Annotated in this window: 55 protein-coding genes, 2 tRNA genes, 3 rRNA genes and 1 pseudogene (1 of these 61 running past the window's edge); 20 read left to right on the top strand and 41 right to left on the bottom strand. The window is 43.0% G+C overall.

Translation table 11 applies throughout. The annotated features are described in order from the left end of the window. A protein-coding gene (locus tag H3302_RS00300; protein ID WP_075594404.1) for an MBL fold metallo-hydrolase crosses the window boundary here: on the top strand, nt 1–487 show its 3' portion. It extends 278 nt beyond the left edge of the window; only the last 487 of its 765 coding nucleotides appear in the window; its start codon lies beyond the left edge, outside the window; its stop codon occupies nt 485–487. On the opposite strand, the gene H3302_RS00295 is transcribed toward H3302_RS00300, so the two are convergent. Next, nucleotides 459–1,577 (bottom strand): aminotransferase class V-fold PLP-dependent enzyme, encoded by a 1,119-nt coding sequence (locus H3302_RS00295; RefSeq protein ID WP_075594405.1) that lies wholly within the window; start codon nt 1,575–1,577, stop codon nt 459–461. The two genes, H3302_RS00300 and H3302_RS00295, sit on opposite strands and share 29 nt — an antisense overlap. Beyond that, nucleotides 1,577–2,746: a monodechloroaminopyrrolnitrin synthase PrnB family protein gene (locus H3302_RS00290; RefSeq protein ID WP_036974345.1), complete on the bottom strand. Its 1,170-nt coding sequence runs from the start codon at nt 2,744–2,746 to the stop codon at nt 1,577–1,579. The genes H3302_RS00295 and H3302_RS00290 overlap by 1 nt, the downstream gene beginning before the upstream one ends. A gap of 113 nt (nt 2,747–2,859) precedes the next feature. Here H3302_RS00290 and H3302_RS00285 point away from each other — a divergent pair, with 113 nt between their 5' ends. From H3302_RS00285 to H3302_RS00275, 3 genes are all read left to right on the top strand, one after another. Then, a complete protein-coding gene (locus H3302_RS00285; RefSeq protein WP_036974343.1) occupies nt 2,860–3,321 on the top strand; it encodes an Lrp/AsnC family transcriptional regulator in 462 nt (153 codons plus the stop codon). A 63-nt stretch (nt 3,322–3,384) separates the two neighbouring features. Next, a complete protein-coding gene (locus H3302_RS00280) occupies nt 3,385–4,755 on the top strand; it encodes a carboxylesterase (protein ID WP_118843875.1) in 1,371 nt (456 codons plus the stop codon). Continuing rightward, nucleotides 4,752–5,891 (top strand): GNAT family N-acetyltransferase, encoded by a 1,140-nt coding sequence (locus tag H3302_RS00275; protein ID WP_036974339.1) that lies wholly within the window; start codon nt 4,752–4,754, stop codon nt 5,889–5,891. Before H3302_RS00280 ends, H3302_RS00275 begins: the two co-directional genes overlap by 4 nt. Here the strand turns inward: H3302_RS00275 and H3302_RS00270 are convergent. Then, nucleotides 5,868–6,458, bottom strand: a complete 591-nt coding sequence (locus H3302_RS00270; protein ID WP_065978864.1) for a DUF938 domain-containing protein — start codon at nt 6,456–6,458, stop codon at nt 5,868–5,870. The genes H3302_RS00275 and H3302_RS00270 overlap by 24 nt on opposite strands. A 183-nt stretch (nt 6,459–6,641) precedes the next feature. On the opposite strand from H3302_RS00270, the gene H3302_RS00265 reads away from it, so the two are divergent. The 5 genes from H3302_RS00265 to H3302_RS00250 all read left to right on the top strand — a co-directional run bounded on the left by H3302_RS00265 (nt 6,642) and on the right by H3302_RS00250 (nt 9,704). Continuing rightward, entirely contained in the window at nt 6,642–6,836 is a 195-nt protein-coding gene (locus H3302_RS00265) for a hypothetical protein (protein ID WP_036974335.1), read from the top strand. 145 nt (nt 6,837–6,981) lie between these two features. Continuing rightward, a complete protein-coding gene (locus H3302_RS19820; protein WP_051501991.1) occupies nt 6,982–7,308 on the top strand; it encodes a hypothetical protein in 327 nt (108 codons plus the stop codon). Between the two features lie 8 nt (nt 7,309–7,316). Beyond that, nucleotides 7,317–8,693: a lyase family protein gene (locus H3302_RS00260; protein WP_182395933.1), complete on the top strand. Its 1,377-nt coding sequence runs from the start codon at nt 7,317–7,319 to the stop codon at nt 8,691–8,693. Nucleotides 8,694–8,821: 128 nt separating this feature from the next. After that, the gene (locus H3302_RS00255) at nt 8,822–9,289 is read left to right on the top strand and encodes a hypothetical protein (protein ID WP_036974330.1); all 468 of its coding nucleotides are present in this window, start codon (nt 8,822–8,824) and stop codon (nt 9,287–9,289) included. A 13-nt stretch (nt 9,290–9,302) separates the two neighbouring features. Beyond that, nucleotides 9,303–9,704, top strand: a complete 402-nt coding sequence (locus H3302_RS00250; protein WP_036974328.1) for a hypothetical protein — start codon at nt 9,303–9,305, stop codon at nt 9,702–9,704. Here the strand turns inward: H3302_RS00250 and H3302_RS00245 are convergent. The 14 genes from H3302_RS00245 to H3302_RS00180 all read right to left on the bottom strand — a co-directional run bounded on the left by H3302_RS00245 (nt 9,697) and on the right by H3302_RS00180 (nt 22,454). After that, nucleotides 9,697–9,882, bottom strand: coding sequence for a hypothetical protein (locus H3302_RS00245; RefSeq protein ID WP_036974327.1), 186 nt, complete (start codon nt 9,880–9,882; stop codon nt 9,697–9,699). The genes H3302_RS00250 and H3302_RS00245 overlap by 8 nt on opposite strands. Before the next feature lie 72 nt (nt 9,883–9,954). After that, complete coding sequence (locus H3302_RS00240; protein ID WP_036974326.1) at nt 9,955–10,272, bottom strand: hypothetical protein; 318 nt, start codon at nt 10,270–10,272, stop codon at nt 9,955–9,957. Then, entirely contained in the window at nt 10,269–10,907 is a 639-nt protein-coding gene (locus H3302_RS00235; RefSeq protein WP_036974324.1) for a hypothetical protein, read from the bottom strand. Before H3302_RS00235 ends, H3302_RS00240 begins: the two co-directional genes overlap by 4 nt. A 72-nt stretch (nt 10,908–10,979) precedes the next feature. Next, on the bottom strand, nt 10,980–11,672 hold the full coding sequence (locus tag H3302_RS00230) for a PspA/IM30 family protein (RefSeq protein WP_036974322.1): 693 nt from the start codon (nt 11,670–11,672) through the stop codon (nt 10,980–10,982). 24 nt (nt 11,673–11,696) lie between these two features. Beyond that, on the bottom strand, nt 11,697–12,110 hold the full coding sequence (locus tag H3302_RS00225; protein WP_036974320.1) for a YjfI family protein: 414 nt from the start codon (nt 12,108–12,110) through the stop codon (nt 11,697–11,699). Nucleotides 12,111–12,189: 79 nt separating this feature from the next. Further along, entirely contained in the window at nt 12,190–13,911 is a 1,722-nt protein-coding gene (locus H3302_RS00220; protein WP_036974318.1) for a polyamine aminopropyltransferase, read from the bottom strand. 4 nt (nt 13,912–13,915) lie between these two features. Further along, nucleotides 13,916–14,815 (bottom strand): DUF350 domain-containing protein, encoded by a 900-nt coding sequence (locus H3302_RS00215; protein ID WP_118843872.1) that lies wholly within the window; start codon nt 14,813–14,815, stop codon nt 13,916–13,918. Nucleotides 14,816–14,845: 30 nt separating this feature from the next. Continuing rightward, entirely contained in the window at nt 14,846–15,778 is a 933-nt protein-coding gene (locus H3302_RS00210) for a hypothetical protein (RefSeq protein ID WP_036974313.1), read from the bottom strand. A gap of 952 nt (nt 15,779–16,730) precedes the next feature. After that, nucleotides 16,731–16,845, bottom strand: a 5S ribosomal RNA gene (gene rrf / locus H3302_RS00205). A gap of 120 nt (nt 16,846–16,965) precedes the next feature. Next, a 23S ribosomal RNA gene (locus tag H3302_RS00200) occupies nt 16,966–19,851 on the bottom strand. Nucleotides 19,852–20,138: 287 nt separating this feature from the next. Next, nucleotides 20,139–20,214, bottom strand: a tRNA-Ala gene (locus H3302_RS00195). Between the two features lie 37 nt (nt 20,215–20,251). Next, nucleotides 20,252–20,328 (bottom strand) — tRNA-Ile (locus H3302_RS00190). 73 nt (nt 20,329–20,401) lie between these two features. Then, nucleotides 20,402–21,942: ribosomal RNA gene (locus tag H3302_RS00185) — 16S ribosomal RNA — on the bottom strand. The 16S, 23S and 5S rRNA genes sit together here with 2 tRNA genes alongside, the layout of an rRNA operon. Nucleotides 21,943–22,241: 299 nt before the next feature. Beyond that, nucleotides 22,242–22,454, bottom strand: coding sequence for a hypothetical protein (locus tag H3302_RS00180; protein ID WP_182395931.1), 213 nt, complete (start codon nt 22,452–22,454; stop codon nt 22,242–22,244). Nucleotides 22,455–22,532: 78 nt separating this feature from the next. Between H3302_RS00180 and H3302_RS00175 the strand changes: the two genes are divergently transcribed. Then, nucleotides 22,533–23,081: a gamma carbonic anhydrase family protein gene (locus H3302_RS00175; protein ID WP_182395928.1), complete on the top strand. Its 549-nt coding sequence runs from the start codon at nt 22,533–22,535 to the stop codon at nt 23,079–23,081. On the opposite strand, the gene H3302_RS00170 is transcribed toward H3302_RS00175, so the two are convergent. Together H3302_RS00170 and aroE are read right to left on the bottom strand one after the other, a co-directional pair. Next, a complete protein-coding gene (locus tag H3302_RS00170) occupies nt 23,064–23,318 on the bottom strand; it encodes a DUF1488 domain-containing protein (protein ID WP_036973646.1) in 255 nt (84 codons plus the stop codon). The genes H3302_RS00175 and H3302_RS00170 overlap by 18 nt on opposite strands. Further along, a complete protein-coding gene (gene aroE / locus H3302_RS00165) occupies nt 23,315–24,139 on the bottom strand; it encodes a shikimate dehydrogenase (protein ID WP_065978266.1) in 825 nt (274 codons plus the stop codon). Before aroE ends, H3302_RS00170 begins: the two co-directional genes overlap by 4 nt. 41 nt (nt 24,140–24,180) lie before the next feature. Here aroE and H3302_RS00160 point away from each other — a divergent pair, with 41 nt between their 5' ends. The 3 genes from H3302_RS00160 (at nt 24,181) to H3302_RS00150 (ending at nt 26,823) form a co-directional block, all read left to right on the top strand. Beyond that, the gene (locus H3302_RS00160; protein WP_036973648.1) at nt 24,181–24,612 is read left to right on the top strand and encodes a group II truncated hemoglobin; all 432 of its coding nucleotides are present in this window, start codon (nt 24,181–24,183) and stop codon (nt 24,610–24,612) included. A gap of 84 nt (nt 24,613–24,696) precedes the next feature. Then, entirely contained in the window at nt 24,697–26,292 is a 1,596-nt protein-coding gene (locus tag H3302_RS00155; protein ID WP_074989752.1) for a methyl-accepting chemotaxis protein, read from the top strand. A gap of 66 nt (nt 26,293–26,358) precedes the next feature. Next, entirely contained in the window at nt 26,359–26,823 is a 465-nt protein-coding gene (locus tag H3302_RS00150; RefSeq protein WP_065978268.1) for a hypothetical protein, read from the top strand. Here H3302_RS00150 and hemF read toward each other — a convergent pair. From hemF to H3302_RS00120, 6 genes and pseudogenes are all read right to left on the bottom strand, one after another. Continuing rightward, the gene (gene hemF / locus H3302_RS00145) at nt 26,820–27,770 is read right to left on the bottom strand and encodes an oxygen-dependent coproporphyrinogen oxidase (protein ID WP_065978269.1); all 951 of its coding nucleotides are present in this window, start codon (nt 27,768–27,770) and stop codon (nt 26,820–26,822) included. The genes H3302_RS00150 and hemF overlap by 4 nt on opposite strands. Before the next feature lie 2 nt (nt 27,771–27,772). Then, a complete protein-coding gene (locus tag H3302_RS00140; protein WP_036973653.1) occupies nt 27,773–28,339 on the bottom strand; it encodes an L-threonylcarbamoyladenylate synthase in 567 nt (188 codons plus the stop codon). 35 nt (nt 28,340–28,374) lie between these two features. Continuing rightward, entirely contained in the window at nt 28,375–28,944 is a 570-nt protein-coding gene (locus H3302_RS00135) for a type I DNA topoisomerase (RefSeq protein ID WP_036973654.1), read from the bottom strand. A 105-nt stretch (nt 28,945–29,049) separates the two neighbouring features. Further along, complete coding sequence (locus H3302_RS00130) at nt 29,050–29,523, bottom strand: DUF494 family protein (RefSeq protein ID WP_036973655.1); 474 nt, start codon at nt 29,521–29,523, stop codon at nt 29,050–29,052. Beyond that, a pseudogene (dprA, locus tag H3302_RS00125) lies at nt 29,516–30,612 on the bottom strand (DNA-processing protein DprA). The gene H3302_RS00130 and the pseudogene dprA overlap by 8 nt, the downstream one beginning before the upstream one ends. Before the next feature lie 29 nt (nt 30,613–30,641). Next, nucleotides 30,642–31,760: a LysM peptidoglycan-binding domain-containing protein gene (locus tag H3302_RS00120; RefSeq protein ID WP_036973657.1), complete on the bottom strand. Its 1,119-nt coding sequence runs from the start codon at nt 31,758–31,760 to the stop codon at nt 30,642–30,644. Nucleotides 31,761–31,878: 118 nt separating this feature from the next. Here H3302_RS00120 and def point away from each other — a divergent pair, with 118 nt between their 5' ends. From def to trkA, 4 genes are read left to right on the top strand one after another with little or no spacing between them, the layout of a single operon-like run. After that, complete coding sequence (gene def / locus H3302_RS00115) at nt 31,879–32,385, top strand: peptide deformylase (RefSeq protein ID WP_036973660.1); 507 nt, start codon at nt 31,879–31,881, stop codon at nt 32,383–32,385. 23 nt (nt 32,386–32,408) lie between these two features. Continuing rightward, nucleotides 32,409–33,362 (top strand): methionyl-tRNA formyltransferase, encoded by a 954-nt coding sequence (gene fmt / locus H3302_RS00110; protein ID WP_180311265.1) that lies wholly within the window; start codon nt 32,409–32,411, stop codon nt 33,360–33,362. Continuing rightward, a complete protein-coding gene (gene rsmB / locus H3302_RS00105; RefSeq protein ID WP_036973662.1) occupies nt 33,355–34,644 on the top strand; it encodes a 16S rRNA (cytosine(967)-C(5))-methyltransferase RsmB in 1,290 nt (429 codons plus the stop codon). Before fmt ends, rsmB begins: the two co-directional genes overlap by 8 nt. A 9-nt stretch (nt 34,645–34,653) precedes the next feature. Beyond that, on the top strand, nt 34,654–36,030 hold the full coding sequence (gene trkA, locus H3302_RS00100) for a Trk system potassium transporter TrkA (RefSeq protein ID WP_036973666.1): 1,377 nt from the start codon (nt 34,654–34,656) through the stop codon (nt 36,028–36,030). A gap of 90 nt (nt 36,031–36,120) precedes the next feature. Here the strand turns inward: trkA and H3302_RS00095 are convergent, their stop codons facing one another. The 9 genes from H3302_RS00095 to H3302_RS00055 all read right to left on the bottom strand — a co-directional run bounded on the left by H3302_RS00095 (nt 36,121) and on the right by H3302_RS00055 (nt 43,963). Beyond that, entirely contained in the window at nt 36,121–36,339 is a 219-nt protein-coding gene (locus tag H3302_RS00095; RefSeq protein ID WP_036973668.1) for an EF-hand domain-containing protein, read from the bottom strand. 71 nt (nt 36,340–36,410) lie between these two features. Beyond that, a complete protein-coding gene (locus H3302_RS00090) occupies nt 36,411–36,626 on the bottom strand; it encodes a calmodulin (RefSeq protein WP_036973670.1) in 216 nt (71 codons plus the stop codon). 146 nt (nt 36,627–36,772) lie between these two features. Continuing rightward, nucleotides 36,773–36,985 carry a calmodulin gene (locus H3302_RS00085; protein WP_036973671.1) on the bottom strand — a complete coding sequence of 71 codons (213 nt, stop codon included), beginning with the start codon at nt 36,983–36,985 and terminating at the stop codon, nt 36,773–36,775. Nucleotides 36,986–37,049: 64 nt separating this feature from the next. Then, on the bottom strand, nt 37,050–37,262 hold the full coding sequence (locus H3302_RS00080; protein ID WP_036973672.1) for an EF-hand domain-containing protein: 213 nt from the start codon (nt 37,260–37,262) through the stop codon (nt 37,050–37,052). 470 nt (nt 37,263–37,732) lie between these two features. Further along, nucleotides 37,733–38,395, bottom strand: coding sequence for a flagellar brake protein (locus H3302_RS00075; protein WP_036973673.1), 663 nt, complete (start codon nt 38,393–38,395; stop codon nt 37,733–37,735). A gap of 37 nt (nt 38,396–38,432) precedes the next feature. Further along, nucleotides 38,433–39,884, bottom strand: a complete 1,452-nt coding sequence (locus H3302_RS00070) for a TrkH family potassium uptake protein (RefSeq protein WP_036973674.1) — start codon at nt 39,882–39,884, stop codon at nt 38,433–38,435. A 97-nt stretch (nt 39,885–39,981) separates the two neighbouring features. Continuing rightward, nucleotides 39,982–40,599, bottom strand: coding sequence for a YigZ family protein (locus H3302_RS00065; protein ID WP_036973675.1), 618 nt, complete (start codon nt 40,597–40,599; stop codon nt 39,982–39,984). A gap of 57 nt (nt 40,600–40,656) precedes the next feature. Continuing rightward, nucleotides 40,657–41,979 carry a Xaa-Pro dipeptidase gene (gene pepQ / locus H3302_RS00060; RefSeq protein WP_036973676.1) on the bottom strand — a complete coding sequence of 441 codons (1,323 nt, stop codon included), beginning with the start codon at nt 41,977–41,979 and terminating at the stop codon, nt 40,657–40,659. Nucleotides 41,980–42,076: 97 nt separating this feature from the next. Next, complete coding sequence (locus H3302_RS00055) at nt 42,077–43,963, bottom strand: transglycosylase SLT domain-containing protein (RefSeq protein WP_182395925.1); 1,887 nt, start codon at nt 43,961–43,963, stop codon at nt 42,077–42,079. Between the two features lie 194 nt (nt 43,964–44,157). Here H3302_RS00055 and fadB point away from each other — a divergent pair, with 194 nt between their 5' ends. The 3 genes from fadB to tusA all read left to right on the top strand — a co-directional run bounded on the left by fadB (nt 44,158) and on the right by tusA (nt 47,883). Next, nucleotides 44,158–46,317 (top strand): fatty acid oxidation complex subunit alpha FadB, encoded by a 2,160-nt coding sequence (gene fadB / locus H3302_RS00050; RefSeq protein ID WP_065978276.1) that lies wholly within the window; start codon nt 44,158–44,160, stop codon nt 46,315–46,317. Between the two features lie 4 nt (nt 46,318–46,321). After that, nucleotides 46,322–47,488 carry an acetyl-CoA C-acyltransferase FadA gene (fadA, locus tag H3302_RS00045; RefSeq protein ID WP_036973680.1) on the top strand — a complete coding sequence of 389 codons (1,167 nt, stop codon included), beginning with the start codon at nt 46,322–46,324 and terminating at the stop codon, nt 47,486–47,488. A 155-nt stretch (nt 47,489–47,643) separates the two neighbouring features. Then, a complete protein-coding gene (tusA, locus tag H3302_RS00040; RefSeq protein WP_036973681.1) occupies nt 47,644–47,883 on the top strand; it encodes a sulfurtransferase TusA in 240 nt (79 codons plus the stop codon). A 111-nt stretch (nt 47,884–47,994) separates the two neighbouring features. Here the strand turns inward: tusA and H3302_RS00035 are convergent, their stop codons facing one another. The 7 genes from H3302_RS00035 to dnaA form a co-directional block, all read right to left on the bottom strand. Further along, nucleotides 47,995–48,444: a hypothetical protein gene (locus tag H3302_RS00035; protein WP_036973682.1), complete on the bottom strand. Its 450-nt coding sequence runs from the start codon at nt 48,442–48,444 to the stop codon at nt 47,995–47,997. Between the two features lie 61 nt (nt 48,445–48,505). Continuing rightward, nucleotides 48,506–50,575 carry a glycine--tRNA ligase subunit beta gene (glyS, locus tag H3302_RS00030; RefSeq protein ID WP_036973683.1) on the bottom strand — a complete coding sequence of 690 codons (2,070 nt, stop codon included), beginning with the start codon at nt 50,573–50,575 and terminating at the stop codon, nt 48,506–48,508. A gap of 8 nt (nt 50,576–50,583) precedes the next feature. Then, nucleotides 50,584–51,483: a glycine--tRNA ligase subunit alpha gene (gene glyQ, locus H3302_RS00025; RefSeq protein WP_036973766.1), complete on the bottom strand. Its 900-nt coding sequence runs from the start codon at nt 51,481–51,483 to the stop codon at nt 50,584–50,586. Nucleotides 51,484–51,625: 142 nt separating this feature from the next. Continuing rightward, nucleotides 51,626–54,052: a DNA topoisomerase (ATP-hydrolyzing) subunit B gene (gene gyrB / locus H3302_RS00020; RefSeq protein WP_182395923.1), complete on the bottom strand. Its 2,427-nt coding sequence runs from the start codon at nt 54,050–54,052 to the stop codon at nt 51,626–51,628. A gap of 12 nt (nt 54,053–54,064) precedes the next feature. Further along, nucleotides 54,065–55,159 carry a DNA replication/repair protein RecF gene (recF, locus tag H3302_RS00015; RefSeq protein ID WP_182395921.1) on the bottom strand — a complete coding sequence of 365 codons (1,095 nt, stop codon included), beginning with the start codon at nt 55,157–55,159 and terminating at the stop codon, nt 54,065–54,067. A gap of 6 nt (nt 55,160–55,165) precedes the next feature. After that, a complete protein-coding gene (gene dnaN / locus H3302_RS00010) occupies nt 55,166–56,269 on the bottom strand; it encodes a DNA polymerase III subunit beta (protein ID WP_036973687.1) in 1,104 nt (367 codons plus the stop codon). 13 nt (nt 56,270–56,282) lie between these two features. Beyond that, nucleotides 56,283–57,671, bottom strand: a complete 1,389-nt coding sequence (gene dnaA / locus H3302_RS00005) for a chromosomal replication initiator protein DnaA (RefSeq protein WP_036973688.1) — start codon at nt 57,669–57,671, stop codon at nt 56,283–56,285.

Below are 57,671 nucleotides of genomic sequence, written 5' to 3'. Positions count from 1 at the left end.
TATTTTAATGCACTTGACCGATATCGCTCTTGCATGGTGGGTTGCAGGTCGGCTAAACAAAGAAAGACGCAATCTTTGGTATAGCCGATATCTAGATGCCGACTATTACTTAGCAACCGACTCTACCCTGCCGAATTTTGATGACTGGCAAGCACTGCATACGCCAGGTCATACCGACCGCGATATTAGCCTGTACCATATTCCCACAGAGCGAATTTACATTGCCGACTTACTCGTAAAAGTGAAAGGGCAGCTTATGCCACCCTTTCCTGTGTTTTATCCTAAACTGTATTTAAACTCTTTATTAATGCTAAAAGCCCTTAAACCTCAACGCATTATGTTTGCGCACAGTAATGAAATGCATATTGATGACATCGATTTCGAACACATTTTAGCGCTGGTACCTAAAAAGCCGATGACACACTGGCGTTCTGTAAAGGCAAAAGCGCGACAAGCACTTAATCTAAAACGCTTTTCACAGTCTTAATAAAGTCATTTATATCATTGCCGTCATTATAAACATGGGCTGAGACCCTTAGCCCTAAATGACGTTCATCAACAGCGATATTAGCCTCATGCAACGCCGCTTTAACCGTCTGTTGTTTACGACCAAAATGCATGATTGCCGTGCCGGAGCATTTATCTGCTGCACTTGGCGAACGCATATATTCACTCAGCTCAGCATGCAACGTAGCAAGCATTGCTAAGTTATGGGCGCGTACTTTATCAATGCCTAAATCGGCAAAGTAGCGAATACTATGCGCAGCTAAAATACACGGTGCGACTGATGGCGTTCCTCCCCAAAAACGCAGTGCCGTATGATGATAAGTAAAATGCTTGATATCAAACTCAAATGGATTTTGATGAGAGAACCAACCAACATCTTTTGGCTGACACAATGCAAGTTGATGACGATTGACCCACAAATAAGCAGCACCTGGGCCACCGCACAACCACTTAACACTCGAGCCAAGCATAAAATCGGGGTCAAGTGCTGTTAAATCCACCTCTAAAATACCTGCCGACTGAGCGATATCTATCAGGCTTAGCGTATTGGATTGCTTTGCAATTTGAATGATTTCAGCAATCGGAGCTTGCTGGCCAGTATTTGAATACACATGACTCACAAACACTAAATCGAACGCTTGCTTAGCCAAATATGATTGCCAAACCTGAGCATCGGTTAAATCCTCATCAGCGCCAATAAACACAATTTCAGCGCATTCAGGGAGCGCTTTTTGCATCGCAAATCCCATGCTAGGAAAATCACTTTCTGCCATTAATACTGTGCAGTTTGTCTGTTGCAAACGCGGATGCGACATCACTAACTTTGTTAAGCCACTCGATAAATTCACTTGTGGGCAAAATAGCTCTGCATCCGAATTAAACAGCCGCGCTAAGCTTGATGTAAATGCCTCAACGCCATGTAACCATTGCTGCCAAGGCTCTTTATTTTCATTTTGCCAAGCGGCAAAAAAATGCTCATGAAAATACGGCTCTGCCGATTTTAAAGCGCGGCCCACAGAATGATTTAATAAATAGCTTCCTGGGGCGAGTATAAAGTCATGTTTACGCATTACTTAATCCACTGTTTTAGCTTAGTTAAATCATCGTAGCGAGTGCGGATATCGTCGCGCTTTGCTGCGGCTCGGCGATCACGTAATTGCTCAAGAGAGTTAAGCAACACATGTAACGGTGGCCCACTCGCCGTGACTTTATCCATATGTTGTTGCTGCATTTTTTGTGATGGCTGTGCAATGTACTTACTCACGAGTTGATTATGATGACCGATTGCTGTGTCACCATGCAATTTACAAACTTGAATAAATAACTTTAAGTTTGTTTGCAGCCATTCACTATCTCGTTCAGTTTCTGCGGCTAAAAAGTCATCCATGATACTCGTCATCCGCATGCTTTCACGCAATATTTGCTGATCTTCTGGCATCATGTATAAAAATTTATCCACCAGCATTTGCGAATAGCTTGGCTCGTTAGCAAAACAAAGTCCAAGCAACATATCAATCACATTAATGCCTGCAAAATCACCGGCATTTGCACCACGATAAACCTCTTTCCCTACGCGATAGGGTTTGTAATAAGGGCGCACACAGTAAAAGAAACGATCAGTATCGAGTTTGTTATACAGCGCATTATTTGACTCGATGACATCCAGTAATGCATGTTTGGCTACCGCTAATAAATCGGCGGCAATTGGGTGCGAAATTCCTAATGGTTGAATTTTTAGTAACGCATCTGCCGCACGTTTGTAAGCCAAAATTCCTTTGGTGTTGTAATCAACAAAGACTTTTTCATCTTCAAGATTTGTAAAGCGCTTATAAAGACCATCAACCGCTTTATTGTGGGTGGTTAAATGAGCAGTCGCAAAGCGTGGTGTAACACCAATGGATGCGCCAATGTGCATAGCAAGTGCCGACGCATCAACCAAGGGAGAAGTGGTTTCGCGTGAGGGTTCAGTAATTTCATGGCGACGACATGCAGCCATAAATAAGCCAACATTGCCTAATAAATCAAAGGCATTATCAAAACCTTCGTCGGTATTGCCTTCTGCTAATAAGGCACGAATATGCTCATTCCCTTCCTGCTCTAACTGGTGCTTAAGGTGTTCGCCAACGCCTTCTACATTCGCTTTATCGTCTTGTTGCCAATATAGTTTTTCTAGTTCGCTATTGATCTCAACAAATCGGGTACGCAGCCAGCTATCAAATGCCTTGGTGTTCTCAGTCACAGGCTTACTCCAAAATAAATATATTGCGATAATGTTAACAGAGTTCACTGAGTGCTAATCGCTAAAATATAAGCTAGAATTTGTGATAATTAGTGAAAATCACTCAAATAGAAATGAAACTAGACAAAAAAGACCAACAATTGCTCAACGCACTACAAGATAATGCACGTACATCTGTGTCTGAGCTTGCTCAATCAGTCAGCCTTTCTGATACTCCTTGCCTGCGCCGAATTAAGAAGCTTGAATCAAGTAATGTGATTAGTGGTTATCATGCTGCAATTAACCCCAAAGCGGTTGACTTAAATGTCTCTGTTTATGCGTTTGTACGCTTAAATCAAAACTCAGTTGCTGCTGCAGAGCAGTTTGAACAGCAAGTGGAAAAGCTTGAACACGTACTGGAATGCTCGGTTATTTCAGGCAGCTATGATTATTTATTAAAAATAATTGCCGCTGATTTAGAAAGCTACGAAAGTTTTGTAAAACATAAATTAGGCAGTATCAATTGTATTGCCAATATCGAATCGACGGTGGTATTAAAGCAAGCATTCACTAAACGCCATTTACCTTTAGCGTGACGCTGCGTACTTGCAATACGACAATAACGCGATAAGCTGAATACTTAAAAGGACTCTTATACAATGAAATTCATCAACTTAGTTGCCTTTATTCTCATTCTTTTTGGACTCGGCAGCCCCCCATTACAGGCACAGCAAGAAACGTGTTTAACCCAACTGGAAGATGAAAATCTCATGATGAAAAGTAAGCGCGAAGGGCTTTTCAGAGAACCTCTTCCTCGCTCACACAGCACCTTTAGTTATAACACCGAGCAAGCGTATAGTGACTACCTTACAGCTGCTTACCTTGAAATTAGCAGCGAAAATCCCCGCGCAACGCTGCCTTGCCCAGTCTATACCGACATCTATAAGCTACTCGTTGCGCAAGGATCACGCCCTGCAAATGCAACAGTAGCAGATTTAATCAGCCCTTTTGAGTTAACACAAAAACAGAGCCGTAAGGCAGTGCTATTAATCCATGGCTTAACCGACTCACCTTTTACCTACCATGATTTAGCTCAAGTGTATTATCAACAAGGTTATACGGTACGTACCCTGTTATTACCAGGGCACGGTACAGCACCAGGAGCACTCAAAGAGATTAATGCCGACGACTGGTACAAGGCGAGCACTTACGCTATTGAACGCACGTTAAAAGATTTTGATCAGGTCATTTTAGGGGGGTATTCAACAGGTGCAGCAATGATCATTGATTATTTAACCCAAGGTCCCGTTGATAAACACATTATCGGCGCGATGCTGTTTTCACCCGCGACTGAGCCCCATAATAAAAATGGCTGGCTAGCCAAGTGGGTTAACGCGATACCCTTTATAAACTGGATAGATAAAGATGCCGATCTCGATTTTGCAAAATATGAGTCCTTTCCATTTAATGCCGCATCAGCCAGTTATGAAGCCATGAAGCGCATCAGCTTAGATAAACTAAAACACCGTTCACTACCTGATGTTGCTTTTTTTAGCACCTTTAGCGATGTTGATACCACGATTGATAATCAAGTAACGTTTAAATTATTAGCTAAGCTACACAATCCCAAAACTCATAAAAACAGCCAACTTAATCGCCTTGTTTATTACGGTGATGATAAAAATATACCCAATAGTTTTCCAGCCGATTACCTGATAATTAGCGATGACTGCGACACCGAAGACTGTAAAAATATTCAAGGCATGTCACATATTGGTATCGTTAATAAACCAAGCAATCCACACTATGGCCGCACTGCCCGCTATCGAAATTGTGGCAGTTATTTAGATGACGATACCCTATACAAAGCCTGTAAATATCAGCCTGAAATTGTTATTGGTGAGCGCACAGCAGAGAATTTAGCGAAGTATAAGCCATTTGCAAGACTCACCTTCAATCCATATTTCGATAAGCTCAGCTTACATATCACAGACTTTATTAAAGACGTTGAAAGGGCCTCTGAACAATGAGCCAATTTAGTCACCGTTGGTTTAATCAAATAACGGATATTGATACGACAATTTGGCAGCGTTTTTTTCATGATACCCCCTTTACCGATCATGCTTTTTTAGCTGCGCTTGAGCACACTGGCTGCGTGAGTAAAAACACAGGTTGGCAACCAATGCACCTGGCAATTTACCAGCAAAAACATATCGTTGCTCTACTACCCGGGTATATAAAGTATCACTCTTACGGTGAATATGTGTTTGACTGGGCATGGGCAGAGGCGTATCAACAACATGGTTTAGATTACTACCCCAAATGGTTATCTGCCGTGCCTTTTACACCCATTGAAGGTCAAAGACTGAGCATTAACCACCCCAATCCAGACAGTGTTTATAATTATTTAACGCAAGTATTAACAAATACTGCGCACGATAGGCAATGGTCGGGCTGGCATATCAACTTTTGCCACCAGCAACAGGCTGAATCACTAAAAAGCGATGCTGTTATGCTACGTCAAGGCGTCCAGTTTCAATGGTTTAATCAAGCATACTCTCACTTTGATGACTTTTTAGACTCACTGACAGCACGCAAGCGAAAGTCGATAAAAAAAGAGCGTGTCAAAATCACTCAACAACACATAACCATCGAGTGGCGAGAAGGTAACACTATAAGCGCTCAGGACATGCAGCTCTTTAGCCACTTTTATAGCCAAACTTATATTAAACGCTCAGGTCACACAGGTTATTTAAATAATGCGTTTTTTCAACGACTACGAGATACAATGCCCACACAGTTAGTATTGATGCTTGCTAAACAGGCTGATGAAGTTATCGCTGCGACTTTAAGCTTTAAAGATAAACAGTGTCTGTATGGTCGCTACTGGGGCGCCAATGATGAAATCGACAGCCTGCATTTTGAGCTGTGTTATTACCAAGGGATTGAATACTGCATTGCCAATAAGCTAAAACAGTTTCACTCTGGAGCACAAGGTGAGCATAAGATAAGCCGAGGGTTTCAGCCCGTTTACACTTACTCAGTACACCATATTCAACAGCCTGATTTTGCTGCGGCTATCAACGATTTTATCGCCAGAGAGCGCCAACACATGGCACTCTATAAAGCACAGTGCGATACCCTACTGCCGTTTAAACAGCAGTAATTGGTTGTTAGCTGGCATTTGTACATCTTCAACAAACGTTAAGCCTGCCTGCTCTGCAAGTTGGCAAATAGCTTCAAAATCACGTATTGCACTGTTTGCATCTTGTTGCTTTAAAAAGGTATCAAATTCAGCGTTACTGGCACTTGTATAATTGCCTTGGTATTTAAATGGCCCATAAATACATAACTTTCCTTGGTGGGCTAAATGCTTTTCAACCCCTTGAAAGAAACGCTCAACCAGCGGCCAGCTAATAATATGCAGTGTATTAGCGGTATAGATTGCGTTCACGCTATCAACAGGCCAAGCATGCTGTAAATCTAGTGACAAAGGGGCATGCAAGTTAGCTAACGATGCTTCCTGATGCCACTGTAAAATACCTAAGTGATTCACCTCACGATCGCTACACAGCCACTGCAAATGCGTTAAATGCTTGGCAAAGTGCACACTATGTTGTCCTGTACCTGAGCCAATTTCGAGTACATTTTCTACATCGGCAAAAAAGTCTTTTAATACGTGAAGAATGGGTGATTTGTTATTTTCACAGGCTTGAGAGAATGGTTTTTCCATACCAGTTTTTGCACCATGTTTGGTAATTAATGCACAACAGTAAAGCAAAAATCCACAATAATGTCGCGCTCTATTGCATTAAAAATAATTTAAATTCATTTAATTCAAAGGATTATATTTTATAAACATGATTGGTATAGCTTATGCAAATTCAGTAATGAGTAAACCAATAGGAGCAATATAATGTATATCTCACCTTACACTGCTGTCGATGCAGCCATTGCCGCGAGCGAGCGTGCAGAAAGCGAAAAAGCCGCCTTAACAAGTTGTGATGACAGAGCAACCGTGATTGACCTTCTTTCTCAATGCAATAAAGAAAATGTACAGGCGCCGAAAAAACATGAAACAGACCAGATTTTTATTCTTGGTTATAATTAAACCTCTGCAGTTAATCTATTCAGTCTTAACACCGTCATATAAGACTTGCACTAAAACCGATTAGCTGTAATGATAATAGTTATCATTACAGCTAATCGGTTTTCTTATGTACTCTCACAATGCTATGCTCAATTATCAGCGGCAAATGAAATGTGTTTGTCAAAGACCGGGGCTTCATGCTCCAGCGTTGGTTGCGGGCTATATTGAAGCGGGATTAAACATCGCACGCTATTACGAAAAACATCAAAGCTTTATTTTACAAGAATTGTATTTAAGGCGTACGTTTCATGAACTACTTGAGAAAATGTGCGATTCTCTAGTTCACAATGCTATTCGTAAGCAATGTTTAGCTCAACTCTACAAACCGCAGCTCGCGTTAAAGCGTTACTACAAAACTCATAACTGTATTGAAAAATATTTTTGCTTAGAGCGAGAAGCCTGCGTTCTAAGTCAAGAGTTTAACCCTATTTAGGAGTGTTTATGAGCAAATTTAGAACCGAATCAGATAGTATGGGTGAGCTACACGTTCCCGTAAATGCCTTGTATCAAGCTCAAACTCAACGTGCTATCAACAACTTTAAAATTAGCGGCTTGACCATGCCAAAGCAATTTATTACTGCCCTTGCCTACATTAAGCAAGCAGCGGCGCAGAGTAATGCAGCGCTAGGACATTTGAGCCAAGTAAAAGCGAATGCGATTGAACAAGCCTGCCAAGCCATCATTGATGGTAAGCACTTTTCGCAGTTTACTGTCGATGTATTCCAAACCGGCTCCGGCACCAGCTCGAACATGAATGCTAACGAGGTTATTGCCACACTGGCAACGACCCTTGCTAATGAGCCAGTACACCCGAATGATGACGTCAACATGGGGCAAAGTTCTAATGATGTGATCCCCACGGCAATTGCCGTCAGCAGCGCAATTAATATTATTTACGAGTTATTTCCTAAACTAGACAAGCTGAGCCAACGCTTACAGAGTAAACAAGCTGAAGTGGGTCATATTATTAAAACGGGGCGTACTCACCTAATGGATGCAATGCCCGTCAGTTTTGCGCAAACACTCTCAGCATGGCAATGCCAAATCGATAACGCAATGACAGGCATACGCCAATCACTTGAGCGTGTTTGCGAGCTGGCTCAAGGAGGCACCGCGGTTGGTACTGGTATCAATGCAGACCCTGCATTTTCTGCTACTTTTTGCCAACACCTAAGCGAAAACGTAGGTATCCGTTTCAGTCCAAGTAAAAACTTTTTTTACAACATTGGCTCACAAGATGCCATTGTTTCATTATCTGGACAGCTCAAAGTCTTAGCTGTGGCGCAAATGAAAATAGCCAATGACTTACGCTGGATGAACTCAGGTCCGCTTGCTGGTCTAGGTGAAATTGAATTAGAAGCTTTACAGCCCGGTTCATCGATCATGCCTGGTAAAGTGAATCCTGTGATCCCAGAAGCTGCCGCCATGGTCAGTGCGCAAGTCATTGGTAACGATGCCACCATTACAGTAGCAGGTCAGGCCGGTAATTTTGAGCTTAACGTGATGTTACCCGTGATTGCATTAAACATACTGCAAAGCATTGAGCTGTTGGCAAATAGTAGTGAGGCACTTGCCGATAAAGCCATTGCCAGTTTCAGTGTTAATCAAGACAATGTTGATAAAGCATTAGCTAAAAACCCTATTTTAGTCACCGCACTTAATCCGGTGATCGGCTATACGAAAGCCGCTAAAATTGCCAAACTGGCCTATCAAGAAGGTCGCCCTATTATTGATGTTGCCGCTGAGCATACTGACATTTCACGCGAAGAATTGAATACATTGCTCGACCCTGCAAAGCTTACAAAAGGTGGCTTATAGCAATTAAACCTGTACACAACGTAGCTCTGTAATGACAGAGCTACTTACTGAAAGACAACGTTTTTATTGCCCCTCTGAGTGCAAAGTGTATGATGGTGAGTACTTATTCAACGATTTATAGGTCCATTATGCGCTTTTCACTTTTAGCTGTATTATTTCCCGCGCTACTTACCGCGTGCTCTGATGCAGCAACAACCAAACAAACCGAATTACAAGCAACAACCAGTAAACTTGAAAATGCACCTCAAGCAGTTGAAATCAGCAAGTCGGCACCCGAAAAAACAACAATTACTGCTGCCCATCAACAGCTCAAACAACTCATTCAAGACCCAAGCTGCGATAACAGCAGCCAGTGTAAAGTACTTCCTGTTGGTAGCCGTGCATGCGGTGGCCCAAGCAGCTATGTTGTGTATTCAACTAAAACAGCCAATAGCAGTGAAGTTGAGAAAATAGCCCAAAAAATCACGAGCCTTGAAAGCCAATACAATGCAGCCAATGACGTTATGAGTATTTGTCAGCATCTAACGGCACCAGGCACACAGTGTTCTGCAAATACTTGTGTTAAAATCGATGGCTCAGCGGCAAGTGTATACTAAGGAATAAGCAATAATGGTTCGTTCATCGACTTTCAATAAACTTTTCATCACCACAACGATGTTGGCAGCGCTTGCATTAACAGGCTGTGAGAGCACCTCTGTTGGCGGCTCTACAGGTGTTGATTTAAGTGATTTAAATGAACAACTGGACGAGATCGTAAGTAACAATAGTTGCAGTGCAAGCTTCCAGTGTAAGGTGTTAGAAGTAGGTGAGCGCGCATGTGGTGGCCCAAGCCGCTATGTGGTTTATTCAACGCTAAACACCCCACAAGAGCAGGCCGAGCAGCTGGCTGAGCAGATCACTTCATTAGAAAAAGATTCAGAACAACCGTTAAGTGTTAACGACTGCTCGCCAGTTTTGCCTGTACAATCTTTGTGTATTTCAGAGCAATGCCAAGCAATCGAAATTAAGTAAATAATGTCATAAGGCCGGATACAATCACCACACTGATGATACACACTCCGGCCTTATAGATGTAGTGCACATGCATCGTGTTGTGCACCCAGTAAGCATAAATGTAACGCACAAAGTAACTTGCGGCGGTGCCAAATAATGCAAAAATAACTAAATACGCAATTAAAATAATATCCACAACACGCCACTTCTTTAAAACATCTCCCCCTCAGTGTAAGGGCTTAATGTCACAAAGGCAAAACTACACCCCTTATTTACGTTGGCTGTGGGCAATCAATAGCTCTGCAACTCGCTGCTTTACCGCACGTTTATCATCTGCATCAACACCAAAACGCGCAGCTAAAAGAGCAATTTCTTCGTCATTTAAATTAAACGATAAGCGTTGTCTGGTTTTTTTAGACTTAACGTCGAGCTCAAGAATTTTCCGAATCATATCTGATGGGGTCAGTTCTTGATCAATTGCTTGCTTTTTAATTGATTTTTGTACTTCACTGCTTAGATCAAACGCCATTTGCGTGGCACGAACCGCTTGCTCCTGACGCTGCCATTTTGCTTTTGCATCACTCACTTGGCATCCCCAGGAAATAAATCAACAATATCACTGATCGGGCGTGTTAACGTGAGTGATACCTCGGTTTCACCACCTTCCCAAATTTCTATGTTCAAGCCATAACTCTCGTCATCCGAGCTTAAACAAATCATTTCGCATGGTTCACCGCCTTCATCTTCGTAACGAGGTAATGGTTTATTGCGATAATCTTTATTATGGAAATAACATACATAAGGCGCTTCAGTTTGCTTGTAGCTCTTAGCTAAAAAGTGGCTAAAACGTTCAGGGGTGTTTTGCACGCTAATTGTGGTTAACTCATCTTCATCGAAGATACGTGCAAACTCATCAAGCGTAAATATTTCGTCTACATCATCGCGTTGAATTTTAATCGCGAAGTTTGCCCATTGCTCACCATCATCAGATTCAATTTGCAAGAACACCACTTGGCCCGATTCACTCTCAAGAACGAGCTCATACTCAGCACTGCGTTGGTACTGATACGTTTGTACATCAATAACACGTAATGTCTGCCCCTTTAACCAGTTTGGATAAGCAAACGAATCAATCACGCTCAGCATATCACCTACTTGTAATTGGCTAGGTTCAGTTAATTGGCGCTCTGGGGCTTTTTTAGATTTGAAAAAGTTAAACATTGGCTGACTCCTTGTTGAAGCAAAAAAGGTAACCCTGTGCATGGGTTACCTTTTGTCTTTCCGCTAATAAAATTAGCTGTTTTGCTTAGCTTTAATGCGCGCCAAAATGTCTGCACTTTTAGGGTTAGTATCACCAATACCCGCTTCAGCCATTTTCGCTTTTAAATCATCGCCATTCGTATCCGCTTCTAACTGCTTAGCTGCGCCAAGCTGATCTTGACGGTCTTGTTGGCGCTGTTTAATGCGCTCTAATGACTCACGCGCAGATGTCATTGATGAGCTGTTTGTATTCAGTGTGCTGTTTACTGCCATCGTTGCTTGTTGCACGCTTTCAGTTGTCTTAACCATCGTTAATTGACGTTGGTTCTCTTTAATCGACTTTTCAGCTTCTTTTACTTGCTGTTTTAGTGTCACAATATGATTACTAAAACCGGCTAACACGCCTTCATGCTCTGCTTTTTCTGTTTCAAAGTCACCGATTTTCTCAGCAATCTCAAGCGCTAATGCTTCATTGCCTTTTTCAAGCGCTTGGCCTGCGTAGGCTTCATGTTCAGCAATAGAGGCATCTAACGCACTAATTTTGCGCTTTGTTTGCATCTCTTTTGCCATCACTTCTGTTAGGCTTTTTTTAGCACGTTGTAACGCGTTTTGTGCATCAGCAATTTCTTGTTCGAAGATACGGATACCGTTTGCATCAACAATCGCTTGCCCTGCTTCACGAGCGCCACCACGTACAGCTGTAAATAGTTTCTTTAAAATACTCATAATCTTAACTCCAGAAATTGCTAATTAATCGTTTAAATAAATCGTCACGGCTTCAAGTGCATCAATCGCATTATCAGCGAGTGTTACCAGCTCATGGGTAATATCATCAAACGATGAATTAACCGACAGTGCACCAAAAATAGCGTACTTATCATCAATCTTTGCAAATGCGCTTAATGGAATAGGCACGTTCAAACGTAATAAGGTTTCGTTTAACTCATCACGCATATCTGCTTTTACTTCGTCCTCTGCAAACAAGTAGCTAATACACAGTAGCTGCTCCTCGGTTTGCGTAACAAAGATAGGTAACTCATCATTCCCATCGACGATAACTTGCAATACATCTTGTTCGCCTGGGTTGGCAATCAAGAAAGACTCAAAGCTCACACCTTCTGTTTCAAAAGAAGCCAGTTTGATTGATAGTTCATTTAATTCCATGTCTCACCTTTTTACGTTTTGACATATTATGTCTGAGTTAAGATTTGCATAGCCGACATATTATGTCAACTATAAAATATCAATTTTTGTACAATTCGGTTTCAACTTGCCACGCTTGACGATAATAATCATACAGAGTTCCAGAACCTAATCTATTGACTTCAATTGTATTTACTTGTTCAAAATAATGATTCGGAAAAACAAAAGATGCCAATAAATACTCTTTACTAACCCAGCGAGAAGGTACTGGTAATTTGTCTGTTTCGCGAATTCGGCTACTCGCAGGCTTGCCTGTGGTGGTAGCAATAGTCCATCCCCATTGGCCAAATGAAGGGATATTTTGCTGGTATTGCTCTACGTAATTAAAACCGGCAGCCCTGACTGTTTTGGCAATGCTTAAGAACGCCTTTTTGGCGTGATAAGGAGACGTTGACTGCACTGCCATTGCACCATCTGGGGCTAATAACTGACGAACATGATTATAGAAATAATCACTGTACAATTTGTTTAAGTCAGGATGATTGGGGTCTGGTAAGTCAATTAAAATGGTGTCGAAACGCTCTCCTTTCGCAAGCATAGCTTCAACTTCCAAAAAGGCATCTGCAATACGGATTTGTGCTCGAGGATCGCTCATCGAGTGATTATTCAGCTCAATTAAGCGTTTTCTGATAGTCTCTGGCGCATCATAGTCGCCCACATCATTACCAAATAAGTTTAACAGCTGACCATCTAAGTCAACCAAGGTGACATGCTTTACTGGCCACTTCAAAACATCGCGAAGCGCCAACCCATCACCGCCGCCTATAATTAACACACGGTCATGGCGATTTGAAGCTAGCATCGCAGGATACACCAGCATCGAATGATAAATTTGCTCATCAACGCTTGAAAATTGCAAACGACCATTGAGGTATAAATCTGTGATCGCAGTTGGCTGATTGCGACTCAAACGCTCGGTTAACACCAAGTGCTGATACTTAGTTGCTTGCGAGTAGATGACTTTATCTTTATATAAAACGTTACTAAGATTTTTCATCCAGCTCGTACCAAGCACTAACACAAAAGCGAAAAATACTAATAGCAACACGTGACACATTAATAACACCTTCGCAAAACGCACGTGTTGATGGTAACGCCATAAAAAGATCAGCCCGGCAATAATATTAAACAATGCCGTCCAAGCAGCAGCCTGCATGATTGGCATTGCCAGCATAATACTCACCCAAATTGCAGCACCGACCCCAGCGCCAATATAATCAGCACCGTAAATCGTACCCGCGTTGTTCTCTAAAAAACGGCCATAAACTTGCTGACGAATACGTGCTATTAACGGGATTTCCATACCGATTAAAAGCCCAAGCAACAGACCAAATACATAAGGTAAAAAACGCGACCACTCTTGTAGCTTTTCAAATACATAGCCATCCAGTACTGTATCTGCTGGTAAGTTAAAGATGCTAGAGAAGAGATGAGGCAATGAATAACTAACAGCTATCACACTGGCAATTGCTAAAATACACCCCATACCGACTAAGGCAATGATACTTTCAAGCCATGCAAATGCAGTAAATGCGTCTTTAAACCAACGCGCTAAAAATGCCCCGATCCCCATTGCCACGATCATTGTGCCTATCATGGCATAAATGGCGCTCTCAACAGAGCCAAGAACACGCCCTGCATAATGCGATAGTAGATATTCATAAATTAGGCCGCACCCAGCGAGTACGGCCATCACAGTAATTAATAAAAAATCATGCCCAAGTAGAGAGGCTCTACTTGGCGAAGCCGCTGTATGAGACACTTAATTAAGCACCTAACAACGTGGCCATGGTAGAGCCTATAGCAAATGATACCGCAGCAGAAATTGCCGCTACACCGACATTCTTCTGGCGATTAACTTCATCGGAAATATCACACCCTGCTAAAATGATTTTAATCGTTAGTAAGTGCAATAAAATAAAGGCTACGATACTTAGCGCGGCACTCAATGCCCAATATCCTAAGCTTGCTCCAATATTATCCGCAGCGTACGGGGCTATGCCTGATGCTGCAGTAAGTGCTAATGCACTGCCCACTAAGAAGCCTGCATAACGAATTCCCACTGCTAAATTACCGTCAATCACCGCTTGCTGTAAGCAATCACCACTGCGATTTGTACGTTTGAACAGCTGAACTCGGTATTGGCTCACCAACAACATGGCGATACTGCCAATCACAAATGCGGCTATTACTATCGGAAGACCATGCCACCCCTCAGTAGCAACCCAAAATAAAGCTGAACGAATAACAATGGCAACACTAACAACATGTCCAAAATCAATAAGTGCAGCTGTTGCATTACCTTTGACGATTTCGTCATGCAAACTCACTTTACGCAGCGCCACTTTATCTTGGAAGAAATGACCAAGCTTAATGAGCGCAATCGCCATTACACCATAGACCAGCATTTGTAGTGCTTCTTGTTGTAAACTGACTGCAAATGCACCACTGCTCACACCGCTAAGTACAATGGCTAACGCAACAAGCCCTGCTGCAAAACTAATACCAAACGCAAAGTTGTCACGTTCCGTAATCTCATCATTGGCATGTAGATTAGATACCCAGCCTTTAATAAACTTTAAGCTTACAAATAAGGCGATAATGATTGCAAAGTCGATTGCTAAAGCTTGCAATGACCACGTTGTTATTCCATTAAATTCATACATGTGTTGTAACTCCGATGGTTATTCTTTTCACTACTTACCGCGGCTAATGCCACGTGATGTTCTGCTCGAGCTGTTGCGTAATGACCCGGAGCTTTTACTGTAACTACTACTAGAAGCATAGCTACTACGTGTGCGTGGCGGCGTATAGCTGCTACGGCTTAACCCTGATGCACCGCTTCGCTTGGTTGCATACGGGCTAGTGAATTGTTTACCTTGACGTTGATAAGACTGGCGTGTTCGTGTCTCAACAGTTTGTTGTGCCTTAATTTGTTTAGGGCTCGAATAACGATAACGGCCATAGTCATTGTAATAGCTGTATTTTCTGTTGCGGCTCCAACGACCATATTCAACACGATCAAACACATCACCGAGCATGCGATACATACCATACCAAACCCAAAAGCTAGTGCCGCTACTATTGGTTTGCCATTGGCCGTAATTAGGGTTGCCAACAAGCTGATTTCCTACGCTTTCACCTTCTGCAGCCTCACTAATTGCCCCAACACGCGCAAGCGCACCGTTTGACATATCGGCGAGCATATTTATTGGGTCAGTTAAAGCGTCTTGGAATAAAGACGGTTTTGCGGCGTCTCGAATTAAATCAAGTTGATGAAGGGTGTCTTCATAAGGCGGAATTAAGCTCGTTGCTTTGACATCCGCTAAACGCTGTTTAAGCCCACTGTAAATAGCACCTTCTCGGGTTGCATCAAGGCTAATAACACGCGCAATTTCAGAAAGTTGTGGTTGCTGCTCCGTGAGGACCTTTGCATACTGTTTAAGTAAAGTCGCATTACGAAGAGAGCCATTATCAAGCGCAGTACCCAACTGATTTAACTCTACTTCAGCTTTTTCTATGGATTGTTGTATTGTTTGTTTCAGCTGCTCTTCCTTCGACTCACAGCCCATAAGCAAGCTTACCAAACAAAACAGGCTAATAAGTTTCCAAGCTTTTATTTGAGACATTCATGTCACCTGATTGTGGTTAAAAACCCGATTAGTTTTACATAGCTCAGGTACTAAACCAAGATGAAAATTGCAACAAAGGGTAAATAGGGTACTAATTCGTCAGGCAGCTTGCCAAGTGAAGACTCATTATTAATAGATGAGAATGAATGCTTGATAAAGTAGGCCTATTTTAAAGATTTGAGCCCACTACTCTATTCACTTTTGATTTGTACATCGTGATTAAACATCTGATTATAAAGCATGGAAACGGCTTTAGCAGTGAATATCAGTGATTAGGTGTGAAGGGCATATCAGACTCTTTCGGCACTCAAGTGCCACCTACGCGCTAATTTGGTTAGCGTAAAGTGAAGTAGCCAATTTTAGAGCCTTCAACCTTGTCATCATGATTAAACAACATGGAAAGCGTGATTGAACATCGTGATTACAAAGCGTAGGAACGGCTTTAGCCGTGAATGTCTCTGGTTATGTGTGAAGAGCATATCAGACACTTTCGGCACTCAAGTGCCTCCTACGTCCTAATTGTTTGAGCCAGAAGTGAAATGAGCGATTTAGAGCCCCTTGCACTTCTGTCATTGTGATTAAGAAGCGTGGGAACGGCTTTAGCCGTGAATGTCAGTGGTTATGTGTGAAGGGCATATCAGACACTTCGGCACTAAAGTGCCTCCTACGTCTCTTCATCTTGCGCTGATGCGTCTTTTATCTCTGTATGCAATCTCAGTATGATACTGGACGATTTAGCCCTGAACGCAAAAAACCCGCTGCATTGCTGCAACGGGTTTCTCTAATTAGGAGCCATGGTGCGCTACGCAGTAGGATGTCCTACTTTCACATGGTCAATGCAACACGATGCTTACAAAGATATAGGTCGTAGGGGTCTTGGTTGGGTATTTTATTTTTCTACAGGCAACAAAAAACCCGACTCTTTCGAATCGGGTTTCTCTAATTAGGAGCCTGGCGATGTCCTACTTTCACATGGCAAATGCCACACTATCATCGGCGCTGTTTCGTTTCACTACTGAGTTCGGCATGGAATCAGGTGGGTCCAAAACGCTATTGTCACCAAGCAAATTTGGTTGTTAATCGCACTCGCAATTAACTAAAATCTGGAAATCTGATAATCGTAAATCTACTTTAGTATACTAACTTCTGTCTGTTACGCTGTCATAAAACGCGTTTGGCGTTGTATGGTTAAGCCTCACGGGTAATTAGTACAGGTTAGCTTAATGGCTCACACCACTTCCACATCCTGCCTATCAACGTTGTAGTCTTCAACGGCCCTTCAGAGACTTTAAAAGTCTAGTGAGAACTCATCTCGAGGCCTGCTTCGCGCTTAGATGCTTTCAGCGCTTATCAGTTCCGAACGTAGCTACCGGGCAATGCCATTGGCATGACAACCCGAACACCAGCGGTTCGTTCACTCCGGTCCTCTCGTACTAGGAGCAACCCCTCTCAATTCTCAAACGCCCACGGCAGATAGGGACCGAACTGTCTCACGACGTTCTAAACCCAGCTCGCGTACCACTTTAAATGGCGAACAGCCATACCCTTGGGACCGACTTCAGCCCCAGGATGTGATGAGCCGACATCGAGGTGCCAAACACCGCCGTCGATATGAACTCTTGGGCGGTATCAGCCTGTTATCCCCGGAGTACCTTTTATCCGTTGAGCGATGGCCCTTCCATTCAGAACCACCGGATCACTATGACCTACTTTCGTACCTGCTCGACGTGTCTGTCTCGCAGTTAAGCTGGCTTCTACCATTACACTAACCGTACGATGTCCGACCGTACTTAGCCAACCTTCGTGCTCCTCCGTTACTCTTTGGGAGGAGACCGCCCCAGTCAAACTACCCACCAGGCACTGTCCGTAACCCCGATCAGGGGCCAACGTTAGAACATCAAAACTACAAGGGTGGTATTTCAAGGACGGCTCCACAAAGACTAGCGTCTCTGCTTCAAAGCCTCCCACCTATCCTACACATGTAGGTTCAATGTTCAGTGCCAAGCTGTAGTAAAGGTTCACGGGGTCTTTCCGTCTAGCCGCGGGTACACAGCATCTTCACTGCGATTTCAATTTCACTGAGTCTCGGGTGGAGACAGCGTGGCCATGGTTACACCATTCGTGCAGGTCGGAACTTACCCGACAAGGAATTTCGCTACCTTAGGACCGTTATAGTTACGGCCGCCGTTTACCGGGGCTTCGATCAAGAGCTTCGTCCGAAAACTAACCCCATCAATTAACCTTCCGGCACCGGGCAGGTGTCACACCGTATACGTCATCTTGCGATTTTGCACAGTGCTGTGTTTTTAATAAACAGTCCCAGCCACCTGGTCACTGCGGCTCCAATCAGCTTAAAGAGCAAGTCTCATCACCAATCGGAGCGTACCTTCTCCCGAAGTTACGGTACGATTTTGCCTAGTTCCTTCACCCGAGTTCTCTCAAGCGCCTTAGTATTTTCTACCTGACCACCTGTGTCGGTTTGGGGTACGATTCGGTATAATCTGAAGCTTAGAGGCTTTTCCTGGAAGTATGGCATCAACAACTTCACCACCTTAGTGGCTCGTCTCGTGTCTCAGTCTTAAGAGTCCGGATTTTCCTAAACTCTCAACCTACTCACTTTCACATGGACAACCAACGCCATGCTTGCTTAGCCTGCTCCGTCCCCCCATCGCAATTATACCAAGTACGGGAATATTAACCCGTTTCCCATCGACTACGCCTTTCGGCCTCGCCTTAGGGGTCGACTTACCCTACCCTGATTAACATGGGATAGGAACCCTTGGTCTTCCGGCGTGCGGGTTTTTCACCCGCATTATCGTTACTCATGTCAGCATTCGCACTTCTGATACCTCCAGCATACCTCCCGGTACACCTTCAACGGCTTACAGAACGCTCCCCTACCACTCAAAATAAATTTTGAATCCGCAGCTTCGGTGCATAGTTTAGCCCCGTTACATCTTCCGCGCAGACCGACTCGACCAGTGAGCTATTACGCTTTCTTTAAAGGGTGGCTGCTTCTAAGCCAACCTCCTGGCTGTCTGGGCCTTTCCACATCGTTTCCCACTTAACTATGACTTTGGGACCTTAGCTGGCGGTCTGGGTTGTTTCCCTCTTCACGACGGACGTTAGCACCCGCCGTGTGTCTCCCGGATAGTACTTTACGGTATTCGGAGTTTGCAAAGGGTTGGTAAGTCGGGATGACCCCCTAGCCTTAACAGTGCTCTACCCCCGTAAGTATTCGTCCGAGGCTCTACCTAAATAGATTTCGGGGAGAACCAGCTATCTCCCGGTTTGATTAGCCTTTCACTCCTAGCCACAGGTCATCCCCTAACTTTTCAACGTTAGTGGGTTCGGTCCTCCAGTTGATGTTACTCAACCTTCAACCTGCCCATGGCTAGATCACCGGGTTTCGGGTCTATACCTTGCAACTCAACGCCCAGTTAAGACTCGGTTTCCCTACGGCTACCCTAATCGGTTAACCTCGCTACAAAATATAAGTCGCTGACCCATTATACAAAAGGTACGCAGTCACCCAACAAGTGGGCTCCTACTGCTTGTACGTACACGGTTTCAGGTTCTATTTCACTCCCCTCACAGGGGTTCTTTTCGCCTTTCCCTCACGGTACTGGTTCACTATCGGTCAGTTGGGAGTATTTAGCCTTAGATGATGGTCCACCTATATTCAGTCAAAGTTTCACGTGCTCCGACCTACTCGATTTCACTTAAGATGCATTTTCGTGTACGGGACTATCACCCTGTATCGTCATACTTTCCAGAATGTTCCACTAACACATAATAAGCTTAAGGGCTGGTCCGGTTTCGCTCGCCGCTACTTCCGGAATCTCGGTTGATTTCTGTTCCTACGGGTACTTAGATGTTTCAGTTCTCCGCGTTCGCCTCTTACACCTATGTATTCAGTGCAAGATACCTGCAAGCAGGTGGGTTTCCCCATTCGGAAATCCTAGTCTCAAGTGCTTTTTACTAGCTTGACTAGGCTTATCGCAAGTTAATACGTCCTTCATCGCCTCCAACTGCCAAGGCATCCACCGTGTACGCTTAGTCACTTAACCATACAACCCAAACGGGTCTTTGTTAGTGACAGCTGTTAACTTCGCCAGAAGTTAATTCATCAAATAATGATGAGAATACTAAAGTAGATACCGATTAATCTGTCGATTAATTGGCATATTTTTACTTTTGAAAACTCTTGATAAATAACAATCGTTATTCATCAGAATTTTATTATCAGCTTTCCAAATTTTTAAAGAGCAAGAGAATTAACTTCTCAAAATTAAACACACTCTATTCTCAAGCAGTTTATTACCTGATAAGAATGTTTATTTTTAAGGAGTAAAAGTGGTGGAGCTAAGCAGGATCGAACTGCTGACCTCCTGCGTGCAAGGCAGGCGCTCTCCCAGCTGAGCTATAGCCCCACATATGCTGGTACTTACTGTTTCCACTTCATGGAAGTGGTGGGTCTGAGTAGATTTGAACTACCGACCTCACCCTTATCAGGGGTGCGCTCTAACCAACTGAGCTACAGACCCAAACAATAAGCATTGTTTCTCTAACTAACAATCATCTGTGTGGACACTACGAACAAATAAGTTCTAAATCGTATAAGGAGGTGATCCAGCCCCAGGTTCCCCTAGGGCTACCTTGTTACGACTTCACCCCAGTCATGAATCACTCCGTGGTGAACGTCCTCCCGAAGGTTAGACTATCCACTTCTGGAGCAACCCACTCCCATGGTGTGACGGGCGGTGTGTACAAGGCCCGGGAACGTATTCACCGCGTCATTCTGATACGCGATTACTAGCGATTCCGACTTCATGGAGTCGAGTTGCAGACTCCAATCCGGACTACGACGCACTTTAAGTGATTCGCTTACCCTCGCAGGTTCGCAGCACTCTGTATGCGCCATTGTAGCACGTGTGTAGCCCTACACGTAAGGGCCATGATGACTTGACGTCGTCCCCACCTTCCTCCGGTTTATCACCGGCAGTCTCCTTAGAGTTCCCGACCGAATCGCTGGCAACTAAGGATAGGGGTTGCGCTCGTTGCGGGACTTAACCCAACATCTCACAACACGAGCTGACGACAGCCATGCAGCACCTGTATCAGAGTTCCCGAAGGCACCAAACCATCTCTGGTAAGTTCTCTGTATGTCAAGTGTAGGTAAGGTTCTTCGCGTTGCATCGAATTAAACCACATGCTCCACCGCTTGTGCGGGCCCCCGTCAATTCATTTGAGTTTTAACCTTGCGGCCGTACTCCCCAGGCGGTCTACTTAATGCGTTAGCTTTGAAAAACAACTCCGAAGAGTCGAGCTTCTAGTAGACATCGTTTACGGCGTGGACTACCAGGGTATCTAATCCTGTTTGCTCCCCACGCTTTCGTACATGAGCGTCAGTGTTGACCCAGGTGGCTGCCTTCGCCATCGGTATTCCTTCAGATCTCTACGCATTTCACCGCTACACCTGAAATTCTACCACCCTCTATCACACTCTAGTTTGCCAGTTCGAAATGCAGTTCCCAGGTTGAGCCCGGGGCTTTCACATCTCGCTTAACAAACCGCCTGCGTACGCTTTACGCCCAGTAATTCCGATTAACGCTCGCACCCTCCGTATTACCGCGGCTGCTGGCACGGAGTTAGCCGGTGCTTCTTCTGTAAGTAACGTCACAGCTGAATGCTATTAACATCCAACCTTTCCTCCTTACTGAAAGTGCTTTACAACCCGAAGGCCTTCTTCACACACGCGGCATGGCTGCATCAGGCTTGCGCCCATTGTGCAATATTCCCCACTGCTGCCTCCCGTAGGAGTCTGGGCCGTGTCTCAGTCCCAGTGTGGCTGATCATCCTCTCAAACCAGCTAGGGATCGTCGCCTTGGTGAGCCATTACCTCACCAACTAGCTAATCCCACTTGGGCTGATCTTATGGCGCGAGGCCCGAAGGTCCCCCGCTTTGGTCCGAAGACATTATGCGGTATTAGCAGTCGTTTCCAACTGTTGTCCCCCACCATAAGGTACATTCCCAAGCATTACTCACCCGTCCGCCGCTCGTCAGCAGAGTAGCAAGCTACTCTCTGTTACCGCTCGACTTGCATGTGTTAGGCCTGCCGCCAGCGTTCAATCTGAGCCATGATCAAACTCTTCAATTAAAAGTTTTTTCTGTCCTTCCCATAAGGGAGCGGACATGCTCAATGAATTCTGAATTTATTTAACATCTTTCGATGTTGAATTGACTGTGCTGAAATAAGTAAACTTATTTCCGTTGGTCACTCAGTTTAAATTGAGACTCTAAATTTGTTTGCGTTACTACCTAAGTAGCTTCGCTGTTAGAACTCAATCTGTACGAGTGCCCACACAGATGATTGCTTTATATTGTTAAAGAACAGTGCGACTTCGTCGCTAGGGATGCGTATAATACATCCTTATTTTTTAGAGTCAACACTTAATTTTAAACTTCCTTTTGAAGATTTAAAACCGAAGTTTTACTTAACTCTTTGCTACGTTGCTCAGCGTCTTTCGTTGCTGTCTCCCGTCTCAGTGGGGTCGCATTATAGGGAGATGGATTTTTTACGCAAGCACTTTTTTCAATAAAATTTAAAAAAACGCACTGTTCGCTCAGCTTTTGAGCTAAACGCCCTAAAACTGAGTGTTTAACAATCAACTTTAGCGCCTTTTAGTGAATTTTCTTACTTCACTGTTACACTAGAGCTAGCGCATTTTGACGATTTAAGGTGAATTTATGACTATCCGTTCTTATAAAGGGATCACTCCTACATTTGATAACAGTGTTTATATTGATGAATCATCCGTTTTAGTCGGTGATATCAAGCTTGGCAAAGACAGCAGTGTGTGGCCTTTAGTTGCAGCACGTGGTGATGTTAATTATATACGCATCGGTGAGCGTACTAATATTCAAGATGGCAGTGTTCTTCATCTTACCCGAGCAAGTAAGTCAAACCCTGACGGTTATCCACTTATTATTGGTGATGATGTCACTGTTGGACATAAAGTGATGTTACATGGCTGCCAACTAGGCAACCGTATTCTTGTTGGCATGGGTGCCATTGTTATGGATAACGCTATCGTTGAAGACGATGTAATTATTGGTGGAGGCTCATTAGTCCCCCCGAATAAGCGGTTAGAGTCTGGTTACTTATATGTCGGAAGCCCTGTCAAACAGGCTCGCCCTCTCACTGAGCAAGAGCGTGCCTTTTTAACGTTATCTGCTGACAATTATGTGCAACTTAAAGATGAATATATTGCAGAGAAGTTAAAAGACCTCTGTTAATACTATTTGTCCTGCCGAGTTGTACTGCTCGTCTTCTATTAATTGCTCGGCTAGTTCTTCATAGTCAAAGCGGTGTGTTTCAAAGTAATTGATCGCGCCGCTTTGATCAGCAAAATCATATTTATCCGTGTCGATAACACACTCGACCATCATTCCACTGACTTGTGCATAAAACACAAGCAGTTTGTCTTGTGCCTTGTATTCAACTCTATCTATAAATTGAATCGCTTGGTTCATGCGAGTTCTCCACTTTTTAATGCAGCAACCACGGGCAGTATTTCTGGCATTTTATTACGCCATATATAATAAGCTTGTGCGGCTTGTCCAACCAACATGCCACTGCCATCCAGTGTAATACAGCTAGGATTAACGGCTTTAACCCAGCTTATAAATGCGGTGGCGTGATTGGCGTAAAACATATCGTAGGCACATGAGCAGTGAGCGACATGCTCTTGAGCAATACCGGGTAAGTCACCTGTAACACTGCTCGAAGTAGAATTAATCACGATATCATAGTGTTCATTCGGTATTTCATCTAAATCGCACCCTTTAACATCTCCTTGCTCTGCAAAAATAGAAGCTAACATATGTGCTTTTTCGGCAGTGCGATTCGCGATGATCAACGTCGCGATACGCTCATTTAAGAGAGGTTGAATTACGCCACGTGCTGCACCGCCGGCACCAATCAACAAAATCCGTTTTGCTTTTAACGTGACATTATTGGCCAGTAAGTCTTTCACTAAACCTATACCGTCAGTGTTGTCGCCAAATAAACGACCATCGTCAAGGCGTTTAATCGTATTTACCGCACCGGCGACTTTCGCTTGTTCACTTAGCTCATCAACCATTGCATACGCTTGCTCTTTAAAAGGCAAAGTAACATTAGCACCTTTGCCACCCGCAGCGAAAAAGCGTGATACGGTTTTTTCAAATGCATCGGTTGGTGCTAAAATGGCGCTGTAATCAATTTGCTCACCTAATGAGGTCGCAAACTGTTTATGTATTGCGGGTGATTTCGAGTGTTTTATTGGATTTCCAAAAACCGCGTATTTATCCATAGTGAAGCAACCTCTTTGCCTTGTAGAGCTTTATTAATATTATGATTAAACGACTTTTTTCTAAATCGAAAGCAGAGCCTGAAACACCCACGCCAGAAAAAACACCTTACGAAATTATTGGTGGTGAAGCCGGTGCTCGTGCCATTGCAAACCGATTCTACGACATAATGGCCTGTGATGAATACGCCAAACCATTATATGATATGCATCCACAACCACTTGATAGAATTCGCCAAGTGTTTTTTGAATTTCTTTCCGGTTGGTTAGGCGGCCCCGATCTCTTCGTAGAGAAATACGGTCATCCGATGCTCAGAAAGCGTCACATGCCATTCCCAATTGATCAAGACCTACGTGATCAATGGATGTATTGTATGAATAAAACGCTGGATATCGAAATCGATAATCCTTTATTGCGTGAAGGGTTAAGACAGTCTCTTTCACAACTTGCCAGCCACATGATCAATCAACATTAATTAGCTAAGCTTGAGCTATATCAATATACGCTTTTTCTAAATAAAGATAATACTCTTTCCTTAGTTTAGTGGAAGCGTCGTCAAGTGAAGTCTATCCAATTTAAAATTTATACATTGCTTGCAATTACTGGTGTGCTGGTCTTATTTGCCAGCATATTTAGCAGTGCTCAGCAGCAACAAGCCCTCGCGCAAGATACCGTTGAAAGTAATATTAAGTTACTAGCCGATAACTACTTTGACTCTATCAATACCATGATGTTAACAGGCACAATGGCAAACAGAGAAATTCTGAGTAATAAATTAAGAAGCCATGAAAACATTGAAGACGCGCACATTATCCGCAGCGCTATTGTTAATAAGCTCTACGGCCCCGGAAATGCGAACCAAGCAGCGAATACTGACGCTGAGCGCGATGCATTAAAAGGCACCGAAGCGCTGTATATCGATAAAAACAACAGCACCATGACCTACTTAAAACCCATGTTTGCAACACGTGATTATAAAGGCACGAACTGTCTAGGGTGCCATCAAGCACAGGAAGGTGATGTTCTTGGGGTGGTAAAAATCAGTTATTCACTGGCTGATATTGAGCATGAAGTGTCACAAAACACCTTGATGAATACTTTATTGTTATCAACCATTTTTATTGCTGCTTTTATGTTACTGGCCATGTTATTCAGAAAGATTTTTATAAAACGATTAAAAATCATCAGTCATACCATGCATTTAGCAACCACCAATAAAGATTTGAGCCTCAATATTAATGATGACCACAATGACGAGTTAAGTTCATTGGCCACCAGCTTTAACCACATGATTAGCGCCTTTAAAGACAACATTGCGCAAGTGTCGCATTCATCTAAAGTGCTGATCCACTCTGCCGAGAGCATCTATGCTTCGGCCGACGCCACAGAGCAAGCCATCTTGCAGCAAAAACAAGGCACAGACTCAGTGGCTGCTGCGATAAATGAACTTGAAAGCTCATCAAGTGAAGTGAAAAATACCACTCACTTTGCGTCTGAAAAATCAGAACACAGTAACCAACTTGCACAGCAAAGCTTAGAAGTAGCGGAACACACCGAGCTGAGTATTAATCAGCTTGCAGCAGATGTAAGAGCAGCCGCAGATCAAGTATCACAATTGCAAGCGCAAACCCTCGATGTTGGTAAAGTTCTTGAAGTGATCAGCAGCATTGCCGAGCAAACCAATTTACTGGCCTTGAATGCAGCCATTGAAGCGGCACGTGCAGGTGAAGCTGGACGAGGCTTTGCGGTTGTTGCTGATGAGGTAAGAACGTTGGCGAATAGAACACACGACTCAACAGACGAAATTCGCCGCACTATTGATAAGTTACAACACGAGGCGGCCCAAACGGTCAATACCATGAATAATTCGAGTGCAGAAGCCGATGAGCGGGCTGTGCAAGTAAAACAAGTGGCAAAAGCACTGCGTGATATCTCAGCACAGATGAGTGAAATAAACCAACTCAACGTGCAAATTGCCGATGCCACAGAGCAGCAAAATTTAGCCGCAGAAGAAATAAACCAAAGTGTTGTCGCGATTAGTGATAATGCCGAACATTCCTTGGTTGATGCCCATGAAAATCAAAAAGTCAGTGAAGAGTTAGTGTCGTTAGCACGCTCTTTAGATGAGCAAGTAAGGCGTTTTAAATTAAGCTAAATTGCGCATTTTATGCACAACTGATAGAGTAGAGAACACTATTTCGCGACAGATATGGACGTTTAAATGAAATATCCCCCTACTCTTTTAGTGTGTGCAGGTTTAGTGTGTGCTGGGCTTATTGCCGTTTTGTATGCTTCATTCTCTCGAGATTCACATCCCTTCACTGAAACGGCCTACTCAAACGACCTGCTTTACCACGATGATATTCAGTTTATTGCCAACTCACTGCTTACTTCAGATAAAACAACTAAAAGTGATGATTATGAACAGCTCATTATAAAAGGCTTTGACACATTGATTCAGCACCCTGAATTTTATGAAGTGAAGCTCGACTTTTATGCGTGTGATAACACAAAGTGTCTAACGCAAATCAGTGCTCCCATTAAGACTTCTGAGCATGAGCTGGCTATTTTGAAAAGCGAAATTTTATTTAGCATTTTGGCAGAGCTGCCAAGCAGAACAAACGTTGTCACCACCGTAGATAATGACAACGCAAAGTTGTTTAGAGTTATTTCAGCACTCGATTAAAGCTGCCACTGACGAGCAATAAGCGCTTCTTCTGTTGTGTTAAGCCATGCTTGTGGGCGTAAATAATATTGATATAGCTTCGCTTCAGGGCTATCCACCGCAGGTGCATAGTTATATTCCCAGCGTGCTAATGGTGGCATCGACATCAAAATAGACTCTGTACGCCCGCCGGTTTGTAAACCAAATAAGGTGCCTCGGTCCCACACTAAATTAAATTCGACATAACGGCCACGGCGATAAAGTTGAAAATCTCGCTGTTGCTCTGTTGTTGGTGTCTCTTTTCGACGCTCAATAATAGGTAAATAAGCGTCTAAGAACCCATTACCAACTGCTTGCATGAAAGCAAAGCTTTGCTCAAAGCCAAGCTCATTTAGGTCATCAAAAAATAAACCACCTACTCCGCGAGTTTCACTGCGGTGCTTTAAGTAAAAATAATCATCACACCAGGTTTTATATTTATCGTAAACACCGTCACCGAACGGCTGACATAAATCATGCGCAACTTGGTGCCAATGCTGTACATCTTCAAAAACAGGGTAATAAGGTGTTAAATCAAAACCACCTCCAAACCACCAGATAGGCGCTTCCCCGTCTTTTTCAGCAATAAAAAAGCGTACATTAGCGTGACTAGTTGGAATGTGTGGGTTTTTTGGGTGGATCACCAGCGATACACCACACGCATGGAAACTACGACCAGCAAGTTCTGGACGATGAGCCGTCGCTGATGCTGGCATTGAAGCACCAAATACATGCGAGTAGTTGACTCCTCCTTGCTCAATAACATCTCCCCCTTGAATCACCCGCGTACGACCACCGCCGCCTTCTTCGCGCTGCCAATTATCTTCAACAAATTTTGCTTTGCCATCGGCGTTTTCAAGGCCCTTACAAATGCTATCTTGTAGGGCCATTAGGTATGTTTTTACGTGTTGGAGTAGCTCGCTTTGCATGTTTATCCTCTGAATACTTTGCCGGTCATTGCATCTTTAATCACACTAGGTTGACTATTGCCACCGAGTGGCTCATCGACATAAAAATCAACACGATCAGCGAACTCACTTTTAGCGTGCGTAATACTCATCACTGTAGGCTGGCCGGTTAAGTTTGCGCTGGTTGAAACCATTGGTTTACCAAACTGCTGGCAAAGGGCTTTAACAGTTGGATGATTAGTGACACGTACAGCAATACTATCAAACTGGCCTGTTAACCACTTAGGTGTCTCTTTTGCCGCTGGCATTACCCATGTAATTGCACCCGGCCACTGCGAAAAAATATCAGCACGTTTATCCATCGGGATCTTAGCATCATCAACATACTTTAATAACTGACCATAATTATCAGCAATTAAAATTAAGCCTTTTTCAACGGGGCGTTGTTTGATTGCTAGTAGCTTTTCTACAGCAGCTTGATTATCAGGGTCACAGCCAAGACCGAATACTGCTTCGGTTGGGTAAACAATCACACCGCCTTGTTGTAATGCATCAATGGCATTGGCAGGTTGAGCAACAGGATCAGACAAAGAAACTCTCCTAATTTAAGCAAATAACGAGTGTATTAAGATTCTATAAGCTTGTGCATACACGACTTCTGAGGGCATTGTAGCACAACACCCGAGGCCATTTTCTTTTCAGTCATAACAGGCCACTGGCACGCTGGGCATACCTGAGCAACGGGTTTATGGTTCAGTGTGTATTTACATCGAGGGTAGCAGTCACAGGAATAAAAGGTCTTGCCAAATTTATTGCTACGCGCAACCAACTGCCCTTTTTTACACTTAGGGCACGCGGGCAAAGTGGGTGCATCGTCAGCATCTTCATCATGCGCTATGTAGTGACAGTCAGGGTAACCTGTACACCCTATAAACATACCGTAACGACCATTCTTGATCACAAGCGGTCTAGTACACTCGGGACATGCACTGTCTTCGAGTACTTTAATTTGCTGGCTGTCATGATGAGCAAGTGGGCGAATATAGTCGCATTTAGGGTAACTGGCGCACCCTAAAAATGGGCCTGATTTAGAGTGTCGCATAACCAATTCAGAACCACATTTAGGGCAAACCTCATACTCTTTTTCTAACGCATGTTTATCTGCAGAAAAAAGAGAATGGTCGATTTTACTCATAAGATTCCTGTGAGGCTGGCTAATTTTCGCTTAATATACCCAAACTCAGCAAAGATACAAGCAAAGTCGAAAGCGACGAGCCACCATGCTCCCAGCGGCAATGCATTAATGAAGCACGTCGGCTGGTTCGTCAAAGATCAGGTCTTCCATTTGCGCATATGCTTGCTCTGAGCCGGGCACATTAAATAGCACCATTAACACCACCCATTTTAAATCTTCTAAATGGATAAATGGTTTATCAAGGGCGCACAATCTATCAATAACCATTTCACGGGTTATTGTATTGATGACACCGATTTGCTCAATAAACATTAAGAAGCCTCGGCATTCTGTGCTCAACATTTGGCATTCGCTATCTGTGTAGATGCGCGTAGCATGTTGTGGCTGCGCATTTAAATAAGGGCACACATCACTTTGTTGCAGATCTGCGAGCTGCTCAAGCCAATCAAGTGCTTTGTAGATTTCAGGTTTGTTAAAACCAGCACGCACCAACTCATCGGTGAGCTCGTTTTCTTCCGTGAAGATTTCAGCTTCGCTATGGATATAGTTTTCAAAAAGATACATGAGGATGTCAAACATATTTATGTCCTCCAAGTCTTATATAACCATCTAGCACTCGTTCGACTTTATCGGCGAGCTCTAGGTCAAGTAACCGAGCTTGTACTTCATCGATTGGTAGTTGGCTGCGTTGAGTTATTACATCCACGCTGGTTACCTCAAACCCTATACTTTTGAACACTGGGCAGTCGAGTTCATCTGCAATAGGCTGTTCTATATTATATAGACTGTTTTCACAAAAAAAGCTCACTTCATCAAGAATGTCACTCACATTTTCAACTAATTTAGCACCTTGCTTAATTAAAAAGTGACTCGCCTCTGAGAGAGGATTCTTAATTGAACCCGGTACTGCAAACACTTCTTTATTTTGCTCCAAGGCATAACGCACAGTGACTAAAGAGCCGCTTTTTATTTGCGCTTCTACAATTAATACCCCTAATGACAAACCAGAGATAATGCGATTACGACGCGGAAATTTGTCGCATTGGCAGCGGTTCCTGGCAAAAACTCCGACACCAACAAGCCGCGTTCTGCCACGTGCTTAGTTAATAATTTATGACGTTTAGGGTAGGCAATATCAAGCCCCGTCCCAAGCACTGCAATTGTATTACCACTTCCCGCTAAAGCCCCTTTATGCGCTGCTCCATCAATCCCCAGCGCCATACCCGACGTTATCGTCATACCGAGTAATGACAACTGATGCGCAAACTCAGCGGCAATCTCTGACCCCGTAGGCGTTGCATTGCGACTGCCCACTATTGCTATTTGTGGCGACGATAATAATGCAACGTTACCCAAACAAAATAACAGTAAAGGCGCACTGGCAATGTGTTTCAATAAAGGCGGATAGCAATCATCAAAGTAACAAATTACAGTTAATTGCTGTTGCTTAATAAGGGTTTGGTAATGTTCAACCTGATGCCAATCGGTATTGGTGAGGTTATTAGCTTGGCTTTGTGTTAAGCCTAAACTCTGCAATTGTGCGTTAGTCAGAGCGAAGAGTTCACTCAGTTCGTGTTTTTGGCTTAGCGCTATAAGGGTTTTAACCCCTATCCCTTTACATAAATAAAAGGCAAGCCAGTGAGCTAGCTTGCCTGAATACTGTTCCATGCTCCCTCCTTAGAGCGTCCTCAGAGGAGTTAGTTTATGACTGCATAATCTCCAACTCTAATAGGATGCTGATTTTTTACAATCAGTGCATAACTGACGGTATCGTAAACCTTAAATACCATTAGCTCACCGACTTTCTCCTTTGGCATATGCCATACTTTACTGTCTTCGTCCGCCTCTACACCTAAAAAGTCATTCGTATCAGTGATTAACTTTTCAAGGCTGGTTGAATCTTCGCGATAGCGCGGACCATTTGCGCCATCAAACACTTCTGGAGACTGACGTTGAATATCAAGTACAAAACCAGGTTTAACTTGGTCTGACCCTAAATTTAGCACAACAATATCCATTGTACTAAATTCACGAAGTTCAGTGGCAGACGAAATAATTGTGCCATTCATTGTGGTATCAGGGCGTTTCATTGTGAAGTATGCCGGCAGCAATTGACCATCCATTGCTGGCATCAAAAAATCATTTGGTCTAATTTCTTGTTTAATCAACTCAATTTTCACTGAAGCCGGGATCCCATTAGCAACATCACCGCTTCTAAATGCACGCACAATGGCGACCAACTCTGCTTTATTAGCCAACACTTCTTGTGAAGTCGGGTCAATTAACTCAGAGCCTTTACGATATACTGCATACGCTTCATTTAGGTTTAAGTCCCCTTTTACGTACAGAATATGATCCATCGTGTTCATTTTAGTATTAACGCTGGCACCTAAGATATACGGTTTTTCAGCAATCACATCCGCGCTAATAGCCTGCTCATAACTTAAGTAAGGACGCAATAATTCCAGGGGTAAAGTCGGTACGGCTTGCTTACCTTTCGGAGTTATTCGCCCTTCAGGAGACAGCTTTTTATAGCGCGCATTCTTCACGAGACGCGGATTTCCATCTTTATCGTAGATTAAAGTGAGCGCATCACCGGGGTAGATTAAATGTGGATTAGCAATTTGCGGATTCATTTGCCATAAATCAGGCCATTGCCATGGTTCATTGAGATACACGCCAGAAATGTCCCAAAGCGTATCACCCTTTTTCACAACATATTGTTTTGGAGCATCTTTTTTTATTGTTAACACATCAGCAGATGCTGTAAAAGCGCAGCTAATGGCTAACATAGCCGCAACTAATGGATGTCTCATTTGGCTTCCTTGTGTTGTTTTTAGATTATTATCAACCAAAACCTGTTAAAGGTGAACACGAATGGCTAAAATAAGAGCATACAATACCCTAAATGAATCACAAGTGTAAAAGGTAACTATGGCTAGGTTAGAAGTTTTAAGATTTCCGGATGAGCGTTTACGTACAATCGCGAAAGAAGTACCAGAAGTAAACGACGAAGTTCGTCAAATCGTCAAAGATATGCTTGAAACGATGTATGACGAAAACGGTATCGGCTTAGCAGCTACGCAAGTAGATATCCACCAGCGAATCGTGGTCATCGATGTCTCTGAAGAACGTGACCAACCACTGGTATTAATTAATCCAGAAATAACTCAAAAAGATGGCTCAACAGTGAGCGAAGAAGGTTGTTTATCTGTTCCTTATTCATATGCGAAAGTTGACCGTGCAGAAACAGTCACTGTGAAAGCGCTTAACGAACATGGCGAAGCATTCAGTTTAGATGCTGATGAATTACTGGCTATTTGTATTCAGCATGAGCTTGATCATCTTAAAGGCACCCTGTTTATTGATTATTTATCGCCATTAAAGCGCCAACGTATCCGTAAAAAGCTTGAAAAAGAAGCAAAGCTCGCTGCTAAATAATAAGTTTATCGATAGGAATTTCTGTGACACAACCATTACGCATTATTTTTGCTGGTACGCCAGACTTTGCTGCGCGCCATTTACAAGCACTGATTGATTCAGAGCATGACATTGTTGGCGTGTACAGCCAACCAGACCGCCCTGCGGGTCGCGGTAAAAAACTAAAAGCAAGCGAAGTAAAAGAGCTGGCTGTTGCTCATAATTTACCCGTTTTTCAACCTGAGTCTCTTAAGTCAGATGAGGCGCTCGCTGAGCTACAAACCCTTAACGCCGACATCATGATTGTGGTCGCGTATGGCTTATTGCTACCTAAAGCAGTTTTAGAGACACCTCGCCTTGGTTGCTTAAATGTTCATGGTTCGATTTTACCGCGTTGGCGCGGTGCAGCACCGATTCAACGTGCAATTTGGGCTGGCGACAGTGAAACTGGCGTAACCATAATGCAGATGGATGAAGGCTTAGATACCGGCGATATGCTCCATATTAGTCGCTGTCCAATCGATAGCGCAGAAACCAGCAGTTCACTTTACGACAAGCTTGCGGCACTTGGACCTGATGCGCTCATTAGTACGATAAACCGCCTTGCTGCCGGTGAGATAGTACCTGAAAAACAAGATGACAATCTTGCCAATTATGCGAAAAAGCTCTCTAAAGACGAAGCAAACATTGATTGGACCCAGGACGCAGCACAAATTGAGCGTAATATTCGCGCCTTTAATCCATGGCCTGTTTGCTTTACCCAAATGGCAGGTCAAACGGTAAAGATTTGGCAGGCTGAAATCGTCTCTCACACCGCTGAAGCAGGTAAAATTATCGCCGCAGATAAGCAAGGTATTACCGTTGCCTGCGGTCAAGATGCACTTAAGATCACCCTACTTCAACCTCAAGGCAAAAAACCAATGGCAGTCAGCGATTTTTTAAATGGCCGCAGCGACTGGGTTGAACCTGGCTCAGTATTAGGGCAAAACAATGAGTAATGTTAGAGCACTTGCTGCTGAAACTCTGTATAACGTGGTTGATAAAGGTGCATCGTTAAACCAAGAATTGCCCTTTGCAAGCCAAGGTTTATCGCCAAAAGATAAAGCCTTACTACAACAAATTTGCTACGGTGTGCTGCGTTATTTACCTAGCCTCGAAAATTACTGTCAGCAACTTTTAGATCAACCGCTAAAAGGCAAGCGCCGTATTTTCCAGTTCTTGCTGTATGTGGGCATTTACCAACTTCAGCATATGCGTGTTCCACCGCATGCTGCTATTAGTGAAACCGTTAATGCATTACAACAAATGCGTGCGCTAGGTTTAAAAGGCTTAATTAACGCTATTTTACGAAGTTTCCAACGTGAACAAGCCGAGCTTGAAGAAAAAGCCAAGCAAATCCCTGTTTGCCAATACAACCACCCAGGGTGGTTTATTAAGCACGTTACAGCAGCCTACCCTGATAACTGGCAAGATATTCTTGAAGCAAACCAACAACAAGCTCCAATGTGGTTACGTGTAAATCAAGCACAATATAGCACGCAAGAATACAGCGACATGCTCAAAGCAAATGACATTGAACACAGCCTCAATGCTGATTTTCCAGATGGTATTAAACTTGCCAAGCCATGCGATGTATTTTCTTTACCTGAGTTTGAAACAGGTGCATGCTCTGTTCAAGATGCGGCGGCGCAGTTAGCAGCACGTTTTTTAGATCCACAAGATGATGAGCTGATTCTTGATGCCTGTGCAGCGCCAGGCGGTAAAACCTGCCATATTTTGGAGCTTGCTGATGCCGATGTATTAGCACTAGATAGCGACAGTGAACGCTTAGAGCGTGTAAAACAAAATTTAGTACGTATTGGCCTTGCCGCTGATTTGCAGTGTGCCGATGCATCACAGCCGCATATTTGGTGGGACGAAAAGCAGTTCGATCGAATTTTACTTGATGTGCCTTGTTCTGCCACCGGTGTTATTCGTCGCCACCCTGATATTAAATGGTTGCGTAGAGCGTCAGATATTGAAGACCTTGCACACTTACAAGGTGATATTCTCAACAGTATCTGGCCTCTGCTTAAACCGGGTGGTACGTTAGTGTATGCAACCTGCTCAGTGTTACCACAAGAAAATCAGCAACAAGTTGCCACGTTTCTTGCTAACAACAGCAATGCAGAGCATATACCACTGCATGAAAACGATACTCCAACGTTACCTGGCTTGCAATTGCTACCGGGTGAGAGCGATGGTTTCTACTATGCAAAGCTAGTTAAAAAACATTCATAAGAATACACCATGAAAATAATCATACTCGGTGCCGGACAAGTCGGCGGCACATTAGCAGAAAACCTCGTTGGTGAGCAAAACGAGATCACAGTGGTTGATATCGACGGTAACCGCTTACGCGAGCTGCAAGATAAGTACGATCTACAGGGGGTTACTGGTCACAGTGCTCACCCAGATGTACTGCGTCGCGCAGGCGCAGAAGACGCCGATATGATTATTGCGGTAACCAGTTCAGATGAAGTGAACATGGTTGCCTGCCAAGTCGCCTACAGTATTTTTAATACGCCCACCAAAATTGCGCGTATTCGCTCAGAGCAATACTTAAAGTACCGCGAAAAGCTGTTCCATAATGACGACTTACCGGTTGATCACTACATCGCTCCAGAAGCCTTAGTGACTAAGTATATTCGTCGATTAATAGACTATCCGGGTGCTTTACAAGTGCTGCAGTTCGCTGATGGTATGTTATCACTGGTTGCAGTAAAAGCTTACTATGGTGGCTTATTAGTTGGGTATGCGCTGTCGGCATTGAAAGAACATATTCCCAATGTAGAAACCCGTGTAGCAGCAATTTACCGACAAGGTAAAGCAATTAAACCACTCGGCACAACCGTGATTGAGGCTGACGATGAAGTGTTCTTTATCGCCGCAACAAAACACATTCGAGCGGTCATGAATGAGCTGCAAAAACTTGAACGCTCATACAAGAAAATCATGATTGCAGGTGGGGGTAATATTGGTGCAGGTTTGGCGCGCTCACTAGAAAAAAATCACAGTGTTAAACTTCTTGAGCGTAATAAAGAACGTGCGGCACAGCTCTCTGAGTTACTCGACAATACCGTTGTGTTCTGTGGTGATGCCTCTGATCAAGAACTGCTCTCAGAAGAGCACATTGAACAAGTTGATGTGTTCATTGCTGTTACAAACGACGACGAAGCAAACATTATGTCGGCCATGCTTGCTAAACGCATGGGCGCACAAAAAACCATGGTGCTGATCCAACGCGGCGCCTATGTTGACCTCGTTCAAGGCGGTGAAATAGATATTGCCATTTCACCACAACAAGCGACTATCTCAGCTCTGTTAACGCATGTTCGCCGCGGTGATATCGTTAACGTTTATTCATTACGTAAAGGCGCGGCTGAAGCAATTGAAGCCGTAGCCCATGGCGATGAACATACATCGAAAGTTGTTGGCCGCGCGATTGCCGATATCAAGCTACCCGCAGGCACCACTATTGGTGCAATTGTGCGTAATGACGATGTACTCATTGCTCATGATGATACGGTGATTCAGTCGGGTGACCATGTGATCATGTTCCTAATCGACAAGAAACACATCACGGTTGTTGAAAAGCTGTTCCAAGTTAGCGCTATTTTCTTATAGACCAAAAACATGAAAATAAAAAAGCAGCCATGACGGCTGCTTTACGACTCTTGAAGTGAAAGTAGTTAACCAGAGTCTCTGGTTACGAACCTATTGAATCTGTGCGAACTCTTCTTTTGAAAGCTCTCCGTTACCATCGCTATCAAGCTCAGGAAATAGTTTTTCAAGCTGCATATTTACAGATGCTTCTTCTTTGCTGATCACGCCATCGCCGTTGGTATCAAATGTAGAAAAACTGACGCCTTGAGCAAACGCTGCTGATGACGTTGCTAATGCTAAAATAGCCAATGTTGTGTTGATGTGTTTCATAATAACTGCCTCAAAATTTGAAAAGAGTGAAGTCCGTTTCTGAGATCCCTGTTTAGTGGAAATTGGCTTTGTTACTCGGCCGCTGAAAATTCTGTTTCAGTCAGTACGCCATCACCATCGACATCCAGTGTTTTAAATTGTGACATGATTTTTGCGTCGACTGATGCTTCACTTTTGCTTATCACACCATCGCCATCTACATCCAATGTATCAAAGTCAGTGGCAGCAAAAACAGCTGAAGAAGATGCAAGTGCAATTAGGGCTAGTGTTTTATTTACTGTCTTCATAATCATATTCCTTCAATATTTAACTAAAAAAGTGTTAGCTGATCACACGCTCCTAGTTGTTCTTTGTCATGGATTCCCTTATCCATTTAGGCTGTCTTTGGCAGCTCAGAACTAATCAGCTAGATAACTTGGCTTGCTTAATTTCATTAAGCTTTTGAAAATTCTTGTTTTGATAACTCACCGTTACCGTCAGTGTCTAATTCGCTAAACTTACTCATTAGCTCTGCATCGACGGATGCTTCGCTTTGGCTAATAACGCCATTGCCATCAACGTCTAGCGTTTCGAAATCGCTCATCGCAAATGCGGCTGATGAAGAGATAAGTGCCACAAGGGCTAATGTTTTATTTACTGTGTTCATAATGTAATCCTTCAAATAGTAGCTTTAAGTAAGAAGTCCTTTTCAATGTGTCCTTACACTGAAATTATGCTTTCGCGAACTCTTCTTTTGATAGTTCGCCATTACCGTCGGTATCAAGCTCTTTAAACTGGCTCATTAACGGTGAGCTTACAGATGCTTCGCTTTTACTGATTGCTCCATCGCCATCGACATCTAGCGTTTCAAAATCCACCGCTGCAAATGCAGTTGATGAAGCGACAAGGGCGATAAGTGCACATGTTTTGTGTAACGTTTTCATAATCACTATTCCTTCAATGTTGTCTAAACTGCGATAGAGGACTAATTCCTAAATCAACTTTCTCTGTGTTCGCTTTAACTATTTCAACTTCAATGCCAAAGTTTAAAAAACGCTATAAATCATGAGGTTAAATATATATTGTGGTAAATTAGGGGAAAACTGGCTGTTATTTTGTTGCTTTTTAGCAACAAGCAATGAGGTGAGAAAATTTTTTATCTATTAATCAATAAGTTAAAAAAGCAAAAACAGAGACATCCGCCGTTTCTTGTCACTAAAACAGAGAAAATATTGCGTATGGGGGCTAAACCGTAGATGAATGACAACACGCCTCAAAAAAAATAAAAATATTTTTAACGCTTAATCATCTGATTTAAATGGGTTTTATATATTTATATTGATTATTTTTGATTAATTTTTAGAGAAAAAGTGAAAAACAGTCATTTTGTTGCAAAATGGCGAATCAATGCTCGTTAACTCGTTATCTCTAATACCGAAAGGTCTATGAGGTGCTCTTTCATAAAGACGTTCATTTCATTTTCACTGGTATTGAGCTGCACACCGAACTGATAGCCCGACTCTCGTTTGCGGACTCTGCATACCTTGCCTGTAAATTCCCGTTTGCTGAGCACCACCTGACACGCTTGTGCTTTCAAATGACTAAGGTCGGCCTCGCTGTTAATCTCAAATTGCACACCGGCAAGTGAAATGTCTTTAATTACGCCTTCATATACCTGTTCATCTATAACAAGCTTGGCGGGAAACAAAGTGGGGATCCGCGCTTCGCTGCGTAAGCTAAAGAGTTGTACTTGTTGGGGAAAATGTAAAAATATCAATCGACAAGGGTGTGAAGCAACGGCTTTTATCTGCTGACGAAATGCAATAACCTGCCCACCCCCGCTTTCTAAAACAGCCCGAACAATCACCATAACCCCCTCTTTGATAAAGTCACCCGCATTCGGCAAACGTTTTACAGGGGGATAGTTAAGTATGATGTACTGCTCGTTGAGTAAGCCAATAAATTCAATTTTGACACGCTTACTTTCTGTCGCAGTTATTATTTCAACATCGACCACACTCCCTGCGGGTATATAGGTTAGTTTTTCTAAATTAAGTTGCTGCTGCGTTTTTGGCATTGTTTCTCTACTCCTTGAAAAATAACCAAATAAAACCTTAACCGCGCCAGAATGTTGGGGTGAATAAAACTAATAAAGTGAATATTTCAAGACGACCAAACACCATAGCGATTGTTAACAACCACTTTGCCGTATCAGATATTGCGCCATAATGCGCCGCGACTTCACCCAAACCTGGGCCTAAGTTGTTTAAACACGCCGCCGTCGCTGAAAAAGCACTTATATTGTCCATGCCTGTGCCCATTAAGGCCAGCATGATAATAACAAAAACCAGTGCATAAGCAGAAAAGAACCCCCAAACGGCTTCGACCACTTTATCGGGGAGCGCTTTACGACCGAGCTTTATAGAGTATATAGCCCGCGGGTGAACTAAGCGGTTTAATTCACGTATCCCTTGCAAGTACAGAAGGAAAACCCTTACAACTTTCATACCGCCGCCCGTCGAGCCCGCACAGCCGCCGATAAAGCTCGAAAAAATAAGTAAGATAGGTAAGAACAATGGCCAAGCAGAAAAATTATCTGTCGCAAAGCCCGCGGTAGTACTCATAGAGACAGCTTGAAACATTGCTTGATCGAGCGTTTCATCACCATCTGCATAAATATTATTAGAAGAGAGTACCGTAAAACAAATAATCACTAGCGCTAACTGAATAAGTAAAAACACTTTAAATTCAGGGTCGCGCAAGTAAACACGAATACTGCGCGAGGAGACCGCAGCGTAGTGCAACGAAAAGTTAATCGCCGCAATCAGCAAAAACACCACACAAATAAAGTTTATTAATGGGCTGTCAAATTGCCCCATAGACGCATCGTATGTAGAGAATCCCCCAATTGCGATGGTTGAGAAAGCATGACAAATCGCATCAAACCAATCCATACCCGCTCCCCAATAGGCAAGCGTACATGCGATGGTCAGCGACACATAAATGTACCAAAGGTGTTTGGCGGTATCGGCAATCCGCGGGGTCATTTTCGAGTCTTTAACAGGCCCTGGAGTTTCAGCACGGTATAACTGCATACCACCAACACCTAGCATCGGTAATACAGCGACGGCCAATACAATGATCCCCATACCACCTAGCCACTGCAGTTGCTGACGATAAAAAAGCACTGATTTGGGTAAGTATTCAATTCCCGTTAAAACGGTTGCTCCTGTGGTAGTCAGCCCCGAGAAGGCCTCAAATACCGAGTCAGCGAGAGATAGGTTTGGTTCCTGTAAGAACACTAAAGGCACAGCAGCAAAGCTGCCAAGTACCAGCCAGAACAACACCACAATTAAAAAGCCTTCGCGGGCTTTTAAATCACCATGCTCATGACGGTTTGGGTAATATGCAGCTAAACCAATAACAACGCTAAAAATAAACGCAAGAACGAACGGCACACCCCCACCGTCTTTATAAATTAAAGACACCAGTGCCGGTGGGACCATCGTGATACTAAATAACGCCACCAGCTGGCCGAGAATTTTTATTATGGTACGAAATTGCATCTAGGCGTATCGCTTTCTTATTAAATGATTTAGCTAATACAGTTTATTGTCTTACAGGCTTAATTGTAAGTAAACGCTATGTATTTATTTTCCTTACTCATCCTTTTCCCATTTTTAGCTCAACGGCGCCATGAGTAAGTTCGTGTACATCAGTGATTGCCTGCTCTGCTTGGCGGCTATCAATGGTAATGTGCCAAGTAATGTTCTCGGCAAATTGCTTGTCTATTTTTAACACCTGATATTGGCTTTTTAGTAACTGCTCAATTGCACCTTGTGCGCTATAGTCACTTTGCCCTATAAGTTCAACACTCGGTACTTTAGTCACAGTTTTTAGCTCGCGCATAGCGTTATTTAAACTGCCACCGTATGCGCGCACAAGTCCCCCCGTACCAAGCTTAATTCCTCCAAAGTAGCGTGTTACTACCGCAGTAATTTCACCGATACCTGAACCTGTCAGCACATTAAGCATGGGTTTACCCGCCGTACCATTGGGCTCACCATCATCCGAAAAGCCATAAACATGACTCCCGCCAGGGTTTCCTGCAACATGTGCCCAACAGTTATGACGCGCGTCACTGTATTTATCTTGTATTTCTTTAATAAACGCTTTTGCACACGCGAGGTCTGGAGTATGCGCAATGTGCACTATAAATGTACTTTTCTTTATTTCTTCTTGATAAAAAACCGGTTCGGCCGGGTATTGATATTCAGGCATATTGTTTTATCTAAAAAAATGGGGCCATGTGGCCCCTATACTCTATTTTGCTCGCCGTTAATCTAAGTGTAGATCACGGGTCATATTTTCGAGACTGTCTTCATGAACGATAATATTATCTTCAATTCGGATACCGCCAAATGGCTTAAATTCTTCAACTTTTTCCCAGTTAATAAACTGTTTATTATCGGTTTGAGCAAGGTCGCCCAATAATGAATCGATGAAGTATAAACCAGGCTCAATCGTAAATACTTGGTTCTTCTCAATTAAACGTGTGCAACGAAGGAATGGATGACCTTCAGGCGGAGCTTGGTGCGTCCCTGATTCGTCAGCCATAAAACCACCCATATCATGAACTTGTAAGCCAAGGTGATGACCCAATCCATGAGGGAAAAACGTTGAAGTAATACCGCGTTCAACAATGTCAGCAGCTGGTAATTTTACAATATTAAAATCACTCAGTACTTGTGCGACACGTTGGTGACACTCTAAATGTAACTCGCCGTATAAGAGACCGGGTTTCAATGCCTTACCTAAGGCAATTTGATGCTCAGTCATAACCTGAATGAGATCGCTAAACTCACCTGACTTTTTAAAATCATAGGTACGAGTAATATCCGCAGCATAGCCGTTAAAGTTTGCACCTGCATCAATTAAAAATGAGTGATGTGTATGAGGCGCAGTTGGCTCGAAATGCGTGTAATGTAAAATGGCGCAATTTTCATTCAGTGCAACGATATTTCCGTAAGGCATCTCGTTTTCACTTTGGCGTGTAGCCATTAGATAAGCGTGCTGAATATCAAACTCAGAACCACCATTAAAGAACGTATCACGCGCCGCTTTATGACCCTCTACGGCGATACGGTTCGCTTGGCGAAGACACTCAAGTTCGTACTGCGTTTTATAAGCTCGATGGAAATGTAAGTAGTTCATCACTGGCTCAGGATTCATAATGCTGAAACCCAGCGCTTGTGCGACCTCTAAGTACTCACCGATATATGCATAATTTGCTTTATCATAAGGGAGTAGTTTTTCAACCTGATCAGGTTGTACTAAAAGCTCAATATCAAAATACTCAGCCCAAAAATCACGCGGCTCATCAGGCACTTTATGCCAAAAATCCACTGGACGATAAAAAATTAGTTTCGGCTTAGATGCACCGTCGACGACAATCCAACAATGCGGATTATCAATAACAGGTAACCAAGCTTTAAATTGCGGATTCACTTTAAACGGATAATACATGTCATCTAAGAACTGACGCTTAGCTTGGCCTGAGTGAATTACGAGCCCTTCTAAACCCTCACGTTCAGTAATAGTACGAGTACGCTGTTGCAAGGTTGCAATATGTTCGGCATATAACACCGCTAATTTATCCATAGTAAACCCATCTCTAGTAAATTTAACTTACTTGCAGTCTATCATAGTCGGCCATAACCCCCAACTGAGGGGGGATGAGCCTCGTTTGTATTTTAATTTAGCCACCCATTTTCATATCGAGAATGGGCGCAAGTACATTACCATCTCGACCAAGGCGGGTGTGATATACCTGCCTGTAAGCGAACACATTTTTAACGTAGTTACGTGTTTCAGTGAAGGGGATCAATTCAATCCACAACTCAGCAGGCATTGCTTGCTCTGGTAGCCAGCGCTTAATGCGATGATAGCCAGCATTGTAAGAGGCCGTCGCTAAAATTTCATTACCATGATTTTTTTTCTTCAAATACTTCAGGTATTCACTACCAAGACGAATATTAGTACGAGGCTGATAAAGTACACTACGTGACACCGTGCTTTTATTCATATATTTGGCTGTGCTAGGTAATAACTGCATTAAGCCATGAGCATTCGCATGTGAACGAGCATCTGGCGCAAACGAGCTTTCACGGCGAGAAATGGCAATACTCCATGCAACATCGATATGGCTACGGTTACTGTAGTTTTCGAACAAGTTTCGAAACGCGAACGGAAAACGTAAATCAACGTAATCCCATTCTTTAATTTGTGCCAAGGTATAAATAGTGCTGTCGTACCAATCAAGATCTGCTGCTAGCATTGATGCTGCCAGTTTTTCTTCTTTGGTTGAGGTATCGGTTAAATAATTCCATTCGCGGCGAGCTGCTGTAAAACGATCTAATTCGTACAAAGCACGGGCACGCTTAAAGCCTGGCGCATTCGCAACCTCAAGCTTGAGTTTATCGCTAATATTCAGCTCTTTATTATTTAAACTAACAGGTATACCTAACCGCGCAGACGCAAGAAAACCATAGTAATCACGCTCTTTGGCCACCGTTTGCCAAATTTGTCGCGCGCGCTCTACTTCACCACGCTGATTCAAGCTATAAGCTAACCAGTATTGCTGCCCTAGCGTTAAATTTTCTTTGCCGGTAAAAAAAGCCACAATGCCAGACCAGTCTTGTAGCTCAAGCATGTTTGCTAATTGCCACTGCATAAGCTTGCTAGTTTGGCGGTCTTTCGGCACCTTATTTAGCCAAAAGCGAGCTTCTTTATGACCACTAGATGCTAAAGATAGTGCAAAATTGTAATACACATCAGCCTTTTGCTCGTCAGTGTAGGAGAACATTTTTTCAATCTTTTCCCACGCTCTAAGCGCGAGTTCTTTGTCGCGCCACACCAAACGTCTTACGCCATACAACGCAATTTGCCCTTCTTTGGCTGATTTTTTCTTATAGCGGTAAAGTCCAGCAGACGCGCTCGGGTCTTTGCGAACTTTTAAATATAAGTCAGCTAAATATTGCTCATGTTCGGGTAATAAGGTTTTTAAATAAGGCAATAAACTCGACGCACCGCCTTCTGCGGCCAGTGTGACTCGTTGCCATACGCGATCAGGAGTTTGGTACCCCTTTTTTTTCCACAGCGAAAATAAGCTATCGCACTCTTTAGGTTGCGATTTACCGACCACCCATAAGTCGCTTACTTGATTCATGATGGCATTTTCAGGTGCCCCTAAATCTAATTGAAAGCTTAAATAGGGACACGTCAGCTCATTATTGCTGGTTTCACGATAATTACGAATATACGCCGCTTTTTTATTCTGCTTCTTTAGGTATTCAAGCCACGCTTTTCGAACAGGCCATTCAAGTGGCGTATTTTGATAGACGTTTAAATAGTTTTCGATTTCAGTTTGGTGTTGCAGACTTGGGTTACGCTGCCAATAGGCTTTTTCGACATAAGGTTTTAAGGGATGATCAAGCTCCCCTGTCACCTTTTTCATGTCTTCATAGTCACCGTACCGCGCCTTTTTTTCAGCTTTTAAAAAAGCGTCATGTTTATCGTTGGCACCAGCTGCAAAAAAAGGAAAAAGTAATGCGGCAGCCGTCCAACCAAGAAATTGTTTTTTCATGATGGCCTTTAACAAAAATTAAAGAATTAATAATAAAAACTTCCCCTACACCTTAGCAGCAAACCAGCTATATTTTAACCAATCGCGATAAAGCGCAGTAAATTTTTCGTTGCATTTTTATTTTAAAGCAAGCACACTGATTGAAATGCAAACTCATCGTACCAGTCTTAGTTAATAAACTAGGGAGAATAATAATGTTATATAAAAGCGATTCATTTGAAGTTGCTTTCATCAAGGACAACATCGCCGAGTTTAAGTTCTGTGCTGATGGCTCAGTAAACAAACTTTCTCAGCAAACCTTGCAAGATTGCGCTTCGGCATTAAAAGAATTAGCAGCAAACTCAGATATCAAAGGCATGGTGTTCACCAGCGATAAAGATCACTTTATTATCGGCGCCGACATCTTCGAATTTTTACCGACTTTCACTAAACCTCAAGAAGAATTGGTTGCATGGATCAAAAATGCAACAGACGTTTTTGACGCAATTGAAGATTTACCTTTCCCAACGTTAAGTGCTGTAAACGGCATGGCGCTTGGCGGCGGGTGTGAGTGGGCACTTGCTACCGATTACCGCGTTGCTAGTACTGAGGCTAAAATTGGCCTTCCTGAAGTAAAATTAGGCATTATGCCTGGTTTTGGTGGCACTGTTCGTCTTCCACGCCTGATTGGCGCTGATAATGCGATGACATGGATCACGACAGGCAAAGAAAACCGCGCGAATGATGCACTCAAAGTAGGTGCATTTGATGCGGTAGTTAGTACTGACAAACTTTTAGAGTCAAGTATTGCAACACTTGAGCAAGCTATTTCTGGCAAGCTAGATTGGCAAGCAAAACGACAAGTAAAATTACAACCACTGAAAATGAACCGTGTTGAGCAAGGTATGAGCTTTGCAATGGCCGAAGGCATGGTAATGGGTCAGACTAAAGGTCACTATCCAGCACCTGTTATGGCTGTAAAAACCATTAAAGCAGCGGCAAACTGTGAACGTGCCGAAGCGATGGCAATTGAGAACACGAACTTTGCCAAACTTGCCGCAACGAGCGAAGCTGCTGCACAAACAGGTATTTTCTTAGCCGACCAATACATCAAAGGTAAAGCGAAGAAACAAGCCAAAAACAGCGAGCTTAAAATTAAACAAGCGGCTGTATTAGGCGCAGGTATTATGGGTGGCGGTATTGCATACCAGTCTGCTTATAAAGGCACGCCGATTGTCATGAAAGACATTAATCAAGATGCGCTTGATTTAGGTATGGGCGAAGCCTCTAAATTACTTGGCAAAAAAGTACAACGTGGCCACATGGCAATGGACAAGATGATTGCCACGTTAGGTAAAATCAAACCGACGCTAAACGATGCTGACCTTCAAGGTGTTGATATTGTAGTTGAAGCCGTTGTTGAAAACCCTAAGGTAAAACAAGCTGTTTTATCGGGCCTTGAAAAAGACCTACCAGAGGGCACTATTTTAACGTCAAACACATCAACTATTCGTATAGATGAGTTAGCCTCAGCGCTTGAAAAACCAGAAAACTTCTGTGGCATGCACTTCTTTAACCCAGTGCCAAAAATGCCACTTGTCGAAATCATCCGTGGTGAAAAGACATCAGAAGCAACAATCAATGCAGTGGTTGATTACGCCTTAAAACTAGGTAAATCACCTATTGTTGTAAACGACTGCCCAGGTTTCTTTGTTAACCGCGTATTGTTCCCTTACTTTGCAGGCTTCAGCAAACTTGTTGTTGAAGGCGCTGATTTCGCCAAAGTCGATAAAGTAATGGAAAACGTGTTTGGCTGGCCAATGGGTCCTGCATATCTGCTTGATGTTGTGGGTATTGATACGGCTTACCACTGTACTGGCGTTATGGCTGATGGTTTCCCTGAGCGAATGGCTCGCCAAGAGAAAGATCCCGTTTCTGTATTTGCTAATGAAAAACGTTTTGGTCAGAAAAATGGGGCTGGTTTTTACCAATATGCACCAGACCGCCGTGGTCGCTTGAAAAAGGCACACGATGCAAAAGCGGTTGAACTTTTAAGTGCTATTACCGATGCACCTAAAGACTTCGACAAGCAAGAAATCATTGACCGTTGTATGGTACCGATGATCAACGAAGTACTACTTTGTCTTCAAGAAGGTATTGTAGCGTCGCCGCAAGAAGCAGATATGGCGCTCATTTACGGTATTGGTTTCCCTCCATTTAGAGGCGGTGCATTCCGTTACTTAGATCAAACTGGTTTAGCAAACTTTGTTGCAACAGCAGACAAATATGCTCACCTAGGTGCGATTTACCAAGTATCAGATGAAACTCGCAAATGGGCCGAAGAAGGCCGTGTATTCTATAAGGTGGAAGGATAAGAACATGAATAATCCAGTAATCGTAGATTGTATCCGCACACCAATGGGCCGTTCAAAAAACGGCGTATTCAAACATAAACGTGCGGAAGATTTAAGTGCTCACTTAATGAAAGGTTTGTTAGAGCGTAACCCAGCCGTAGACCCAGCATCGATTGATGATATTTACTGGGGTTGTGTGCAGCAAACTCTCGAGCAAGGTTTTAACATTGCCCGTAACGCAGCATTATTAGCCGGTATCCCACACTCAGTACCTGCAGTAACGGTTAACCGTTTATGTGGCTCATCAATGCAAGCATTGCACGATGCGGCACGCGCTATTATGACGGGTGCGGGTGATACTTATATCATCGGGGGTGTTGAGCATATGGGTCATGTACCGATGACTCACGGTAATGATTTCCACCCTGGTTTATCAACGTCTGTTGCACAAGCTGCAGGTGTTATGGGCTTAACAGCTGAGTACCTTGCAACGCTTCACGGCATTAGCCGTCAGCAGCAAGATGAGTTTGCTTACCGCTCACACCAACGCGCACACGCTGCGACTGTTGAAGGTCGTTTCCGTCGCGAGATCCTACCGATGGAAGGTCACGACGCAGACGGTTCATTAATTCTTGTTGAAGACGATGAAGTAATTCGCCCAGAGACAACTGTTGAAGGTTTATCTCAGCTTCGTCCTGTGTTCAACCCTGCATCAGGTAGCGTAACAGCAGGTACTTCATCTGCACTGTCTGACGGTGCATCAGCCATGCTGGTAATGAGCGAAGAAAAAGCCAAAGAACTTGGTTTACCTATTCGTGCGCGCATTAAATCAATGGCGGTTGCAGGTTGCGATCCTTCTATTATGGGTTACGGCCCAGTTCCAGCATCACAAAAAGCGCTTAAACAAGCGGGTATCACAATTGATGATATCGATGTTGCTGAGCTTAACGAAGCGTTTGCAGCACAATCACTACCGGTATTAAAAGACCTCGGTCTGATGGATGTAGTAGATGAAAAAGTGAACCTTAATGGTGGTGCAATCGCGCTTGGTCACCCACTTGGTTGTTCAGGCTCTCGTATCAGCACAACGCTTGTTCACCTAATGGAAGACAAGAATGCAAAATACGGTTTAGCAACCATGTGTATTGGTCTAGGCCAAGGTATTGCAACTGTATTTGAGCGCGTTGAATAACACGCTCATTAGCCGAACATCTTGGTGATAAAAAGGTGTACTGACACGCGCAGTACACCTTTTTTATTTGCTTTGAATTCGGTTATTGAAACCAGTAGTGATTGAAAGCTAAAATAGCCCCTTACTATTCGTTACTTTCATTTTATAGGTCTGCCATGAGCTTTGATAATCCCGATCACCAATTAGATGCACTTGGCCTTCGTTGTCCAGAACCGGTGATGATGGTGCGTGGTGCTGTGCGCAAAATGAAAGATGGCGAGACTTTACTTATCATCGCTGATGACCCATCAACCACCCGCGACATTCCCAGTTTTTGTACCTTTATGGATCACACACTCGTTGCTAAAGAAGTAGAGCAAGCACCGTATCGATATTTAGTGAAGAAAGGATTGTAGGCTACGAGCTACGAGCTACGAGCTAAAAAATAAAATCAGAGTGGGCTTTGTCAACTTTGAAGTAAATAATCAATCACCCACTCAACACTTAGCGTCACTCAACTCTTAGCGTTATTTTTTCGTGACTGTTACTTTTGGTTGATTGCTATTGCGGTAATCAAAACTCACTACATAAACCCCTTTTGCCGCAGGTTTAAAGCTGAAGTAGTTATAGATTGTGTTGCAATCGGCGCTTGCAGCCTCACCTAAAATGAGTGCTTGACCTGCTGGGTCGGTATCACTGAAACCACAGTTATAGCCTTGGCTGAAATCAGCATCGGCGACTTTAAACTCATACACTTTGCCAGGTGTAGAAAACTTCACATCCGTTTGAAAAATCCCCGGAGCAACTTGGTAAAATTGGTACTGAGGTTCTGCATCCCACAAGGTAAAGTCACCCCGTAAATACATGGTACGGTCTAAGTCTTTACTGGGCAGAATATCATCGATATTCGGCATTTGAATTTGGCTAGAACATGCCGTTAATAAACCAGCCAAAGCTAAAGTTAGTATACGTTTCATAACTGTTCCTCTTTTACAAAAAAGCCAGCACTGAGCTGGCTTTTATTAACGTGTGTATTACTTACTTCTGCAACACAGAAATATCAGCAATATCTAAAAACAGGCGGCTTAACTGGCTTAATAATGCTAAACGGTTTTGCTTAACCGCGTCGTCATCGGCCATTACCATGACGTTATCAAAGAAGTTATCGACACTCTCACGGATACCCGCTAGTTGTGATAACGCTTCTTGATAATCGCCGTTAGCATAAAGTGGTGCAAGCTCCACAGAGAACTTAGCAACATGAGACGCGAGTACTTTTTCTGCGTCATCACTTAATAGGCTCTCATTTACATCACCTTGCGTTGTAATATCGTTTTTAGCCAAGATATTACTAACACGTTTATTTGCGGCTGCAAGCGCTTCTGCTGCGTCTAATGTACGGAAGTGACTTACCGCTTTAACACGGCGATCGAAGTCAACCGGTTTAGTTGGACGACGCGCGAGCACAGCTTGAATAACATCAACCTCAATCCCTTCATCTTGATACCATGCACGGAAGCGACCTAGCATAAACTCAAACACATCCGTTGAAACATTTAGGTTTGTTAGCTTTTCACCAAACAAGCTTTGTGATTTAGCAACAAGGTCTAGAATGTCCAGTGGTAGTGACTTTTCAACCATGATACGCAACGCACCAATGGCTGCACGGCGAAGTGCAAATGGGTCTTTGTCACCTTTCGGTGCTTGGCCAATGCCAAAAATACCCACTAGCGTGTCGAATTTATCAGCAATAGCAACAGCACAACTAATTACATTCGTTGGTAGGTTGTCGCCTGCAAAACGTGGCATATATTGCTCATTTTGCGCCAGTGCAACTTCTTCGGCCTCACCATCGTGACGTGCGTAATGCATACCCATTACACCTTGTACGTCAGTAAACTCCATGACCATTTCAGTCATTAAATCTGTTTTACTTAAAAGACCAGCACGTTTTGCAAGTTCTGCATCAGCACCTAACTGCTCAGCAATGTAACCAGCAAGTTCACTAATACGCTCTGACTTGTCTTTAAGTGTACCAAGTTGCTTTTGGAATAATACCGTGTCTAATGATTCTAAACGGCTCTCAAGTGTTTTCTTTTTATCGGTTTCAAAGAAGAACTGTGCATCGGCTAAACGTGGACGAACCACCTTTTCGTTACCGGCAATAACCACACTTGGATCTTTACTTTCAATATTAGAAACAAACAGGAACTTGTTAAGTAAGTTGCCTTCTTGATCTAGTAGTGGGAAGTATTTTTGATCATCCTTCATGGTGTAGATAAGCGCTTCAGCGGGTACATCTAAAAAGGCTTCTTCGAAGGTTGCTGTTAGCGTTACTGGCCATTCAACAAGTGACGTTACTTCTTCAAGCAAGTCTTCATCCATCGCAACTTTTGCGTTGACAGCAGCCGCTGCAGCTTCAATTTGTTCACGAATTTGTGCTTTACGCGCTTCGAAGTCAGCCACGACATACGCAGATTTTAGTACATCAAATACTTCGTCAGCGTGATTGATAGTGACCTTTTCTGGGTGGTGGAATCGGTGACCTTGTAGTTGGTTACCTACTTGCTTACCAAGGATTTCACCTTCGATTAGTGTATTACCAAATAAAATCGTTGCCGTATGTACAGGGCGAATAAATTGCGTTTTATTCGCGCCCCAACGCATTGGTTTCGGGATCGGTAATTTAGCAAGCGCTTTGTTTACCGCATCACTCATTAGCGCGGTGGTTGCTTGGCCTTCAACGTGTGCTTTATGAAGTAGCCATGCCCCTTTGTCTGTTTCAATGGTTTCGGCGTCGCTTACATCAATACCACAACCACGTGCCCAACCCATTGCTGCTTTGGTTGGGTTGCCATCGGCATCAAATGCTGCCGCAACAGCAGGACCACGTTTTTCTACAACCTTGTCACTTTGTTTTGCTTCAAGTGCTGTAACGCGTAAACCTAAACGGCGCGGTGAGGCATACCAATTTACGCCTTGATGGGCTAGCTCTAAACTTGCAAGCTCTGCTGTTAAGTTTTCAGCAAACGACTCAGCAAGTTTACGAAGTGCTTTTGGTGGCAATTCTTCAGTGCCAATTTCTACTAATAAATTTTCTGCTGACATGCTAATTCTTAATCCTTACAAAGCGGGAAACCAAGTGCTTCACGTGCATCATAGTAACTCTGTGCGCACGCTTTAGATAAAGCACGTACACGTAAGATATAACGTTGACGTTCGGTTACTGAGATAGCGTGGCGCGCATCTAATAAGTTAAACGCGTGTGACGCTTTCATTACTTGCTCGTAAGCAGGTAGCGGTAAGCCAGCTTCAATTAGCTTTTGACTTTCTTTTTCGCAGTGATCAAATTGAGAGAATAAGAATGCAACGTCAGCTTGTTCGAAGTTATACGCTGATTGCTCAACTTCATTTTGATGGAATACATCACCGTATGTAACACGGCCCATTGGACCATCTGCCCATACTAGGTCATAGATACTATCTACGCCCTGAATATACATCGCTAAACGCTCAAGACCATAAGTAATTTCACCTGTTACTGGAGAACACTCAAGGCCACCTACTTGTTGGAAATAAGTGAACTGAGTCACTTCCATGCCGTTTAACCAGATTTCCCAACCAAGACCCCATGCACCCAGTGTAGGTGATTCCCAGTTGTCTTCTACGAAGCGCACTTCATCAGTTAGCGTATCAATTCCCACAGCAGCTAACGAGCCTAAGTAGAGCTCTTGAATGTTTTCTGGTGATGGCTTTAATACCACTTGGAATTGGTAGTAATGTTGTAAGCGGTTTGGGTTCTCACCATAACGACCATCAGTTGGGCGACGGCATGGTTGAACATACGCGCTCGACATTGGCTCTGGGCCAATCGACTTTAAGAAAGTTAACGGATGAAATGTCCCTGCTCCCACTTCCATATCGAGTGGTTGAGCAATCACACAGCCTTGCTGTGCCCAATAGTCCTGTAAAGCCAGGATCAAACCTTGAAAGGTTTTAACGTCATATTTTTGCATATTTGGCTTATAGTATCTGGTGCGTTTAGTCTGAAAATTGCTCTCAGTATACCTTGTGTGCAGTAAGGTTTTAAGCAGTTTGTGCTTTTTCAGCAATAAAAAAAGGAGCCAATAGGCTCCTTTCTTCATCATGTGTTTTAGCTTATACGTCTAGGTTTACTACACGTAGCGCGTTCGTTTCAATAAACTCACGACGCGGCTCAACTTGGTCGCCCATTAATGTTGCGAATAATTGGTCAGCAGCAACGGCATCTTCAATTGTTACTTTCAACATACGACGAGCACTAGGATCCATGGTTGTTTCCCATAACTGATCTGGGTTCATCTCGCCCAGTCCTTTATAGCGCTGGATATACAAGCCACGTTTAGACTCACTGATTAACCACTCTAATGCATCGACAAAGTTATCAACTGGAATTGTTTTTTCTCCACGTTGAATATAGGCGCCTTCTTCAAGGATATTAGCAATGTTTACACCTGTTACAGCGATACGCTTATAATCACGTGAAGTAATGAAGTCGTAGTTTAATACGTGTGCTTTATCTACGCCGTGCTGACGAATATTCACTACAGGGTAATATAAATTACGCTCAGCATCATGTTCTGTTCCAGCATGGAAAATAGTCGCATCTTCATCGCGAGCAATTAAGTCGTCAACTAATACGTTAGTCCACTCTTTTACTTTCGCTTCATCTGCAAGGTCAGCTTCTTTTAACTCACTTTGATAGATTAAACGTTCCATAACCGTGTTCGGGTATTTACGTTTTAAGCGCTCAATCACTTTTACCGTGTTTTGATAATCGTGAACAATAGACTCTAATGCTTCACCTTCGAGTGCGGTTGCACCCTCACTTGTGTATAGCGCAGCGTTATTTAACGCCAATGATGTTAAGTAATCAACAAGTGCTGGATCGTCTTTTATATAACGCTCTTGCTTACCTTTTTTCACTTTATAAAGTGGTGGTTGTGCAATATAAATATAACCACGTTCTACAATCTCTGGCATTTGACGGTAGAAGAAAGTAAGTAATAGTGTACGAATGTGAGAACCATCCACGTCCGCATCGGTCATGATAATGATACGGTGGTAGCGCAGTTTTTCTGGATTGTATTCGTCACGGCCAATACCACATCCTAATGCGGTAATAAGAGTCGCAACTTCTTGCGAAGATAGCATTTTATCAAAACGTGCTTTTTCAACGTTTAATATTTTACCTTTCAATGGCAAGATTGCTTGGTTTTTACGATTACGACCCTGCTTAGCTGAACCACCCGCAGAGTCACCCTCCACTATGTATAATTCAGAAAGTGCAGGATCTTTTTCTTGGCAGTCTGCTAACTTACCCGGTAAACCAGCTAAATCCATAGCGCCTTTACGACGAGTCATTTCACGTGCTTTACGCGCGGCTTCACGCGCTCGTGCTGCATCAATAATTTTGCCAACAACAGTTTTAGCATCAACAGGGTTTTCTAATAAAAACTCTGTTAGTTTTTCTGCCATGGCTTGTTCTACAGCAGATTTAACTTCGCTTGATACTAATTTATCTTTCGTTTGTGATGAGAACTTAGGATCAGGAACTTTAACACTCACAACGGCTGTTAAACCTTCACGAGCATCATCACCCGTGGCGTTGCTTGTTGTTTTAGCTTTTTTATTAAAGCCTTCTTTTTCCATGTAATTGTTTAGTGTACGCGTAAGTGCAGCTCTAAAGCCAGCTAAGTGCGTACCACCATCACGTTGTGGAATGTTATTTGTGAAACAGTAGATGCTCTCTTGGAAACCATCGTTCCATTGCATAGACACTTCAACATTAATGCCGTCTTCTTCACGCTCATGCGTAAAGTGGAAAACACTTTTATGAACAGGTGTTTTGTTGCGATTTAAATACTCAACAAAGGCTTGAATACCCCCTTCGTATTTAAAATGGTCTTTTTTCGCTTCTTCACGCTCATCGGTAAGAATAATACTTACGCCCGAGTTCAAGAAAGACAGCTCACGTAAACGCTTCGCTAAAATATCGTAGTGGAAGTTTAGGTCAGTGAATGTTTCACCGCTTGGCCAGAAACGTAACTCAGTGCCTGTATCAGTCGCGTCACCAATAACAGCTAATGGTGCATCTGGCACACCCATTGTATACGTTTGTTGATGAAGTTTACCTTCGCGACGGATAGTTAACTTTAGTTTTTCCGATAAAGCATTTACAACAGAAACACCTACACCGTGTAAACCGCCCGATACTTTATAAGAGTTATCATCAAATTTACCACCAGCATGAAGTACCGTCATGATAACTTCAGCAGCTGATACACCTTCTTCTTCATGGATTGAAGTAGGAATACCACGACCGTTATCTCTTACAGAGACTGAACCGTCTAAGTGAATCGTTACATAAATATCATCACAATGACCAGCTAAGGCTTCATCGATAGAGTTATCAACAACCTCAAACACCATATGGTGTAAGCCTGTACCGTCATCGGTGTCCCCTATATACATTCCAGGACGCTTTCTTACTGCGTCTAATCCTTTAAGTACTTTAATACTCGACGAATCGTAATTCTCAGACATGGTTAATCCCACTTATCTTGTTATTAGGTTGCCATGTTTCACGTGGAACATTTTTAGTTCTCGTTGCATGGGTTCCACCACAGCAGAAATACTTTCAGATAAAATAGATGAGATAAAAAGTTGTGAATCGCAATGCGATAAAAGCTGACCCACTTTTTCCTTTGTATCTTCACCTAACTCCGAAGGTAAGTCATCTATTAGCAATATAGATTGCTTATCAGTTTCTGATTCAATTAAGCTATTTTGCGTTACTTTCAACGCATAAAGCAAGAGCTTCAATTGACCGCGTGAAAATGTATTTTCCACACTATTACCAGAAACGCTAAAACTAAAATCAGCTTTATGCGGGCCTTTGCTTGTGAAACCCTGTTTGGCATCACGTTCAAAGCTCTGTTTAAGAGCCTCTGAGAGCGATTCGCTCTCTTTCCAACCCGCGTTAAAGCTAATTTCTAAATCGCGTATAAGCGTTAATTCTGCACACATTTTATCAAAAAATTGCTGCTTAAACCTACTTATATACGCGATTCTTAAATTATTTATTTGTTCTGCTAGTCTAACAAATTCTTTGTCCCAAAACTTGATCTGCTCGAAATAATTCCTAGGTTTACTCTTCAGCAATGCATTACGTTGTTTTAATACTTTATTGAATGATTGCCATAAATAAAAAAAGTCATGTTCCACGTGGAACAATCCTAAATCTAAAAATTTTCTACGCTCTTTTGGTCCACCAAAAAATAAAGAATAGCTTTCAGGTGTAATCACTTGCACAGGAATTAGCTGCGCCAACTCTGAGATCTTTCGACTCGTTTTACCCTGAATCTTTAATGATGTTTCACCCGCTTGGTTTTTACTTATACCAACCGGAATCGACAAGTCATGTAATGCCTTACGACCATGAATAACAAACTTGTCTTGCTGATGTTGAATGATACTTTTATGCTTGGCGGTTCGAAATGATTTACCATGTGAAAGGAAATAAATAGCCTCTAAAAGGCTGGTTTTTCCGCTGCCATTTTCGCCATAAATAATATTAATTCCATTTATCGGCTCAAGTGTCAGCGCCTCAATATTACGAAAATTATTGAGGCTTAAATGACTTAAACTCATAAAAGGTTATAAGCGCATCGGCATAACAACATACATCGCTTCTTCGTCACCAGCACCTTCTATTAGCGCGCTACTGTTTGAATCTGCAAGGGTAAAAGTGACATCTTCTGTTTTTAATGTATTCAAAACATCGAGTACATACGAAACATTAAAACCAATTTCCAGCTCACCACCTTGATACATAACCTCAACCACTTCTTCTGCTTGCTCTTGCTCAGGGTTATTGGCAGTTATTTTCAACAAGCCTTCAGAAAGATTTAAACGCACACCACGAAATTTCTCATTCGATAAAATAGACACACGTTGAAATGCGCTGCGTAACCATTCTCTATTGGCAGTAATAACTTTATCGCCACCACGTGGTAATACTCGGCGGTAATCAGGAAAACGACCATCTACCAATTTACTTGTAAACGTAAACTCGGTATCAATAATACGAATATGATTAGCGCCAAATTGAATTGTTACTAACTCATCATCAGCCACCATTAAACGCATGATTTCTTGCACACCCTTGCGTGGAATAATAAGCTGACGCTGTGTATTAAGCGACTGAGCTAACTGCTTTTGTGCAATCGCTAAACGGTGACCGTCTGTTGCCACTGTTTTAATGTCGGCATTGTCGACTTCAAACGACATACCATTTAAATAATAGCGTACGTCTTGGTTCGCCATTGAAAAATGAGTACTTTCAAGTAGTTTACGTAACTCTACACGGGTTAACTGAAACTCAACTTCGCCATCCCATTGTTCAAGATTCGGAAAATCTTCTGCAGCTAATGTGGTCAATGAAAAGCGACTTTTACCACTGGTTAGTAATAACTGATGATCTTGGCTACTTAAAGTAAGTTCAGAGCCATCGGGTAAACTTTTACAAATATCGAGTAACTTTTTAGCTGGCAAGGTTAATTTTGTATCTGCGGTGTCTTCACCTACAAATACACTTGCTACTAACTCAATTTCAAGATCGGTACCCGTCATTGATAGTTGTCCATTTTCTACAACTAACAGTACGTTCGATAAAATCGGTAAGGTGTGCTTGCGTTCAATCGCACCCGACACTTGAACTAAAGGTTTTAAAAATTGCTCTCTTGATATTGTTATTTGCATAATAAAGTCAGCCTTAAGATGACAAGGTTCTTATTAAGTTTTGATAATCTTCTTTCACCTCGTGACTTTCATCACGCAGTGATTTAACTTTACGACAGGCATGCAGTACCGTTGTATGGTCACGCCCGCCAAACGCATCACCAATCTCAGGTAAACTGTGATTAGTGAGCTCTTTAGATAAAGCCATAGCAACCTGGCGTGGTCGTGCTACAGAACGACTGCGGCGCTTAGATAATAGGTCTGAAACACGAATACGGTAATACTCTGCGACTGTGCGCTGAATGTTATCGATGGTTACGAGCTTATCTTGCAATGCGAGTAAGTCGCGCAACGCTTCTTTTACAAAATCGATTGATATTGGACGACCGGTAAAATTCGCATTTGCAATCACACGGTTTAATGCCCCTTCTAACTCACGCACATTTGAACGTAGTTTCTTGGCAATAAAAAAGGCCACTTCATGCGGTAAATTAATTTTACTCTGCTGCGCTTTTTTCATCAAAATAGCAACGCGCGTCTCAAGCTCAGGAGGCTCAATGGCAATAGTTAACCCCCATCCAAAGCGAGACTTAAGGCGATCTTCAACCCCTTCTATCTCTTTTGGATAGCGGTCTGAAGTTAATATAATCTGTTGATTTCCTTCAAGTAATGCATTGAAGGTATGGAAAAATTCTTCTTGAGAACGTTCTTTATTAGCGAAAAATTGGATGTCATCAATCATCAATGCATCAACGCTTCGGTAATAACGTTTAAACTCTTCTATTGCGTTATTTTGAAGTGCTTTAACCATGTCTTGGACAAAACGCTCGGAATGCATATAAACAATTTTTGCATCCGGTTTATTCGCCATGATGCCATTACCTACAGCATGCAATAAATGCGTTTTACCTAAACCTGTACCGCCATAAATAAACACGGGATTAAAGGCAGACCCTGGGTTGTCTGCAACTTGAGTTGCGGCTGCTTTTGCTAGCTGGTTTGATTTACCTTCAACAAAACTATCAAACGTATAATTTTCTTTAATGTTTGATTTATAACCCGATTTTGGTGCAGGTTCTACATTCGCTTTTTCAGGTTTGGGCTGTTGTTTCTCAGATGTGTGTTGAGCACTAACAGGAGCACTCGCAGCTGGCACGGCGGCTTGCGCATTTAAAATAGGTTTACTGCCTACGTCAAAACGTAACTCGGGCGCTTCATCACCACAAATTTCAACGAGCAGTTCATTTATACGGTTTAAATACTTTTCTCTCACCCAATCAAGAACAAAACGATTCGGCGCATATATAGTTAACGTATCTTCGGTACTTTCTGCTTGTAGTGGTCTTACCCACATACTGAACTGCTGTGACGGCAGTTCATCTTGCAATACATATAAACAACTTTGCCAAACCGACAGATACAC

Origin of the sequence: Pseudoalteromonas sp. MT33b, from assembly GCF_014117385.1 — a bacterium.
Lineage (GTDB): Bacteria > Pseudomonadota > Gammaproteobacteria > Enterobacterales > Alteromonadaceae > Pseudoalteromonas > Pseudoalteromonas lipolytica.
Note: the sequence above shows the minus strand (reverse complement) of the source record. Positions and strands in the feature narration are given on the sequence as shown.

Excerpts from the sequence above, each read along its gene's own strand:
- H3302_RS00295 (WP_075594405.1), bottom strand. The coding sequence starts at position 1,577 with ATGCGTAAACATGACTTTATACTCGCCCCAGGAAGCTATTTATTAAAT.
- H3302_RS00285 (WP_036974343.1), top strand. The coding sequence starts at position 2,860 with ATGAAACTAGACAAAAAAGACCAACAATTGCTCAACGCACTACAAGAT.
- H3302_RS00280 (WP_118843875.1), top strand. The coding sequence starts at position 3,385 with ATGAAATTCATCAACTTAGTTGCCTTTATTCTCATTCTTTTTGGACTC.
- H3302_RS00275 (WP_036974339.1), top strand. The coding sequence starts at position 4,752 with ATGAGCCAATTTAGTCACCGTTGGTTTAATCAAATAACGGATATTGAT.
- H3302_RS00270 (WP_065978864.1), bottom strand. The coding sequence starts at position 6,458 with ATGGAAAAACCATTCTCTCAAGCCTGTGAAAATAACAAATCACCCATT.
- H3302_RS00265 (WP_036974335.1), top strand. The coding sequence starts at position 6,642 with ATGTATATCTCACCTTACACTGCTGTCGATGCAGCCATTGCCGCGAGC.
- H3302_RS19820 (WP_051501991.1), top strand. The coding sequence starts at position 6,982 with ATGAAATGTGTTTGTCAAAGACCGGGGCTTCATGCTCCAGCGTTGGTT.
- H3302_RS00260 (WP_182395933.1), top strand. The coding sequence starts at position 7,317 with ATGAGCAAATTTAGAACCGAATCAGATAGTATGGGTGAGCTACACGTT.
- H3302_RS00255 (WP_036974330.1), top strand. The coding sequence starts at position 8,822 with ATGCGCTTTTCACTTTTAGCTGTATTATTTCCCGCGCTACTTACCGCG.
- H3302_RS00250 (WP_036974328.1), top strand. The coding sequence starts at position 9,303 with ATGGTTCGTTCATCGACTTTCAATAAACTTTTCATCACCACAACGATG.
- H3302_RS00235 (WP_036974324.1), bottom strand. The coding sequence starts at position 10,907 with ATGTTTAACTTTTTCAAATCTAAAAAAGCCCCAGAGCGCCAATTAACT.
- H3302_RS00230 (WP_036974322.1), bottom strand. The coding sequence starts at position 11,672 with ATGAGTATTTTAAAGAAACTATTTACAGCTGTACGTGGTGGCGCTCGT.
- H3302_RS00225 (WP_036974320.1), bottom strand. The coding sequence starts at position 12,110 with ATGGAATTAAATGAACTATCAATCAAACTGGCTTCTTTTGAAACAGAA.
- H3302_RS00215 (WP_118843872.1), bottom strand. The coding sequence starts at position 14,815 with ATGTATGAATTTAATGGAATAACAACGTGGTCATTGCAAGCTTTAGCA.
- H3302_RS00210 (WP_036974313.1), bottom strand. The coding sequence starts at position 15,778 with ATGTCTCAAATAAAAGCTTGGAAACTTATTAGCCTGTTTTGTTTGGTA.
- H3302_RS00175 (WP_182395928.1), top strand. The coding sequence starts at position 22,533 with ATGACTATCCGTTCTTATAAAGGGATCACTCCTACATTTGATAACAGT.
- H3302_RS00170 (WP_036973646.1), bottom strand. The coding sequence starts at position 23,318 with ATGAACCAAGCGATTCAATTTATAGATAGAGTTGAATACAAGGCACAA.
- aroE (WP_065978266.1), bottom strand. The coding sequence starts at position 24,139 with ATGGATAAATACGCGGTTTTTGGAAATCCAATAAAACACTCGAAATCA.
- H3302_RS00160 (WP_036973648.1), top strand. The coding sequence starts at position 24,181 with ATGATTAAACGACTTTTTTCTAAATCGAAAGCAGAGCCTGAAACACCC.
- H3302_RS00150 (WP_065978268.1), top strand. The coding sequence starts at position 26,359 with ATGAAATATCCCCCTACTCTTTTAGTGTGTGCAGGTTTAGTGTGTGCT.
- hemF (WP_065978269.1), bottom strand. The coding sequence starts at position 27,770 with ATGCAAAGCGAGCTACTCCAACACGTAAAAACATACCTAATGGCCCTA.
- H3302_RS00135 (WP_036973654.1), bottom strand. The coding sequence starts at position 28,944 with ATGAGTAAAATCGACCATTCTCTTTTTTCTGCAGATAAACATGCGTTA.
- H3302_RS00130 (WP_036973655.1), bottom strand. The coding sequence starts at position 29,523 with ATGTTTGACATCCTCATGTATCTTTTTGAAAACTATATCCATAGCGAA.
- H3302_RS00120 (WP_036973657.1), bottom strand. The coding sequence starts at position 31,760 with ATGAGACATCCATTAGTTGCGGCTATGTTAGCCATTAGCTGCGCTTTT.
- def (WP_036973660.1), top strand. The coding sequence starts at position 31,879 with ATGGCTAGGTTAGAAGTTTTAAGATTTCCGGATGAGCGTTTACGTACA.
- rsmB (WP_036973662.1), top strand. The coding sequence starts at position 33,355 with ATGAGTAATGTTAGAGCACTTGCTGCTGAAACTCTGTATAACGTGGTT.
- trkA (WP_036973666.1), top strand. The coding sequence starts at position 34,654 with ATGAAAATAATCATACTCGGTGCCGGACAAGTCGGCGGCACATTAGCA.
- H3302_RS00095 (WP_036973668.1), bottom strand. The coding sequence starts at position 36,339 with ATGAAACACATCAACACAACATTGGCTATTTTAGCATTAGCAACGTCA.
- H3302_RS00090 (WP_036973670.1), bottom strand. The coding sequence starts at position 36,626 with ATGAAGACAGTAAATAAAACACTAGCCCTAATTGCACTTGCATCTTCT.
- H3302_RS00085 (WP_036973671.1), bottom strand. The coding sequence starts at position 36,985 with ATGAACACAGTAAATAAAACATTAGCCCTTGTGGCACTTATCTCTTCA.
- H3302_RS00080 (WP_036973672.1), bottom strand. The coding sequence starts at position 37,262 with ATGAAAACGTTACACAAAACATGTGCACTTATCGCCCTTGTCGCTTCA.
- H3302_RS00075 (WP_036973673.1), bottom strand. The coding sequence starts at position 38,395 with ATGCCAAAAACGCAGCAGCAACTTAATTTAGAAAAACTAACCTATATA.
- H3302_RS00070 (WP_036973674.1), bottom strand. The coding sequence starts at position 39,884 with ATGCAATTTCGTACCATAATAAAAATTCTCGGCCAGCTGGTGGCGTTA.
- H3302_RS00065 (WP_036973675.1), bottom strand. The coding sequence starts at position 40,599 with ATGCCTGAATATCAATACCCGGCCGAACCGGTTTTTTATCAAGAAGAA.
- pepQ (WP_036973676.1), bottom strand. The coding sequence starts at position 41,979 with ATGGATAAATTAGCGGTGTTATATGCCGAACATATTGCAACCTTGCAA.
- H3302_RS00055 (WP_182395925.1), bottom strand. The coding sequence starts at position 43,963 with ATGAAAAAACAATTTCTTGGTTGGACGGCTGCCGCATTACTTTTTCCT.
- fadB (WP_065978276.1), top strand. The coding sequence starts at position 44,158 with ATGTTATATAAAAGCGATTCATTTGAAGTTGCTTTCATCAAGGACAAC.
- fadA (WP_036973680.1), top strand. The coding sequence starts at position 46,322 with ATGAATAATCCAGTAATCGTAGATTGTATCCGCACACCAATGGGCCGT.
- tusA (WP_036973681.1), top strand. The coding sequence starts at position 47,644 with ATGAGCTTTGATAATCCCGATCACCAATTAGATGCACTTGGCCTTCGT.
- H3302_RS00035 (WP_036973682.1), bottom strand. The coding sequence starts at position 48,444 with ATGAAACGTATACTAACTTTAGCTTTGGCTGGTTTATTAACGGCATGT.
- glyS (WP_036973683.1), bottom strand. The coding sequence starts at position 50,575 with ATGTCAGCAGAAAATTTATTAGTAGAAATTGGCACTGAAGAATTGCCA.
- glyQ (WP_036973766.1), bottom strand. The coding sequence starts at position 51,483 with ATGCAAAAATATGACGTTAAAACCTTTCAAGGTTTGATCCTGGCTTTA.
- gyrB (WP_182395923.1), bottom strand. The coding sequence starts at position 54,052 with ATGTCTGAGAATTACGATTCGTCGAGTATTAAAGTACTTAAAGGATTA.
- recF (WP_182395921.1), bottom strand. The coding sequence starts at position 55,159 with ATGAGTTTAAGTCATTTAAGCCTCAATAATTTTCGTAATATTGAGGCG.
- dnaN (WP_036973687.1), bottom strand. The coding sequence starts at position 56,269 with ATGCAAATAACAATATCAAGAGAGCAATTTTTAAAACCTTTAGTTCAA.